The 57,239-nt window shown below is 72.4% G+C and carries 47 protein-coding genes and 1 pseudogene (1 of these 48 running past the window's edge); 22 read left to right on the forward strand and 26 right to left on the reverse strand.

Going from position 1 to position 57,239, the window contains the following annotated elements:
* Window positions 1-442: 442 nt before the first annotated feature.
* Window positions 443-1,450, reverse strand: coding sequence for a stage II sporulation protein M (locus tag AB0O07_RS20685; protein ID WP_365635775.1), 1,008 nt, complete (start codon window positions 1,448-1,450; stop codon window positions 443-445).
* 169 nt (window positions 1,451-1,619) lie between these two features.
* Here AB0O07_RS20685 and AB0O07_RS20690 point away from each other — a divergent pair, with 169 nt between their 5' ends.
* Window positions 1,620-2,528 carry an RDD family protein gene (locus tag AB0O07_RS20690; RefSeq protein ID WP_365635332.1) on the forward strand — a complete coding sequence of 303 codons (909 nt, stop codon included), beginning with the start codon at window positions 1,620-1,622 and terminating at the stop codon, window positions 2,526-2,528.
* A 21-nt stretch (window positions 2,529-2,549) separates the two neighbouring features.
* On the opposite strand, the gene AB0O07_RS20695 is transcribed toward AB0O07_RS20690, so the two are convergent.
* The 9 genes from AB0O07_RS20695 to AB0O07_RS20735 all read right to left on the reverse strand — a co-directional run bounded on the left by AB0O07_RS20695 (window position 2,550) and on the right by AB0O07_RS20735 (window position 13,492).
* On the reverse strand, window positions 2,550-3,164 hold the full coding sequence (locus AB0O07_RS20695) for a hypothetical protein (RefSeq protein WP_365635334.1): 615 nt from the start codon (window positions 3,162-3,164) through the stop codon (window positions 2,550-2,552).
* A gap of 175 nt (window positions 3,165-3,339) precedes the next feature.
* Window positions 3,340-4,797, reverse strand: a complete 1,458-nt coding sequence (gene ahcY / locus AB0O07_RS20700) for an adenosylhomocysteinase (protein ID WP_365635336.1) — start codon at window positions 4,795-4,797, stop codon at window positions 3,340-3,342.
* Between the two features lie 361 nt (window positions 4,798-5,158).
* Window positions 5,159-6,199 carry a cation diffusion facilitator family transporter gene (locus tag AB0O07_RS20705; RefSeq protein WP_365635338.1) on the reverse strand — a complete coding sequence of 347 codons (1,041 nt, stop codon included), beginning with the start codon at window positions 6,197-6,199 and terminating at the stop codon, window positions 5,159-5,161.
* An 88-nt stretch (window positions 6,200-6,287) separates the two neighbouring features.
* Window positions 6,288-7,457, reverse strand: a complete 1,170-nt coding sequence (gene manA / locus AB0O07_RS20710) for a mannose-6-phosphate isomerase, class I (RefSeq protein ID WP_365635340.1) — start codon at window positions 7,455-7,457, stop codon at window positions 6,288-6,290.
* Between the two features lie 365 nt (window positions 7,458-7,822).
* The gene (locus AB0O07_RS20715) at window positions 7,823-8,968 is read right to left on the reverse strand and encodes an SIS domain-containing protein (RefSeq protein WP_365635342.1); all 1,146 of its coding nucleotides are present in this window, start codon (window positions 8,966-8,968) and stop codon (window positions 7,823-7,825) included.
* 87 nt (window positions 8,969-9,055) lie between these two features.
* Window positions 9,056-9,238: a Trm112 family protein gene (locus AB0O07_RS20720; protein WP_365635343.1), complete on the reverse strand. Its 183-nt coding sequence runs from the start codon at window positions 9,236-9,238 to the stop codon at window positions 9,056-9,058.
* Between the two features lie 439 nt (window positions 9,239-9,677).
* Window positions 9,678-11,081: a phosphomannomutase/phosphoglucomutase gene (locus tag AB0O07_RS20725; protein WP_365635776.1), complete on the reverse strand. Its 1,404-nt coding sequence runs from the start codon at window positions 11,079-11,081 to the stop codon at window positions 9,678-9,680.
* Between the two features lie 126 nt (window positions 11,082-11,207).
* The gene (locus AB0O07_RS20730) at window positions 11,208-12,824 is read right to left on the reverse strand and encodes an L-lactate permease (protein WP_365635345.1); all 1,617 of its coding nucleotides are present in this window, start codon (window positions 12,822-12,824) and stop codon (window positions 11,208-11,210) included.
* 242 nt (window positions 12,825-13,066) lie between these two features.
* Window positions 13,067-13,492: a DUF3499 domain-containing protein gene (locus AB0O07_RS20735; RefSeq protein WP_365635347.1), complete on the reverse strand. Its 426-nt coding sequence runs from the start codon at window positions 13,490-13,492 to the stop codon at window positions 13,067-13,069.
* A gap of 273 nt (window positions 13,493-13,765) precedes the next feature.
* Here AB0O07_RS20735 and AB0O07_RS20740 point away from each other — a divergent pair, with 273 nt between their 5' ends.
* Window positions 13,766-14,194, forward strand: a complete 429-nt coding sequence (locus AB0O07_RS20740) for a metallopeptidase family protein (RefSeq protein WP_365635778.1) — start codon at window positions 13,766-13,768, stop codon at window positions 14,192-14,194.
* Window positions 14,195-14,295: 101 nt separating this feature from the next.
* On the opposite strand, the gene AB0O07_RS20745 is transcribed toward AB0O07_RS20740, so the two are convergent.
* The 3 genes from AB0O07_RS20745 to AB0O07_RS20755 form a co-directional block, all read right to left on the reverse strand.
* On the reverse strand, window positions 14,296-15,891 hold the full coding sequence (locus AB0O07_RS20745; protein ID WP_365635349.1) for a DUF5719 family protein: 1,596 nt from the start codon (window positions 15,889-15,891) through the stop codon (window positions 14,296-14,298).
* The gene (locus tag AB0O07_RS20750; protein ID WP_365635351.1) at window positions 15,888-19,694 is read right to left on the reverse strand and encodes a glycosyltransferase; all 3,807 of its coding nucleotides are present in this window, start codon (window positions 19,692-19,694) and stop codon (window positions 15,888-15,890) included. Before AB0O07_RS20750 ends, AB0O07_RS20745 begins: the two co-directional genes overlap by 4 nt.
* A gap of 357 nt (window positions 19,695-20,051) precedes the next feature.
* Window positions 20,052-20,315, reverse strand: coding sequence for a WhiB family transcriptional regulator (locus tag AB0O07_RS20755; RefSeq protein ID WP_030742398.1), 264 nt, complete (start codon window positions 20,313-20,315; stop codon window positions 20,052-20,054).
* A 670-nt stretch (window positions 20,316-20,985) separates the two neighbouring features.
* Here AB0O07_RS20755 and AB0O07_RS20760 point away from each other — a divergent pair.
* The 3 genes from AB0O07_RS20760 to AB0O07_RS20770 are packed head-to-tail and all read left to right on the forward strand — an operon-like array spanning window position 20,986 to window position 23,916.
* The gene (locus AB0O07_RS20760; protein ID WP_365635352.1) at window positions 20,986-21,486 is read left to right on the forward strand and encodes a cysteine dioxygenase family protein; all 501 of its coding nucleotides are present in this window, start codon (window positions 20,986-20,988) and stop codon (window positions 21,484-21,486) included.
* A gap of 13 nt (window positions 21,487-21,499) precedes the next feature.
* Window positions 21,500-22,459 carry a 2-phospho-L-lactate transferase gene (cofD, locus tag AB0O07_RS20765; RefSeq protein WP_365635354.1) on the forward strand — a complete coding sequence of 320 codons (960 nt, stop codon included), beginning with the start codon at window positions 21,500-21,502 and terminating at the stop codon, window positions 22,457-22,459.
* Window positions 22,456-23,916 (forward strand): coenzyme F420-0:L-glutamate ligase, encoded by a 1,461-nt coding sequence (locus tag AB0O07_RS20770; RefSeq protein ID WP_365635356.1) that lies wholly within the window; start codon window positions 22,456-22,458, stop codon window positions 23,914-23,916. Before cofD ends, AB0O07_RS20770 begins: the two co-directional genes overlap by 4 nt.
* 94 nt (window positions 23,917-24,010) lie before the next feature.
* Here AB0O07_RS20770 and AB0O07_RS20775 read toward each other — a convergent pair whose 3' ends face one another.
* The 3 genes from AB0O07_RS20775 to AB0O07_RS20785 form a co-directional block, all read right to left on the reverse strand.
* Window positions 24,011-25,066 (reverse strand): DNA-3-methyladenine glycosylase 2 family protein, encoded by a 1,056-nt coding sequence (locus tag AB0O07_RS20775; RefSeq protein ID WP_365635358.1) that lies wholly within the window; start codon window positions 25,064-25,066, stop codon window positions 24,011-24,013.
* Between the two features lie 171 nt (window positions 25,067-25,237).
* Window positions 25,238-26,320 carry an NDP-sugar synthase gene (locus tag AB0O07_RS20780; RefSeq protein WP_365635360.1) on the reverse strand — a complete coding sequence of 361 codons (1,083 nt, stop codon included), beginning with the start codon at window positions 26,318-26,320 and terminating at the stop codon, window positions 25,238-25,240.
* A gap of 36 nt (window positions 26,321-26,356) precedes the next feature.
* Complete coding sequence (locus tag AB0O07_RS20785) at window positions 26,357-27,709, reverse strand: peptidoglycan recognition protein (protein WP_365635361.1); 1,353 nt, start codon at window positions 27,707-27,709, stop codon at window positions 26,357-26,359.
* 136 nt (window positions 27,710-27,845) lie between these two features.
* On the opposite strand from AB0O07_RS20785, the gene AB0O07_RS20790 reads away from it, so the two are divergent.
* From AB0O07_RS20790 to AB0O07_RS20820, 7 genes and pseudogenes are all read left to right on the forward strand, one after another.
* Entirely contained in the window at window positions 27,846-28,604 is a 759-nt protein-coding gene (locus tag AB0O07_RS20790; protein WP_365635363.1) for a TIGR03089 family protein, read from the forward strand.
* Window positions 28,605-28,799: 195 nt separating this feature from the next.
* Complete coding sequence (locus AB0O07_RS20795; protein WP_365635365.1) at window positions 28,800-30,035, forward strand: LCP family protein; 1,236 nt, start codon at window positions 28,800-28,802, stop codon at window positions 30,033-30,035.
* 223 nt (window positions 30,036-30,258) lie between these two features.
* Window positions 30,259-32,067, forward strand: coding sequence for an LCP family protein (locus tag AB0O07_RS20800; protein WP_365635367.1), 1,809 nt, complete (start codon window positions 30,259-30,261; stop codon window positions 32,065-32,067).
* A gap of 162 nt (window positions 32,068-32,229) precedes the next feature.
* Window positions 32,230-34,023 (forward strand): LCP family protein, encoded by a 1,794-nt coding sequence (locus AB0O07_RS20805; protein WP_365635369.1) that lies wholly within the window; start codon window positions 32,230-32,232, stop codon window positions 34,021-34,023.
* A 199-nt stretch (window positions 34,024-34,222) separates the two neighbouring features.
* Window positions 34,223-35,896 (forward strand): LCP family protein, encoded by a 1,674-nt coding sequence (locus tag AB0O07_RS20810; RefSeq protein WP_365635371.1) that lies wholly within the window; start codon window positions 34,223-34,225, stop codon window positions 35,894-35,896.
* A gap of 176 nt (window positions 35,897-36,072) precedes the next feature.
* Entirely contained in the window at window positions 36,073-37,314 is a 1,242-nt protein-coding gene (locus AB0O07_RS20815) for an LCP family protein (RefSeq protein WP_365635373.1), read from the forward strand.
* A gap of 61 nt (window positions 37,315-37,375) precedes the next feature.
* Window positions 37,376-37,543: pseudogene (locus tag AB0O07_RS20820) on the forward strand (cytidine deaminase); the annotation flags it as partial.
* A gap of 49 nt (window positions 37,544-37,592) precedes the next feature.
* Here the strand turns inward: AB0O07_RS20820 and AB0O07_RS20825 are convergent.
* The gene (locus AB0O07_RS20825) at window positions 37,593-37,991 is read right to left on the reverse strand and encodes a VOC family protein (RefSeq protein ID WP_365635375.1); all 399 of its coding nucleotides are present in this window, start codon (window positions 37,989-37,991) and stop codon (window positions 37,593-37,595) included.
* 98 nt (window positions 37,992-38,089) lie between these two features.
* Entirely contained in the window at window positions 38,090-39,262 is a 1,173-nt protein-coding gene (locus AB0O07_RS20830; protein WP_365635377.1) for an acyl-CoA dehydrogenase, read from the reverse strand.
* 216 nt (window positions 39,263-39,478) lie between these two features.
* Between AB0O07_RS20830 and AB0O07_RS20835 the strand changes: the two genes are divergently transcribed.
* Complete coding sequence (locus AB0O07_RS20835; RefSeq protein WP_365635379.1) at window positions 39,479-40,834, forward strand: UDP-glucose/GDP-mannose dehydrogenase family protein; 1,356 nt, start codon at window positions 39,479-39,481, stop codon at window positions 40,832-40,834.
* A gap of 126 nt (window positions 40,835-40,960) precedes the next feature.
* Here the strand turns inward: AB0O07_RS20835 and AB0O07_RS20840 are convergent, their stop codons facing one another.
* Entirely contained in the window at window positions 40,961-41,497 is a 537-nt protein-coding gene (locus AB0O07_RS20840; RefSeq protein ID WP_365635381.1) for a CGNR zinc finger domain-containing protein, read from the reverse strand.
* Window positions 41,498-41,619: 122 nt separating this feature from the next.
* Between AB0O07_RS20840 and AB0O07_RS20845 the strand changes: the two genes are divergently transcribed.
* Window positions 41,620-41,991, forward strand: a complete 372-nt coding sequence (locus tag AB0O07_RS20845) for a VOC family protein (protein WP_365635383.1) — start codon at window positions 41,620-41,622, stop codon at window positions 41,989-41,991.
* A 71-nt stretch (window positions 41,992-42,062) separates the two neighbouring features.
* Here the strand turns inward: AB0O07_RS20845 and AB0O07_RS20850 are convergent, their stop codons facing one another.
* From AB0O07_RS20850 to AB0O07_RS20860, 3 genes are read right to left on the reverse strand one after another with little or no spacing between them, the layout of a single operon-like run.
* Window positions 42,063-43,271, reverse strand: coding sequence for a dipeptidase (locus AB0O07_RS20850; RefSeq protein ID WP_365635780.1), 1,209 nt, complete (start codon window positions 43,269-43,271; stop codon window positions 42,063-42,065).
* Between the two features lie 8 nt (window positions 43,272-43,279).
* Entirely contained in the window at window positions 43,280-43,804 is a 525-nt protein-coding gene (purE, locus tag AB0O07_RS20855) for a 5-(carboxyamino)imidazole ribonucleotide mutase (RefSeq protein ID WP_365635385.1), read from the reverse strand.
* Window positions 43,801-44,952 (reverse strand): 5-(carboxyamino)imidazole ribonucleotide synthase, encoded by a 1,152-nt coding sequence (locus AB0O07_RS20860; protein ID WP_365635387.1) that lies wholly within the window; start codon window positions 44,950-44,952, stop codon window positions 43,801-43,803. The genes purE and AB0O07_RS20860 overlap by 4 nt, the downstream gene beginning before the upstream one ends.
* 186 nt (window positions 44,953-45,138) lie before the next feature.
* Here AB0O07_RS20860 and AB0O07_RS20865 point away from each other — a divergent pair, with 186 nt between their 5' ends.
* Window positions 45,139-45,624, forward strand: coding sequence for a GtrA family protein (locus AB0O07_RS20865; RefSeq protein WP_365635389.1), 486 nt, complete (start codon window positions 45,139-45,141; stop codon window positions 45,622-45,624).
* A 42-nt stretch (window positions 45,625-45,666) separates the two neighbouring features.
* Here AB0O07_RS20865 and AB0O07_RS20870 read toward each other — a convergent pair whose 3' ends face one another.
* Window positions 45,667-46,950, reverse strand: coding sequence for an ATP-binding protein (locus AB0O07_RS20870; RefSeq protein ID WP_365635391.1), 1,284 nt, complete (start codon window positions 46,948-46,950; stop codon window positions 45,667-45,669).
* A 34-nt stretch (window positions 46,951-46,984) separates the two neighbouring features.
* A complete protein-coding gene (locus AB0O07_RS20875) occupies window positions 46,985-47,662 on the reverse strand; it encodes a response regulator transcription factor (protein WP_046504321.1) in 678 nt (225 codons plus the stop codon).
* A gap of 364 nt (window positions 47,663-48,026) precedes the next feature.
* Between AB0O07_RS20875 and AB0O07_RS20880 the strand changes: the two genes are divergently transcribed.
* Window positions 48,027-49,565, forward strand: coding sequence for an oligopeptide:H+ symporter (locus AB0O07_RS20880; RefSeq protein WP_365635393.1), 1,539 nt, complete (start codon window positions 48,027-48,029; stop codon window positions 49,563-49,565).
* A gap of 198 nt (window positions 49,566-49,763) precedes the next feature.
* Here the strand turns inward: AB0O07_RS20880 and AB0O07_RS20885 are convergent, their stop codons facing one another.
* Together AB0O07_RS20885 and AB0O07_RS20890 are read right to left on the reverse strand one after the other, a co-directional pair.
* Complete coding sequence (locus AB0O07_RS20885; RefSeq protein ID WP_365635395.1) at window positions 49,764-50,252, reverse strand: ATP-binding protein; 489 nt, start codon at window positions 50,250-50,252, stop codon at window positions 49,764-49,766.
* A 356-nt stretch (window positions 50,253-50,608) separates the two neighbouring features.
* Window positions 50,609-50,977, reverse strand: a complete 369-nt coding sequence (locus AB0O07_RS20890; RefSeq protein ID WP_365635397.1) for an STAS domain-containing protein — start codon at window positions 50,975-50,977, stop codon at window positions 50,609-50,611.
* Between the two features lie 297 nt (window positions 50,978-51,274).
* Here AB0O07_RS20890 and AB0O07_RS20895 point away from each other — a divergent pair, with 297 nt between their 5' ends.
* The 6 genes from AB0O07_RS20895 to AB0O07_RS20920 form a co-directional block, all read left to right on the forward strand.
* Window positions 51,275-52,186 carry an RNA polymerase sigma factor SigF gene (locus tag AB0O07_RS20895; RefSeq protein ID WP_365635399.1) on the forward strand — a complete coding sequence of 304 codons (912 nt, stop codon included), beginning with the start codon at window positions 51,275-51,277 and terminating at the stop codon, window positions 52,184-52,186.
* 133 nt (window positions 52,187-52,319) lie between these two features.
* A complete protein-coding gene (locus AB0O07_RS20900) occupies window positions 52,320-53,231 on the forward strand; it encodes an LLM class flavin-dependent oxidoreductase (RefSeq protein ID WP_365635400.1) in 912 nt (303 codons plus the stop codon).
* A 55-nt stretch (window positions 53,232-53,286) separates the two neighbouring features.
* Window positions 53,287-54,120 (forward strand): class I SAM-dependent methyltransferase, encoded by an 834-nt coding sequence (locus tag AB0O07_RS20905; protein ID WP_365635402.1) that lies wholly within the window; start codon window positions 53,287-53,289, stop codon window positions 54,118-54,120.
* Between the two features lie 8 nt (window positions 54,121-54,128).
* The gene (locus AB0O07_RS20910) at window positions 54,129-54,611 is read left to right on the forward strand and encodes a GNAT family N-acetyltransferase (protein WP_365635404.1); all 483 of its coding nucleotides are present in this window, start codon (window positions 54,129-54,131) and stop codon (window positions 54,609-54,611) included.
* A gap of 148 nt (window positions 54,612-54,759) precedes the next feature.
* Window positions 54,760-56,001 (forward strand): DegT/DnrJ/EryC1/StrS family aminotransferase, encoded by a 1,242-nt coding sequence (locus tag AB0O07_RS20915; RefSeq protein WP_365635406.1) that lies wholly within the window; start codon window positions 54,760-54,762, stop codon window positions 55,999-56,001.
* A protein-coding gene (locus tag AB0O07_RS20920) for a lipopolysaccharide biosynthesis protein (protein ID WP_365635408.1) crosses the window boundary here: on the forward strand, window positions 55,994-57,239 show its beginning. It continues 1,397 nt past the right edge of the window; 1,246 of the gene's 2,643 nt are visible here — the first part of the coding sequence; it begins with the start codon at window positions 55,994-55,996; its stop codon lies off the right edge, out of view. The genes AB0O07_RS20915 and AB0O07_RS20920 overlap by 8 nt, the downstream gene beginning before the upstream one ends.

A 57,239-nucleotide genomic window follows, 5' to 3' on the forward strand; every position in this document is an offset into this window, starting at 1 on the left:
ACTCTATCAGACTCTTTCGTGTCCGATTCCCCGTCGGAGCGGGGTTGCTTTCCAGTTCTTCGCTTTCGCGTTTTCCCTTTCCAGCGATTCCGACTCTACCAGATTCATTCGGCGTGTCCGCCTCGTGAATTCCAGTAGCCTTCGGATGGGCCTTTTGCCTTTCGGCGGACCCGACTTTAGCAGAAGTGCAGCGACCGAATTTCATCGGCCGGAGTCGTCTGCTTGTCGAATCGAGGGAGGCTCCGCAGGAATCTGGTCCCACTGGCGAGCCGTAGTAGATGTTAATCAGCATCTCGGAGCTTGTCCAACTCCGAGGCAACCGTTCAAATCTACCTCCCCACTCCAACCGTGTCAACGGTTTTCGTGAGGCGGAAGAGGAGACTAACAGGTCGGGGACGCCCCGCGCACATCAGCCCTCGCGAGCCTCGCGAGGGCTCGCGCATCAGGCGGCCACCGGCAGCCGGGCGCTCTGTTCCTGGGGGTCCAGGTCGCCCGTCTCGCCCTCCCGCGCCGCCCGGCCGCCGAGGATGTAGACGTATGCGAGGAAGGCCAGTTCGGCGGCGACTCCGATGGTGATACGGGCCCAGGTGGGCAGGCCGGACGGGGTGACGAAGCCTTCCAGGACGCCCGACACGAAGAGGACCAGCGCCAGGCCGATGGCCATGCCGAGGGCCGCGCGGCCCTGCTGGGCCATGGCCGTTCTGCGGCTGTACGGGCCCGGGTCGATCAGGGTCCACCCCAGGCGGAGGCCCGTGCCGGCCGCGACGAAGACCGCGGTCAGTTCGAGCAGGCCGTGCGGGAGGATCAGGCCGAGGAAGGTGTCGAGGCGGCCTGCCGAGGACATCAGTCCGATCCCCACACCCAGGTTGAGCACGTTGACGAAGAGGACCCAGATCACCGGCAGGCAGAGAAACGCCCCCAGGACCAGGCACATGGCGGCGGCCTGCGCGTTGTTCGTCCAGACCTGGGCCGCGAAGGATGCCGCCGGGTGGCTGGAGTAGTACGTCTCGTACTCGCCGCCCGGCCGGGTCATCTGGCGCAGCTCCTCCGGAGCCGCGATCGCCGCCTGGACCTCCGGATGGGCGGCGACCCACCAACCGATCACGACCGCGACGAGCGTGGAGAGCAGCGCCGTCGGTATCCACCAGCGCCTCGCCCGGTAGACGGCGGCCGGGAACCCCGCCGTCAGGAAGCGCGCGACATCCCGCCAGCCCGCGCGGCGCGTGCCGGTGACGGTGGCGCGGGCCCGCGCCACGAGCTGGGTGAGGCGGGCGGTGACGACCGGGTCGGGCGCGCTGGACTGGATCAGCGAGAGATGGGTGGCCGTGCGCTGGTACAGGCTGACGAGCTCGTCGGCCTCGGCGCCGGTGAGGCGCCGGCCCCGGGCCAGCAGGTGGTCCAGGCGGTCCCACTCGGCGTGGTGGCTGGTCACGAAGACATCGAGGTCCATGGCGGCTGCTGCTCCAGGCACTGGGTGCGTACGGTCCGTACCGTCGGGGCCGGCACGGCTGACTGCGGCGCGTCGGGAGCCAGCTTGGCAGACTGGCCTCCGGCAGGGCGGCGAAGGGCTGTGCGGGTCCGGCGCGTGACGGAATCGGTGAGTGAAGGGGTGGGCAGCGGTGGATGAACTGGTGACGGGCGACGCGGTCGTCCTGGGGCTGCGGCCCGCGCGGCTGCCGAGTCGTGCGCTGGCGACGGCGATCGACCTCGCGGTCGCGGGCGCGGCGTATCTGGTGGTGTCGATCGCCATCGTGCTGTCGGCCGGTTCGCTGGACGAGGCCGCCGTGGCGGCGCTGGCGGTCGCCTCGTTCCTGCTCGTGCTGGTCGGCGGTCCGATCGCGGTGGAGACGCTCAGCCAGGGGCGCTCGCTGGGCAAGCTGGCGTGCGGGTTGCGGGTGGTACGGGACGACGGCGGGCCCATACGGTTCCGGCACGCGCTGGTGCGCGGGGCCATGGGCGTGGTGGAGATCCTCTTCTCCGTCGGGGTCGTCGCGGCCGTCGCGTCGCTGGTGTCGGCGCGGGGGCGGCGGATCGGGGATGTGTTCGCCGGGACCCTCGTCGTACGGGAGAGGGTGCCGACGCCGTACCGGGCCGCGCTGCCGCCGCCCCCGCCGTGGCTCGTGGGACGTTTCTCGGAGCTCGACCTCTCGGCCGTACCGGACGCGCTGTGGCTCGCGATACGGCAGTACCTGACGCGGATGGGGCAGCTCGACCCGGGGGTGAGCCGGTCGATGGCCGAGCGCCTCGCGGGCGATCTCGCGGCCCGTACCGGCACCCCGGCGCCCCCGGAGGTGCCTGCGGGCGCGTATCTGGCGGCCGTGACGCACGAGCGCCAGACCCGGGAGGCCCGGCGCGCCTTCGGGGCTCCTGGCGAAGGCTCCGCACGGCAGTCCCCGCTTCCCCCGCCTTCGCCGCCTGTTTCCGCGCCTGCCCTGCCTTCCCCGCCTGCCCCGCCTGCCCCGTCGTCTTCTCCGTCCTCCTCCCAGCCGGCTCCGCCGCCCGTCACCGGGTTCGCGCCGCCCGCGTAGCCGCGTACCCCGGCCGGTGGGTCAGGCGCGCGGGGACGGCGGGGTTTCGAGGTCTTCCAGTTCGATGCCGGGGGCGGAGAGCACCACGTCACCGGCCAGGTGGACGGTGTGCTGTTCCCCCGTGTCCAAGGCGCTGACCTGGTACTCGTCCACGATCAGGGGGCCGTTGTCAGTGGCGTGCGCTTCACTGTTCACCAGGGCCCAGGACTGGTCGAGCGTGCGGGGGGCGAGGACCGGATCCGTGAAGGCCACGAGGCGGACGCGCGTCGTGGGGGAATCGGGGGTGAGGCGGAGGAGACGGGCGGTCGCGACAAGGAAGGCGGCGGATGTTCCGGTGAACGAGTGGGCTTTGACGTTGCCCTCGGTGGCGTGGGCGCCGGTGGGGTCGGTACGGACCCAGGTGACGCCGTCGAGCGCGGCGCCGCGGATCTGCCAGCTCGCCGCGTGGAGTTGGAGCCGGATGGGGCGGCCGAGTTCGTCGAGGGCCAGATCGACGGAGCCGGAGTGGTCGCCGGAGGGGGTGGTGATCTGGGAGACGTAGCGCCAGCCGGAGGGGCCTGGCGCGCAGTGGAAGTGTTCGTCGCCGAGGGGGGTGTGATCGTGGGGATCGTGGAGCGAATAACGGCCGCGGGGCATGGGGGTCTTCCAGGTCGTGCGTAGGGGCTTCGCGTCCCTGTCGTTCGTACGCGGTCGTTCCGTACGCAGTTGTTCCGTACACAGGGCACAGGCCCCCGTCACGGGGGTGCGGGTGCCTGTCCTGTGGCGTGACGGAGTGCGGGGCGCCCGGGAGTGTCCGGGAGCGCCCGCGAGCTCAGTAGCGGTAGTGGTCCGGCTTGTACGGGCCCTCGACGTCGACGCCGATGTACGCGGCCTGCTCGGGGCGGAGGGTCGTGAGCTTCACGCCGAGCGCGTCGAGGTGGAGGCGGGCGACCTTCTCGTCCAGGGCCTTGGGGAGCACGTAGACGTCGATCGGGTACTCGTCCTGCTTGGTGAACAGCTCGATCTGGGCCAGCGTCTGGTCCGCGAACGAGTTCGACATCACGAAGGAGGGGTGGCCGGTCGCGTTGCCCAGGTTGAGCAGGCGGCCCTCGGACAGGATGATGATCGTCTTGCCGTCGGGGAAGGTCCAGGTGTGGACCTGGGGCTTCACCTCGTCCTTGACGATGCCGTCGACCTTGGCGAGGCCGGCCATGTCGATCTCGTTGTCGAAGTGACCGATGTTGCCGACGATCGCCTGGTGCTTCATCTTGGCCATGTCCGTGGCCATGATGATGTCCTTGTTGCCCGTCGTGGTGACGAAGATGTCGGCGATGGAGACGACGTCGTCGAGCGTCGCCACCTGGTAGCCGTCCATCGCCGCCTGGAGCGCGCAGATCGGGTCGATCTCGGTGATGATCACGCGGGCGCCCTGGCCGCGCAGGGACTCGGCGCACCCCTTGCCGACGTCGCCGTAGCCGCAGACGACCGCGACCTTGCCGCCGATGAGGGTGTCGGTGGCACGGTTGATGCCGTCGATCAGGGAGTGGCGGCAGCCGTACTTGTTGTCGAACTTGGACTTGGTGACCGCGTCGTTGACGTTGATCGCCGGGAAGAGGAGGACGCCGTCGCGCTGCATCTCGTACAGGCGGTGGACACCGGTCGTGGTCTCCTCGGTGACGCCGCGGATCTCGGACGCCAGGCGGGTCCACTTATGCGGGTTCTCGGAGAGGGTGCGGTTGAGGAGCTGGAGGATCTGGCCGTACTCCTCGCTGTCCGCCGTCGCCGGGTCGGGGGCCTCGCCGGCCTTCTCGAACTCGACGCCCTTGTGGACCAGGAGGGTGGCGTCACCGCCGTCGTCCAGGATCATGTTCGGGCCGCCGGTGGGAGAGTTGGGCCAGGTGAGGGCCTGCTCCGTGCACCACCAGTACTCTTCGAGCGTCTCGCCCTTCCAGGCGAAGACGGGGACGCCCTGGGGCTTCTCCGGGGTGCCCTCGGGGCCGACCGCGATGGCGGCGGCGGCGTGGTCCTGGGTGGAGAAGATGTTGCAGGACGCCCAGCGGACCTCGGCGCCGAGGGCGGTGAGGGTCTCGATGAGGACCGCGGTCTGCACGGTCATGTGCAGGGAGCCGGTGATGCGGGCGCCGGCCAGCGGGCGCGACGCCGCGTACTCGGCGCGGATCGACATCAGGCCGGGCATCTCGTGCTCGGCGAGGGTGATCTCCTTGCGGCCGAACTCGGCGAGCGAGAGGTCGGCGACCTTGAAGTCCTGTCGGTTGGCGACAGTCGTCATAGCGAGCTGCTCCTCGTGAATCGGGTCGAGGGTGGGTACGTACGGCTGACTCTGCGGCGCCGGGCATACGAATGCCCGGGGCAGCGGGACAGTCCGTCGGAGGCCCTCTCTCCCTCGGCCGGTCCGCAGCACGGACCGCCCGACCGCCATCAGCAGCGACGTCTGGCTCTGGTCACGAATCTACACCGATGGGCGCGGCGACCTACAGCCGAATGGGGAAGGAGGGACGCACGGGAGGCGGACCGCCCCGCGCTGTCCGGGCGGGGGCGGCGGGCGGGGACCGACGGGGCCGGCGGGGCGGCGTACCGGCCCACCGGGCCGTGACCCGCCGCCCGGCCGCGTACGTACGTACGGTGGCGGGTTACTCCGGCGTCCCCGGGGCGTCCGCCGTCCCCGAGTCGTTCGAGGCGTTCGGGGCGTCCGTGGTGTCCGGAGCGTCCGGCGGGGTGGGGGCCGGGGTCCTGGCCGGGTTCGTGCCCGAGGCGGCGGCAGCGGCGTTGTAGATGTCCGGCTCCAGGTAGATCACCCGGGCGATCGGGACGGCCTCCCGGATCCGGGACTCGGCGGCGTTGATGGCGTCGGCGACCTCGGTCGCCGTGTCGTCGTGCTCGACCGAGATCTTGGCCGCGACCAGCAGTTCCTCGGGGCCGAGGTGGAGCGTGCGCATGTGGATGATGCCGGTGACGACATCGCCGTCGACCATGGCCGCCTTGATCTTCCGGACTTCCTCGGCCCCCGCGGACTCGCCGAGGAGGAGCGACTTCGTCTCGGCCGCGAGGACCAGGGCGATGACGATGAGGAGGAGGCCGATGCAGAGGGTGCCGATGCCGTCCCAGATGCCGTCGCCGGTGGCCACGGCGAGCCCGACGCCGCCGAGGGCGAGGACGAGGCCGATCAGGGCGCCGAAGTCCTCCAGCAGGACCACGGGCAGCTCGGGCGCCTTGGCCCGGCGGATGTACTCCTTCCAGGAGAGGGAGCCGCGCGTCTCGTTCGACTCCTTGACCGCCGTCCAGAAGGAGATCGACTCGGCGACGATCGCGAAGACCAGCACCCCGACCGGCCAGTACCAGGACTCGATGTCGTGCGGGTGCTTGATCTTCTCGTAGCCCTCGTAGATCGCGAACATGCCGCCGACCGAGAAGAGCACGATGGAGACGAGGAAGGCGTAGATGTAGCGCTCGCGCCCGTAGCCGAAGGGGTGCTCGGGCGTCGCCTCGCGCTTGGCCCGCTTGCCGCCGAGGAGCAGCAGCCCCTGGTTGCCGGAGTCGGCGAGGGAGTGCACGCCTTCCGCGAGCATCGACGACGACCCGCTGAAGGCGAAGGCCACGAATTTGGCTACCGCGATCGCGAGGTTGGCGCCGAGCGCCGCCACGATCGCCTTGGTTCCGCCGGACGCGCTCATGGGTGCGTGAAGTCCCTTCTTCTGTCTGCGGCCCTGGCGCCGCCGATACGGCGGGACATTGTTGCAGCCGTACGGTGCGGGCGGACGGTCAGGCCACCACTGTGGCCCGGAACACCGTTCCCGTACCGGAGAGTTCGGCCGTCTCGCCCGCCGGGACGAAGACCGCGCCCCCGGGCGTCAGCGCGAGGCCGCCGGCGCGCGGGGCGCCCTCCGTGCAGAGCAGGATCTGCGGAGTGGCGGCGGTGAGGTCGCGGGCCGGGCCGCCGTCCGCGAGGGTGTAGCGGGAGAGCCGGAACTCGTCGATGGGCGTGGCGTACAACTCCTCGCCGGGGGCGGCCTCCTGAGGGCGGAGCACGGCGGGCGCGGTGGCCTCGAAGCGTACGACGCGCAGGAGTTCGGGGACATCGACGTGTTTGGGGGTGAGGCCGCAGCGCAGCACGTTGTCCGAGTTGGCCATGATCTCGACGCCGAGTCCTTCGAGGTACGCGTGGGGTACGCCGGCGCCGAGGAAGAGGGCCTCGCCCGGCTGGAGCCGTACGTGGTTCAGCAGCATGGCGGCGAGGACGCCGGGGTCGCCGGGGTAGTGGCGGGCGATGGCGGCGTACGGGGCGTACGCGCCGCCGAGCCGCTCGGCCGCTGCGGCGGCCTCGGTGACGGTGGCGGCGATCCCCTCGGGGTCGGCGCTGAGGACGGCGGTCAGGGTCTCGCGCAGGGCGGTCTCCGCGGGGTGGGCGCGGAGCAGGTCGGCGTAGGGCTTGAGCGCTTCGACGCCGAGCCCTTCGAGGAGGGCGGCGGCGTCGGCCGGGGCGCGGAAGCCGCAGAGCCCCTCGAAGGGGGTGAGGGCGCAGATCAGTTCGGGCTTGTGGTTGGCGTCCTTGTACGTACGGTGCGGGGCGTCCGCCGGGACACCGCGCCGCTCCTCGTCCGCGTATCCCGCCGCTGCCTGGGCGAGGTCGGGGTGGACCTGGAGGGAGAGCGGGGAGGCGGCGGCGAGCACCTTGAGCAGGAAGGGCAGCCGGGGCCCGAACTTCCCGACGGTGGCCGCGCCCAGCTCCGCCTCGGGGTCGGCGTCGATGACGTCCGAGAGCGCCTGCTCGCCGGCGCCGTGGCCGCGGTCGAGCCGGGAGGGCGCGCCGGGGTGGGCGCCGAGCCACATCTCGGCCTGCGGCTCGCCGGTGGGCGGGGTGCCGAGCAGCTCGGGTATGGCGGTCGTCGAGCCCCAGGCGTAGGGGCGCACGGTGTTGGCGAGGCGGTCCATGGGGTGAGCCTTCTGGTGCGAGGTGGCGGCGCGGTGACCGGGGAGGGGCGGTGGGGGGACGGTGGGGTGGTGTCGGGGTGGAGGTGAGGTGGCGGAGGTGGGGTGGCTGAGGGCTGGTGGCTGAGGGCTGGTGGGAGCGGCGGTACGGCGTGAACGTACGGCCGGGGCGTGCGGTGCGGGCGTACGCGCCGAGCGTACGACGTACACGCGGGACGCAGCCGGTACCGGCGGTCGCCGGACTCCGGACTCGGGACTCCGGACTCGGGGCGGCGGTCGCGGCGCCGTCGACCCGGTCAGGCCCCTGCTGCGCGGGCCCCGGTCGCCGGTCGGCGGTCGCCTCGGAGAGTCGCCGGTCGGCGGTCGCCTCAGAGAGGTGTGCCCGCCGCGAGCGCCAGGTAGAGCGTGGCGAAGTCGGTGACGGCGATCAGCTCGGCCAGGGCCTCCAGTTCGCTGCCCTCCTCAGGCTCCAGCTCGCTGATGGGCGCCTCGTGGCCGAGGGCGAGTTCGCGGGCGGCGGGAGCGGCGGTCAGGCCGCCCGTCGGGCGGTCCCTGAGCAGGACGATCCGGGCGCGCAGCGGTCCGCTCTCGGTGACCCGGTCGCGGAAGAAGTCGTCCGGGTCCGCGCTGCCCGCGAGGTCACCGGCGAGGAGCGCGGCGTGCGCCCGGATCGCCTCGGGCAGTTCGGCGGCGAGGGCGGGGCGGCCGGTCAGCTCGGCCAGTACGGCTGCGAAGCGGCGCCCAGCGGGGGCGGCGGCCGTGCCCTCGGTCCAGATCAGCGGGAGGCTGTCGGCGAGCTCGACGGCGAGCGTCTTGGCCGGGTTGCTGTACGCGACGACGGCAGGACCGCACCGCTCCGCCGTACGGTCCAGCCGGTCGGCGACGAGGTTCAGGGCGGCGGGCGGGGCGGTGAGCAGCCCGACCCGGTCGAGAAGCGCGAGCAGCGGGACGAGCAGGGCCCAGAGCGCGCCGGGGCCGGTGGCACGGGTGTCCGCGCCGACGGGGTCGGCCCAGTCGTTGGGCGCGGTCGCCATCGGGACGAGCAGGCCGTGCGCGCCGCCGAGCGATTCGCCCAGCGGGGTGCGGCTCGGGGCGACGGCGACGACCGTACAGCCGCGTCGGTACGCCTGGTCGGCGAGGAGCGCGAGGCCGGGTTCGCTGCCGTCCGTGGTGGCGATCAGCAGCAGGTCGACGGGGCCCGCCCAGCCGGGGAGCGCCCAGCGCAGGGCACCGGCGGCGGGCGCGACGCCGGTGGGGTGCAGCCGGGTCACCGGCGCGGTGGCGCCGGCCAGGGCGCCGATGAGGTCGGCGGCGGTGGTCGCGGCGGCGCCGGACCCGGCGATCAGTACGCCCCGGGGGCGGCCCTCGGGCGCCAGCTCCCCGACGCCCGCCTCGGCGGTGAGCCGCAGGGCGGTACGGACCCGGGCCCCGGCCTCGGCCGCGTCACGGAGCAGCCCGCGGTGGTCGGCGCGGGTGAGTGCGTCGGGGGCGTCGAGCAGCGACTCGTCGAGCATCAGAGGGGCCTCCGCTGGTGTGGCACATGAGCTGAGGGGGTACGGGCGTGCACCCGGAGCGGGCCCGGGGCTTGCTGAGGCCTCGGCCTAGGCGGGGCGGCGGGCCTCGTCCACGAGGAGCACCGGGATGTCGTCCCTGACCGGGTAGGCGAGGCCGCACTCCGTCCCCGTGCAGACCAGTTCGGGGGTCTCGTCCGCCGTGCGGTCGCTGAGCGGCGCGTGACAGGCCGGGCAGGCCAGGATCTCCAGGAGGCCGGCTTCGAGCGGCATGGGTGGGACATCCCTTCAACGAGCGCGAACGGGCGCGAACCGGTGGTCAGACGCCGCCAGCCTACCGCCGGTGCGCCCCGTACCCACCGTCCACGGGCGGGAAGGCGGGTACGTACGGGACAGGTGGTACGCCGCGATACGGCGCCCCGGAGACAGACGCGGCGCGGCCCCGGCCGACAGCGGCCCCATGGCCGGAGGCCCGCCCCGGGCCGGGACCGCGCAAGCCGGGTCGCCGAGCCGGGTCGCCGAGCCGGGACCGCCGGGCCGAGCCACCGGGCCAGGCCCCGCGCGGTCCCGGCACCCGGGGCCACCTCCGGGCCCGCCCCGAGCCGGCGTTCCGGGCCCGCCCCGAGCCGGGACCCGAGCCGGCGTTCCGGGCCCACCCCTGGGCCGTGACCCGGGGCCCACCCCTGGGCCGGCGCCCGGGCCCGCCCCCGGGTCAGCCTCTGATCAGGGCGAGGGTTTCGTCGCGGAGGCGGGCCATTGTCTGTTCGTCCCGGGCCTCGACGTTCAGCCGGAGCAGGGGTTCCGTGTTGGAGGGGCGGACGTTGACCCACCAGTCGGGGCCCTCGGCCGTCAGGCCGTCCAGGTCGTCCAGGGTGACCCCGTCGCGGGCCGCGAACGCCGCCCGTACCGCGGCGAGGCGGGCCCGCTGGTCGTCCACCGTGGAGTTGATCTCGCCCGAGCCCGCGTAGCGGTCGTACGAGGAGACCAGCTCGGAGAGGGGGCCCTCCTGGCCGCCTAGGGCCGCCAGGACATGGAGCGCGGCGAGCATGCCCGTGTCCGCGTTCCAGAACTCGCGGAAGTAGTAGTGCGCGGAGTGCTCGCCGCCGAAGACCGCGCCCGTGGTGGCCATCTCCTGCTTGATGAAGGAGTGGCCGACGCGGGTACGGACAGGGGTGCCGCCGTGCTCCCTGACGACCTCGGGGACCGACCGGGACGTGATCAGGTTGTGGATGACCGCGGAGCCGGGGTGTCTGGCCAGCTCGCGCGCCGCGACCAGGGCGGTGATCGCGGACGGCGAGACGCCCCGGCCGCGCTCGTCCACGACGAAGCAGCGGTCGGCGTCGCCGTCGAAGGCCAGCCCGAGATCGGCCGCCTCGGCGACGACCCTGGCCTGGAGGTCGACCAGGTTCTTCGGGTCGAGCGGGTTGGCCTCGTGGTTCGGGAACGTCCCGTCCAACTCGAAGTACAGGGGCACGACATCGAGCGGCAGGCCGGCCAGCACGGTCGGGACCGTATGGCCGCCCATGCCGTTGCCGGCGTCCACGACGACCTTCAGCGGGCGGATCGCCGAGAGGTCGACCAGGGAGAGGAGATAAGCGGCGTAGTCGTTCAACGTGTCGCGGTGGGTGAGGGTTCCCGGCCGGCCGGGAGTTGCGGGGGTGCCGGTAGTGGGGGTGCCGACAGCGGAGGTGGCGGCAGCGGGGGTGGCGGTTCGCAGCCAGGTCTCCACCAGGGTCCGGATCTCGACCAGGCCGGTGTCCTGGCCGACCGGCGCCGCCCCCGCCCGGCACATCTTGATGCCGTTGTACCGGGCAGGGTTGTGCGACGCGGTGAACATCGCGCCGGGGACGTCCATGCTCCCCGACGCGTAGTAGAGCTGATCCGTGGAGCAGAGCCCGATGAGCGTGGCGTCCGCGCCGCGCGCCAGGGCGCCCCGCGCGAAGGCGTCCGCCAGGCCGGGCGAGGAGGGGCGCATGTCATGGCCGACGACGATCGCCGCCGCGCCGGTGACCTCGGCGAAGGCGGCGCCGAACAGCTCAGCGAGCCGGTCGTCGAGTTGGTCGGGGTACACGCCGCGCACGTCGTACGCCTTGACGATCCGCGCCACGTTCGCCACGCGTGCCTCGTCCGGCCCGCTCGGCCCCTGCGGCACCTGCGGCTCCTGTGCGTCATCGGCCACGGTCGGGCCCTCCAGCGTTCAACGGGGATAGGTCGGTTCAAACTACCCGGCCCCGCCCCGGCGTCATGGCAGCATCCACCCCAGTACGGACGTGCTCTGCCCCACCACGATCAGGCACATGACCAGCAACAGGCCCAGGCTCCACGGCAGTACCTTGCGCAGCACGTCTCCCTCCTTGCCCGCGAGGCCCACCGCCGCGCAGGCGATCGTCAGGTTCTGGGGGGAGATCATCTTCCCGAGCACCCCGCCGGAGCTGTTCGCCGCGGCCAGCAGTTCGGGCGAGAGGCCCGACTGGCCGGCCGCCGTGACCTGGAGTGCGCCGAAGAGCGCGTTGGCGGAGGTGTCCGAGCCCGAGACCGCGACGCCGAACCAGCCGAGGATCGGCGAGAGGAACGCGAGCCCCGCGCCCGCCGCCGCGACGAAGTGGCCGATGGTGGCGGCCTGTCCGGAGAGGTTCATGACGTAGGCGAGGGCCAGCACCGAGGTGACGGTGAGGATCGCGTACCGCAGTTCGTACACCGTCCCGGTCCACTCGCGGGCCGCGTCCTTGGCCCGTACCCCCAGCACCACGGCGGTGATCACCCCGGCGAGCAGCACGAGGGTGCCGCCGGTGCCCACCAGGGGCAGCGTGAAGGTGTTGGCCCCGACGCGCCGGCCGTCCGCGCCGACGACGTCGAGGAACGGCCAGTCGAAGACCTGGGTCGCCTTGGCCAGGAACTCCTTCACGGGCGGGATCTGCGCGAGCGAGAAGACGACCACGATCAGGGCGTACGGGGCGTAGGCGCGCACCACTTCGGGGCGCGGGTCCTCCTGGTCGAGGTCCTCGCTGCGCGCGCCGGTGAGGACGGCCGCGCGTACCGACTCGGTCGCGGGGCGGCGCGCGGCCGGGACCGCGACCAGGGCGGCGGCCCCGGCCAGCGCGGCGGCGATGTCGGCGAGTTGGGCGGAGACGAAGTTCGCGGCGGCGAACTGCGCGACGGCGAAGGCGATTCCGCAGACCAGTGCGGGTATCCATGTCTCGCGCAGCCCGCGCCGTCCGTCGACCAGGCCGATGAGCACGAGCGGGACGACGAGGGCGAGGAGCGGGGTCTGCCGGCCGACCACCGAGGCGACGGTGTCCAGCGGCAGGCCGGTGACCTGCGCGAGCGTCACGACCGGGGTGCCCATCGCGCCGAAGGCCACCGGCGCGGTGTTGGCGACGAGCGAGACGACGGCGGCCTTCACCGGGTCGAAGCCGAGCGCGACCAGCATGACCGAGCAGATCGCGACCGGCGCGCCGAACCCGGCGAGCGCTTCGAGGAGCGCGCCGAAGCAGAACGCGATCACGAGCGCCTGGATGCGCGGGTCGTCGGAGAGCCGCCCGAAGGAGCGCCGCAGGATGTCGAAGTGGTGTGTCCTGACCGTCATCCGGTAGACCCAGAGGGCGTTGACCACGATCCACATGATCGGGAAGAGCCCGAAGAGGACGCCCTGCGCGCCGGCGGAGAGCGTCTGGCCGAGCGGCATCGCGAAGGCGAGCCAGCCGACGAGCACGGCGACGGCGAGGCCGATGGCGCCGGCGAGGTGGGCTTTCATACGGACGCCACCGAGCAGGATCAGCACGGTGGCCAGGGGCAGCGCGGCGACGAGGGCGGAGAGTGCGAGCGAATCGGCGACAGGTTCCAGTTGCTGTACGAACACGACAGTCCTCCGGAATTCCGCGACACGGAAAGTGATCTCTCACGGATGGGAGGAATGGTCGTGTCCGCGCCAAGAGAAGGTCAATGGCCCGCACAGGATCCGTAGCGAAAGCCCGCTCAGGGCTTGGAGATCAGGGCTTGGAGATCAGGGCTTGGAGATCAGGGCTTGGAGATCGGAGCTCGGAGATCAGGGCTCCGGGGCGCCTGGATGTCCGGGGCGCCCGTATCCGTACGTCCGGAGCCTTACGGCTCCGGGGAGCGGAGCACTCTCAGGTGGCCGCGGCGGCCGACCTCCATCGGGTCGGCGCCGCGTGCGCCCTTGCCGCCGTCGTCGGGCGCGCGCTCCGGGGGGCGGGCGGCTTCCCGTACGGCGTTGGCCAGTGCTTCGAGATCGTCACCGCTCGGCTGCGCGGGGGCCGAGCCGTCCGTCAGCCGGACGACCTCCCAGCCGCGCGGCGCGGTGAGCCGCTGACCGTGTTCGGCACACAGGTCGTAGCAATGAGGCTCGGCGTAGGTGGCGAGCGGGCCGAGTACCGCCGTCGAGTCGGCATAGACGTACGTCAGTGTCGCGACGGCAGGGCGGCCGCACGCGGTGCGCGAACAGCGACGTACAGGGCTCACGATGTTGGACGGTACCGCACTCTTGAGCGGGCTGCGACGACTCACCACCAGGTCACTCCCCCGTGTCGCGGCGCGATATCCCATTCCGCATGGCTGGAATCAACTGCCCTGACCTGCACGGGAAGAGGAGTGACGGGGCATCGACAGCCCGTCACACGGTCGCGACTTGGGACAAATCCGTCAAAGACCGGGAGTTCGATGATCATGCGTCCGCCGGGAATCGTGACCAAGCTTGGCCTGAATGCTCAATATGCGACATGGCGCCCGGCCGGGCTCGCGCCACGATGACAGGGCGCCCCGGAGAGCTACCCTGCGTCAGTGATGGACAGCCCCGTACCGCCGCCGCCCTCCGAGCCCCGGCCGCGCCGCCGCGACCGCCACGGCCGCGGGATGCGCGGTCCCGTCGCCCCGCCCCAGGTGCCGCTCTCGACCAGCAGAGCGGAGTCGTTCCGTGATCTCGTACGGGATTCCGTGGACCGGCTGGAGCGGCGCTGGCCGCAGCTCGCCGATGTGGAGTTCCTGGTGATGGAGGTGCCGACCACCCTGGAGGAGACGGTTCCGCTGGGCAGCTCGGCCCCGGCGGGGAAGGGCCTGCCCGCCCGGATCCTGGTCTACCGGCGCCCCGTGGAGATCCGTACCAAGAACCGGGACGACCGCGCGCTCCTGGTGCACGAGGTCGTCGTGGAGCAGGTCGCGGAGCTGCTGGGGCTGGCGCCCGAGTCCGTGGACCCCCGGTACGGGCAGGAGTGACCCGCCGCTGAAAGCGGGGGCCCGTCGGCTCCCGCCTCCCCGCTGTCCGGGCCGGCTCCTTCCCGCTGTCCTCGTCGGCCGCTCCCCGCCGTCCCCGTCGGCTACTTCCCGCTGTCCAGGATGGCCAGGTCCTCCCTGGCCCTCGGTACGGAGACGGTGCCCCGGTCGTCCGGCAGCGTCTGGATCGTGAACATCGGGACGCCGTCCTCCGGCACCTCCAGGGTGCGCGCCGCGTGGACCGGGCCGCCGCCCGCCTCCGGCTCGACCGTCAGCGCGTACGAGCCCTTCAGCCCGGCCGGTGCCTTGGGGGTGACCGCCAGCGTCGACCTGGCCTTGACGGTGTACGTCTCCACGGTCGGCTCGCCGCCCCCGGTGCCCGGTGAGGAGGTGACCCGGACCTTGGCCGCGCCGTCCGGCGCGGTCAGGGTGAGTGTCGAGCCCTTGGCACGGTTGTCGGCGACGGTGGCGCGGGCGGTGATGGCCCCGGTCGCCGGGATGAAGGCGATCTCCCGCTTCTCGCCCTTGCCGCGCACCACACGGAGCGCGGCGACCACCGGGGCCGTGCTCCCGGTGGGGGTGAGCACCAGGGAGCCCGCCTCGCCCTTGGTGAGGTCGCCCAGCTCCAGCGCCGCCGTCATCTGCGACTTGACGTGGAGGCTCTCGTGTCCGGCCGGGGTGATGGTCCCCTCGGGCGTGGAGAGCTGCACCTTCAGGTCGGCGTCGGCGGAGCCGGTCGCGAACGCCACCAGCCGTACATCCGTCGCGTCCGCCGGGATGCCGGGGAGGACCAGGGAGCCCGCCGGGTCCGCGGAGGCGGTCAGCCAGTCGCTGCCGCCCGCGTCGTCCGCCGCGCTCACCGCAGCGCCGACCCGGCCCGCGCGGGTGGAGACATGGACGGTCAGGTTGGGCGCCGCCTCGCTGGTCAGGGTGGAGAGCAGCACCGGGACGCTGGACCGGGCGGGCACCGGGATGCCCTCCCCCGAGTCGGCCTTGACGGCGCCGTCCGCCCCGTAGAGCTCGACGTCCACGATGGCGACGGTGTCGTCGGGGTTGGTGAGGTGCACGTAGTCCTGGCGGGAGCGCTCGGTGCTGGCGCCGGGGAACCAGAAGCTGGTGTCGGGCGCGGTGCAGGTCATGCCGAGCAGCCCGCGCGCGCCGCCCGCGGTGACCGTGGTGGTCTGCTGGGTGGTCCAGCCGGGGGCGAAGCGGCCGGTGGCGGTGCCGACGAGGGCGGGGGCGGTGGCGCCGCTGGATTCACCGGAGACGGGCGTTCCGGGTTCCTTGAGGGTGATGAGGGACTTCCCGCTCGCGGCGGAGTCCCCTGCCGGGGCGTCCGTCTTCCCGCCGCTCTTGCCGTCGCCCGCCGTGTCGCCCTTGCCGTCCTTGCCGTCGTCCGGGTCGGCCGGGTCGGCGAGGGTGACGGTGGACTCCTTCAGCTCGGCCGAGCCGCCCGCGTCGGCGGCGGGCGCGCGGTCCGCGCCGCCCTTCCCGGTGGGGGTGATCGAGGTGTACGTGGTCTCCGCGAGGTCCGAGAGGCTGGGCGCCGGGCAGAGCCGGCTGGTGCGCTCCACGGGGAGCCGGGCGACCGCGCCGGTGACTTCGGTGCCCGGGTCACCGGGGGCGGAGAAGGCGGCGAAGCCGGTGACGGCGGCGAGGGCGGTGGCGACCGCGAGGAGGGAGAGGGTCGGGCGGTTCACTGGTTGCTGCTCCCGTCGGGGCGCTGACGCGGGTCGTTCCCACGGTCGTCGGCGTACGGCTGCTGCTGGGGCTGCCCGCCGTAACCGTACGGGTCGTACGGCTGCTGCTGGGGCTGGGACGGATACTGCTGCTGGTCGTACGCGCCGGGGTCGGCGGTGCCGTAGCCGCCCTGCTGGTACGGGTCGCCCTGGTACCGCTGGTACTGCTGCTGCCCCTGTTGCGGCATCTGCTGCTGGTGCTGCTGGTACGGGTCCTCGGTGTACTGCGGGGTGTTCCCGTACGGGTCCTGGGCCGGCGTCTGGGCAGGCATCTGGGCGTTCGGGTACGTGGAGCTGTCCCACTCGTCGTACGCGGGGGGTGCGTCCGCCGCGGCCGTTCCGGCGGGCGCCGCTCCGGCGGGCACGCCCACGGGCACCGGCTCCTCCTCGGCAGCCGTGCGGGGGTCCGGCCCTGCGGCCTGGTCGCCGGCCGGGGCCTCCGCCCTGGCCTGGGCCTCCGCTTCCGCCTCGGCCGCCGCGCGGAGCCGGCGCGCCCTGCGGCCCTCGCCCTCCGCCGCCTGCGCGGGGAGGTCGAGTTCCTCCTCGGGCAGGTCGTCGTCGATCTCGCGGCGCCGCCCCGGCAGGGCGAGCACCAGCAGGACGAGGGCGAGGAAGCCCTGGGTCCAGACCCACGCGGTGTGGGTGATCGGGTCCTCGTAGGTGAGGTCGAGCTTCCCGCCCTGGGCGGGGAGTTCGAAGCCCTGGGCCCAGCCGTCGACGGTCTTCGGCGTCAGTTCCCTGCCGTCGAGGGTGGCCTGCCAGCCGTCGGCGGCCTGGTCGGCGATGCGCAGGACACGTCCGGCGGCGCCCGCCGGGATCGTGGTGTGCGCCTCGACGGGCCCGGCGGCGACGGCGAGCGACTCGCCCTCGCCTTCACCGGAGCCCCCGCCGGAGCCCGCGCCCTTGCCGTCGGTGATCGTGACGCGCGAGATCTGCCGGTCCACCCGCCACAGCGCGCTGCCGTCGAGCTGGCTGAGCCGGGTCAGCCCCGGGGTGGCGTCCAGGGTGCGGCCGGTCTCCTGGGGCGCCCCGTCCCGTACCAGGACGTAGCGGATCGCGAAGCCGCTGAGCGCGTCGGTCTGGTCGGCGCCGGAGCCCGCGACCAGGTTGGCGACGACCTTGTCGAGCCGTTCGTCGCCACCGCCGGCCGCGGTCAGCTCGGCGTCACCGAGCCGCCCGCCCGAGCCGCGGACCAGCGAGTACGAGACCTCGGCGGGCGAGGTGCCGCCGAGGACCAGGGTGCGCGGCTGGTCGCGGGTGACGCTCTCCTCGGCGACGAACGCGGGCACCTGGACCGGGTCGCGGCGCTCCAGCGGCCCGGCGGCGCCGCCGAACATCCAGCCGACGGCGGCGATCGCCGGGGCGAGTCCGGCGGCGGCGGCGATCAGCACGGCGACCGGCTGGCGCCAGCCGAAGTTCTCGGCGGCGACCCTGATCCGGGCGCCGTCCGCGCCGATGATGGCGGCGGCGATCAGGGCGAGGCCCTGGACGAGGGTGGCGGGTCCGGCCCAGCCGCCGTCGTTGGTCAGGACCGCGAAGACCAGCGCGACCAACCCGGCCGTCCAGGCGACGCCGATGGCGAACCGCCGCTCGGCCCGGAGCAGCGCCGCCAGCGCGGCCAGCACGACGCCGAGCATGACGGCCCCGCCGACGGCCTTGGGGCCGCCGGGGCTCATCCCGAGCAGGTCGAGCGGGGCGGCCGTCCCCGTGCCGTACTCCAGCCCCGCCTCACGGAAGAGCGCGGCCGGGTCGGTGAGCAGCGAGAGCGACCAGGGGGCGAGGAGCAGCAGCGGGGTGCCGAGCGCGGCGAGCACGCGGGCGCCGTACGCGGCGAGTTCGTGGCGGCGCAGCACCAGCACGCCGAGGCCGAGGACGAGCGCCAGCGGCCAGACGACGGGGGTGAAGGCCATGGTGAAAGTGAGCAGGAAGGCGTACGCCCAGGTGGCGCGCCAGCTTCCGCGCTCCTCCGGGTCGCCCCCGCCGCGCAGCGCGTACGCGGAGACGGCGGCGCGGGCCATCAGCGGCAGCAGGACGGCGAGGACGGCGGTGCCGAGCCGCCCGGTGGCGAGCGCCCCGGTCGCCGCGGGCAGGAAGGCGTACGCGACGCTCGCCCAGGCGCGGAGCAGCCGGGAGGGGACGAGGGAGCGGGAGGCGAAGTACGCGGTGACCCCGGCGAGCGGGACCGAGCAGACCAGCAGCACGGTGAGCGCGAGGCCGGTGGAGCCGAGGAAGAGGACGGAGAGTCCGGCCAGCACGGCGAGGTAGGGCGGCGCGGAGGCGGTGACCCCGGTGCCGACGGGGTGCCAGCCGTCCGCGTACCGGGACCAGAGATCGGAGATGTCGGCGGGCGCGGGCAGCAGGGCGCCGCCCACCAGCGCGCCGCCGGCGAGCAGCCCCCGGCAGGCGATGAGGGAGACGAGCAGCAGGAGCGCGAAGAGGACCGGGCCCGGCTTGTGGGCGAGCTTCTTGAGCCGCGCGAACTGCTCGATCTCCATGTAGTCGGCGTCGTCACCGCCGGGACCCGACTCGACGGCGCCGTGCCGGGAGCCGCCGGTGTCCGGGTCGGAGCCGCTGCCGAGGCTCGCGGCGATCTGCTCGACGGTGGCCCGTACGGTGGCTCCGGCGGGCGGGAAGAGGGGGCGGAGTTCGGCCGCCTCGACCACGCCCTTGCCGCGCTGTTTACGGGCGCTGACGATCCGTCCGGGCCGCAGCAGGGTGCCGAAGAGCCCGGCGACCTCGTCGAGGGCCTGCCCGGGCGCCTTGCCGACCAGATAGGCGAGGGTGCGGAGCAGGGTGCCGAGGACGAGCCGGAAGAGGACGTACGGGAGGACGGCGGCCCGCGCGTTGACGAGCATGGTGTAGACGGCGCCGGCCTTGTCGACCCGGTGGGGGTTGACGACCGAGCGGCCCGCGCAGTCGACGGTACGGCGCTCGCGCGCGGAGGCCTCGGCGTGGCGGAGTACGGCGTCGGGGGCGACGAGGACCCGGTGTCCGGCGGCGTGGGCGCGCCAGCAGAGGTCGACGTCGTCGCGCATGAGGGGAAGGCGCCGGTCGAAGCCGCCGAGTTCGTCCCAGACGTCGCGGCGGATGAGCATGCCGGCGGAGGAGACGGAGAGGACGGTACGGACCTGGTCGTGCTGGCCCTGGTCCTGTTCGCGGCGGTCGAGGCCGGTCCAGCGGCGTCCGCTGTTGGCGATGGAGACGCCGACTTCGAGGAGCTGCTTGCGGTCGTACCAGCCGCGGAGTTTGGGGCCGATGACGGCGGCGTACTCGTCGGAGTCGGCGACGCGCAGGAGTTCGGCGAGCGCGTCGGGGGCGGGCGCGCAGTCGTCGTGGAGGAGCCAGAGCCACTGCACCGGTTCGCCGTGCGGCAGTTCGGGGAGGTCGTAGTTCTCGTCGTGCCAGGTTCTGGTGACCGGGTCCCAGCCGCCGGGCCGCTTCAGATAGGGGAGGTCCTCGGGGGTCAGCACCCCGGCCATCCGCTCGGCCTCCTCGACGGCGGTGCCGAAGCCGGAGCGGCGCGCGAGATGGAGCACCCGCTCGTCGCCGAGGGCCTCGGTGAGCAGCCGGGCCGAGTCGTCGGCGCTGCCGGTGTCGGCGGCCATGACGTTCTGTACGGGGCGTTCCTGGCCCAGCAGGCCCGCGAGGGCGTCGGGCAGCCAGCGCGCGCCGTCGTGGGCGACGAGCACCGCGGTCACGACGTGCCGGGGGAACTCGGGGGCGCTGGTGGTGGCGGGATCGAACGCGGCGGTGGTGGGGGACATTGAGGTGGCGGGCCCTCCGGCCGGGGGTCGCCCCGAAGGGGCGTTGGAGCGTCTCGGACGGGGCCCCACACTAACGGTAGGAGTACGTCCGGGGTGCCGGACGGCCGGTACGGGGCGGCCGGAAACAGGGGCGGGGCCGGGGGCACGGAGGAAGGACGGTCAGCGCGGGAAGGGCAGCGGGAAGGCCGGGAGGAACTGGCGGAAGGAACTACGGGGAAAAGAGAACGGTCCGCCGTCTGCGGGGAGTCGCAGACCGCGGACCGTGGCGTATGTCCGGGGGAGAGGCGTCGGGGCCGGGGGCGGGTTCGTACGGTTGCGGCCGTCTGTCACGGCCGGACGGCGGCCGGAGATTTCGCATCAGATGGCGGCCTTCTTCAGACGCCGCCGCTCACGTTCGGACAGTCCGCCCCAGATACCGAATCGCTCGTCATTGGCGAGGGCGTACTCCAGGCATTCTGAACGGACTTCACAGGCGAGGCAGACCTTCTTGGCCTCGCGGGTGGAACCGCCCTTCTCGGGGAAGAAGGACTCGGGATCGGTCTGGGCGCACAAGGCGCGCTCCTGCCAGCCGAGTTCCTCTTCCGCGTCCTCGACCAGCAGTTGCTGGAACAGCTCGGTCATGTGCGCCCCTCGTCTGTCTTTTCGCGTCCCCGTGGGTATGGCCGCTGTCGAGTTCGGCCGAACGACACGAGTGAAATTACAAGTGTGTGCTCCGGTGCGGTCAAGCCGAGATCTGCTATTGGGCCCGGTATTCACTCTGCGGAACCAAGGCTATACGGAAAGTGTTCAAATCACCAAAAACCTGACACTTGCCGCTGGCCTGCCCGCATCACCGCATCCACCCCCTTCTCACAGGGAGACGTGACGCACCCCGACGATGTTGCATATCCGGCCACGGAAGCGATCTGGATCACAGTGCGACCGCGGGGGCCAACCGCGAGGTGCCGGAGCGCGTACGGGCACGGTCGCTGGCCGATGTGTCCGCACCCATCGGCGAACAAACCTTTTTCCGGGTGGATCAACCGGATGCAGTGAAACATTGCCGCCAAATCGGTCATCGAGTTGACATCCGGACCGGGATTCGCAACCTTGGATGCCATGCCAGCGCACCGCACGCACCTCGCGACCCACCTCCGTGGATTCCGCAGTGCTGTCCAGGCGCGCTGTTGCTGTTCCTCCTGTTCGTGCTGTTGAGACGCCCTCGGGGCCACTGAAGCCCCGACGCGCAGACTCCGGCCGTACCTCTCTGCTCTTCTCTCCCTTCGCTTCCGCCGAGGATCCACAGCACCCCATGAACAGCGACAGCGACATCCAGATCGCCGGTGACCTCCTTGAGGTCCAGCACCTGCTCCGCCCCGCGCCCGCGCACCCGGCCACCGTGGCCGAGTTCGCCGGGCTCGCCAGAACCCTCGCCGCGGACCGCGCGCAGTGGGCCCCGTACATCGAGTACGACGCGACGACCCGCTGGTACCGCCGGCTCCGGACCGGGCCCGGGTACGAGGTGTGGCTGCTCTCCTGGGTGCCGGGACAGGGCAGCGGTCGGCATGACCACGGGCGTTCCTCGGGCGTCCTGACGGTGCTCGAAGGGGAGCTGACGGAGCGTTCGGGGCGCGCGGTACGGACCCTCGCGCCGGGCGCGCAGCGGGTCTTCGCCCCCGGGTACGTCCACGATGTGGTCAACGCGGCGATCGAACCGGCCGTGAGCCTGCACATTTATTACCCGGGGCTGACCGAGATGCCGATGCACTCAGCGCGCTGCTCCCCGGAGACCCAGGACGTCGTACCCGCCTGACATGCTTTAGGGCATGCAACGCATCCTCGTTCTGGCCGGCGGTATCGGCGGCGCCCGTTTTCTGCGCGGCCTCAAGCGGGCCGCGCCCGACGCGGACGTCACGGTGATCGGCAACACCGGCGACGACATCCATCTGTTCGGGCTCAAGGTCTGCCCGGACCTCGACACCGTGATGTACACCCTCGGGGGCGGCATCAATGAGGACCAGGGCTGGGGCAGGACCGACGAGTCCTTCCTGATCAAGGAGGAGCTGGCGGCGTACGGCGTGGGGCCCGGCTGGTTCGGGCTCGGCGACCGCGACTTCGCCACCCATATCGTCCGTACGCAGATGCTCGGCGCGGGCTATCCCCTCAGCGCCGTCACCGAGGCGCTCTGCGCCCGCTGGCAGCCGGGCGTCACGCTGCTGCCGATGACCGACGACCGGGTCGAGACGCATGTCGCGGTGGAGGTGGACGGCGAGCGCAAGGCCGTGCACTTCCAGGAGTACTGGGTGAAGATGCGGGCGTCCACGGCCGCGCACGCCATCGTCCCGGTCGGCGCCGAGCAGGCCAAGCCGGCGCCCGGGGTGCTGGAGGCCGTCGCCGCCGCCGATGTCATCCTCTTCCCGCCGTCGAACCCGGTGGTCAGCATCGGCACCATCCTGGCCGTCCCCGGGATCCGGGAGGCCATCGCCGAGGCGGGCGTGCCGGTCGTCGGCCTCTCCCCCATCGTCGGGGACGCGCCGGTGCGCGGCATGGCGGACAAGGTGCTCGCCGCGATCGGCGTCGAGTCGACGGCGACCGCCGTCGCGCTGCACTACGGCTCCGGGCTGCTCGACGGCTGGCTGGTCGACACGGTGGACGCGGGGGCGGTGGCGGCGGTGGAGGGCGCGGGCATCCGCAGCCGCGCGGTGCCGCTGATGATGACGGACGTGACGGCGACCGCCGCGATGGCGCGCGAGGCGCTGGCGCTGGCCGAGGAGGTACGGGCATGAGCACCCCCGAGAACTCCGCCGACCGGGCCGAGGCACCCGCGCCGGCCCCGGCCGACGCCCCGGCCGCCGCGTACCGGGTGCGGGCGCTGCCCGGGATCCCCGAGGTGCGCCCCGGTGACGACCTCGTCAAGCTGATCGCCGCGGCGGTCGCCGGTCCTGGCGGCCCCGGTCCTGCCGACTCCGGTCCTGGCGGCCCCGGTTCCGCCGGTTCGGGGCTGGTCGGCTCCGGGCTGGTCGACGGGGACATCCTGCTGGTCACGTCGAAGATCGTCTCCAAGGCCGAGGGCCGGATCGTGGAGGCGGCCGACCGTGAGGCGGCGATCGACGCGGAGACGGTACGGGTGGTCGCGCGGCGCGGCACGCTCCGTATCGTCGAGAACCGGCGGGGGCTGGTCATGGCGGCGGCCGGGGTCGACGCCTCGAACACCGCGCCCGGCACGATCCTGCTCCTCCCCGAGGACCCGGACGCCTCGGCGCGGGCCATCAGGGCGGGGGTGCGGGACGCGCTCGGGGTCGATGTCGGCGTCATCGTGACGGACACGTTCGGGCGGCCCTGGCGCAGCGGATTGACGGATGTGGCGATCGGGGCGGCGGGCGTACGGGTCCTGGACGACCTGCGGGGCGGTACGGACGCGCACGGCAACCCGCTCTCCGCGACGGTCGTGGCGCTCGCCGACGAGCTGGCGGCCGCCGGTGACCTGGTGAAGGGCAAGGCCACGCATCTGCCGGTGGCGGTGGTGAGCGGCCTCGGGCACCTGGTGGCCCCGTCCGGCGGCGAGACCACCGAGGACGGCGTCGAGAGCGGCGCCCATGAGCTGGTCCGGGGCGCCGCCGGGGACATGTTCCGGCTCGGTACGTCGGAGGCGGTACGGGAGGCGGTCACCCAGCGCCGTACGGTCCGCGAGTTCACCGATGCGCCGGTCGACCCGGGGGCGGTCCGGCGGGCGGTCGCCGCGGCCCTCACCGCGCCGGCCCCGCACCACACCACACCGTGGCGCTTCGTGCTGCTGGAGTCCCCGGAGTCCCGGCTGCGGCTCCTCGACGCGATGCGGGACGCGTGGATCGCGGACCTGCGGCGCGACGGCAGGACGGAGGAGGCGATCGCCCGGCGCGTGCGCCGGGGGGACGTGCTGCGCAAGGCGCCGTATCTGGTGGTGCCCTGCCTGGTGACGGAGGGCGCGCACCCGTACGGCGACGACCGGCGGGACACCGCCGAGCGCGAGATGTTCGTGGTCGCGATGGGCGCGGGCGTGCAGAACCTGCTGGTCGCGCTGGCGGGCGAGCAGTTGGGCTCGGCGTGGGTCTCGTCCACGATGTTCTGCCGCGATGTCGTACGGGAGGTCCTGGAGCTGCCCCGGGAGTGGGACCCGATGGGCGCGGTCGCGGTCGGCCGCCCCGCGGCCCCGCCGAAGGAGCGGCCCGCGCGGTCGCCGGAGGCGTTCGTCGAGGTGCGGTAGGAGGACGGCGGGGGGCGGCAGGAGGACGGCGGCGGGCGGCAGGAGGGGTGGCTCGGAGGGCCGCCGGCCCCCGGGGTCTGCGGCCCTCCCGGCGCTACAGGCGGGCGATGTCGACGGCCGGCATGCGGGGGGCCCGGCGGGGCGGGGTGCGGCCGCTGAGGAGGATCAGCCGGGTGGCGCGGTGGCGCTGGCCGGGGTACGGGGCGAGGAGGTCCAGCATCGCCGCGTCGTCCGCGTTCCGGTCGCCCGCCAGCGCGTGGCCGACGACGCCCGGCAGATGGAGGTCGCCGACGGTGACCTCGTCGGGGGCGCCGTTGGTGCGCTGGACCACCTCGGCCGAGGTCCAGGGGCCGATGCCCGGGATCAGCTCCAGCCGGGCGCGCGCCGCGTCCGGCGCCATCGCGGCGGCCTCCTCCACCCTGCGCGCGGCCCGTACGGCGCGCAGCACGGTCGAGGAGCGCTTGGCGTCGACGCCCGCCCTGTGCCACTCCCAGGACGGGATCAGCGCCCAGGTCCTGGCGTCGGGCATGACATAGAGGGGTTCGCCGGAGGGGAGCGGGGGGCCCGGCGCGGGCTCGCCGTGCCTACGGACCAGGCGGCGCCAGGCGCGGTACGCCTCGACCGTGGTGACCTTCTGCTCCAGGACGGACGGGATCAGCGACTCCAGGATCAGCCCGGTCCGGCAGAGCCGCAGTCCCGGCCGGCGGCGCAGGGTGTCGGCGAGGAGCCGGTGGCGCGGTACGAAGGCCCCGGGGTCGTCCTCGGCGCCGAGCAGCGCGGGCAGCCGCGCCAGCAGCCAGGGGGCGCCGGGCCCCCAGGCCTCCGCCTCCACGGCACCGCCCCGCACGACCAGCCGCAGGGCGCCGGGCCCCTCGGGTGTCCGGCTCGCGCGCCGTACCGCGCCGCCCGGCTCCACACGGAAGGTCGGATCGCCGGGGCCGCGCCGCAAGGGCCCCAGGGTGAGCCCGAGGTCGTACGGGCCCTCGGGCGGGGTCCAGCGGCCCCGCAGCCCCTCGGCGGGCGCCGGGGCCGCCCCGGGACGCGCCGGTCCGGGGACGGTCGCGCCCGGCGTGCGCGCGGGGCGCTCGAAGCGCGGGGGGTACGGAGCGGAGGGCGTGCGCGCGGGGCGAGGGGCGAAGCGTCCGGCCACGGGTGGGGTCCTCGGGGTTCGGGGTCCCCCTGAGGGTAGAGCCTCCCCGGGGGACGCCCTGGACCGGCCTCCCCCGGCTCGTACCCGGAGGCCGGAAGCCGTCCGGGGCACCCCCCCTCGCCCGTACCTCTGCCGCCGCGCCCTCCGCCGTACTCCGTACTTGGGCCGTGCCTAGGCGTCCGACGAGAAGCGCACCGCGCCCGCCGGGAGGACCGCGTCGCACCAGACACGTACGCCCTCACGGAGTTCGTTGTCGGGGCCCACGGTCGCGCCGTCGCCCACCACCACCCCGGAGAGGACCGTCCTGGCGCCCACCCGCGCGCCCGCGCCGATCAGGGAGTCCGTGATCTGCGCGCCCTGTTCCACCACCGCGCCGGCCAGCACCGCCGTCCCCGTGACCCGGGCGCCCGGGCCGATCTCGGCGCCCTCGCCCACCACCGTGCCGCCCGACAGCTTGGCGTCGGGGGCCACCGTCGCGGTGGGCAGGACCAGCCGCTCGCCCCGGCGGCCAGGGACGGCGGGGGACGGGGCGCGGCCCAGGACCAGGTCGGCGGAGCCCCGTACGAAAGCCTGAGGGGTGCCCAGGTCGAGCCAGTACGTGGCGTCGACCATGCCCTGGAGGTGGGCGCCCGCCGCCAGCAGGCCCGGGAAGGTCTCGCGCTCGACCGAGACCGGGCGGCCCGCCGGGATCGCGTCGATCACCGAGCGCCGGAAGACATACGCGCCCGCGTTGATCTGGTCGGTGACGATCTCCTCCGGTGTCTGCGGCTTCTCCAGGAACGCCGTCACCCTGCCCTCCCGGTCCGTCGGCACCAGGCCGAAGGCGCGCGGGTCGGGGACCCGGGTGAGGTGGAGCGAGACATCCGCGCCCGACGCGGTGTGCGTGGCGACGAGCGCCCGGATGTCGAGCCCGGTGAGGATGTCGCCGTTGAAGACGAGCACCGGCTCGTCGGGGCCCGAGCGGAGCCGCGCCGCGACATTGCGGAGCGCCCCGCCGGTGCCGAGCGGGTCGCGCTCGGTCACGTACTCCAGGCTGAGCCCGAGCGCCGAGCCGTCGCCGAAGTACGGTTCGAAGACCTCCGCGAGGTACGACGTGGCGAGGATCACATGGTCCACTCCCGCCGCCCGCGCCCGCGCCAGTTGGTGCGCGAGGAAGGGCACCCCCGCCGCCGGGACCATGGGCTTGGGGGTACGGACCGTCAGGGGCCGCAGCCGGGTGCCTCTGCCGCCGACCAGAAGGATCGCTTCAGTCACCGTGTCGTCTCCGCTTCCGCTGGGGTACGTGCCCGGTCAGCGTCCCTGATACCCGGCGGCGGAGGTGCGTACGGCCCCGAGCTTCGCGTAGAGCCGGCCGCCGGGGCAGTCGGTGTTGAAGCCGTCCCGGTGTCCGGAGACCGTGTGCAGGCTCACCCTCCGCCCCTTCGCGTACTTGCCGCTGCCCCCGGACTTCAGGGTGACCTTCGAACGCGGGTTCACTCCGTGCAGGCCCAGTTTCCACGCGATGAGCTTGGCCAGGGCGGTGGTCGCCTTGGCGGGCGGGTTCACGCTGTTGTACGTGCCGAGGACGGCGATGCCCGTCGTGCTGGTGTTGAAGCCGAGGGTGTGCGCGCCGAGTACGGGTTTGGTGACGCCTCCGGCCCGCCCCTCGTAGATGTTTCCGCACTTGTCGACGGCGAAGTTGTAGCCGAAGTCCCGCCAGCCGCTGCTCTTGACGTGGTAGCGGTAGATACCGCGCAGGACGGACGGGGCCTGCGCGCAGGTGTAGTTGTTGCCGGTGGCGCTGTGGTGCACGAAGGCCGCCTTGACCGTGCTGGTGTAGACGAACTTCCGCTCGCGCAGCGACTCGTCGGCGCCCCATCCCTTCCGGGTCACGATGCGCGGGCGGGGCGCGGCGTACGCCCGGGGGGCGGCGCCGGTGATCTCGGTCCCGGCTTGGGTTCCGGCTTGGGTCTCGGCTTGAGTTCCGGCCTGGGTTCCGGCCTGAGTTCCGGCTTGGGTCCCGGCCTCGGTCTGAGCCTTGGTCAGGGCGGGGTCCTCGCCCGGGTCGACCAGTTCCAGGCGGAGGCCGCGCGGCAGCAGCGGGCGCGCCGGGCCGGTCGCCTCGTCGTTCGCTTCGCCGGTCGCCTCGCCGCCCGTCCCGTCGTCTTCCCGGACGGCCCGGACCCGTACCTCCACCCCGTCCGAACCGCCCACCCACAGCGGGGCGGTGGAGCCGCGTACGGTCTCCGACTCGCGCTCCCGCGTCCCGGGGTCGGCGCCGTGCTCCTGGTTGTGCGTCTCGACGTCCTGCCAGTCGGACCAGAGACGGGTGCCGGCGGCGCGGGTACGGACCTGGACCGTGCCGCGCAGTTCGTCGTCGGCGTCGTCCCAGACCACCCCGAGCAGCGAGAACGGCCGTACGCCGTGGGCGGCGAGGCCCTGTTCCGCGACGGCGCCCGGCGAGCGCACCGTGGTGAGGAGGTGCAGCGGTACGGATTCGGTGGAGCCGGGGACGGCGGGTGCAGGTGCGGATGCCGGTGCGGGAGCGAGTGCGAGTGCGGGCGCCGGTGTGATCGCGGCCGCTGCCGCGGACGCCGTCGACGCCGGGAGGATGAGGGAGACGGCGCACGCCACGCCGATCGGGTTCGCAAGGTAGGCACGCATGACGTGATCCTTGCCGCGCCCCGTCCGCCGCGCGCGGCGGCACGCCAGGGGAAAACTGACGGGCCGTCGGTCCGACCGGTGGACGGTGTCACCGGTACGGCGGCGGCCGTTACCCCCGTCCGCGTACCCTTTCCCGGTGAACGCCAGCGACCGTACCCCCGCCGACCTGCTGCGATCCGCTCTCGCCGCGGATCCGGCCCGCCCTTTGATCACCTTTTACGACGATGCCACCGGTGAGCGCGTCGAATTGTCCGTGGCCACCTTCGCCAATTGGGTGGCCAAGACCGCCAATCTCCTCCAGGGCGACCTCGGCGCGGAGCCGGGGACCCGGCTGGCGCTGCTGCTGCCCGCGCACTGGCAGAGCGCGGTGTGGCTGCTCGCCTGTTCCTCGACCGGTGTGACCGTCGAGATCGGCGGCGACCCGGGCGCGGCCGATCTCGTCGTCAGCGGCCCGGAGCCGGAGACGCTGGAGGCGGCGCGGGCGTGCGGCGGCGAGCGGGTGGCGCTCGCGCTGCGCCCGCTCGGCGGCCGGTTCCCGCAGGCGCCGCAGGGGTTCGCCGACTACGCGGTGGAGGTGCCGGGCCAGGGCGACCGGTTCGCGCCGTACGCCCCGGTGGACCCGGAGGCGCCCGCGCTCCGTGTCGACGGTACGGAGCTGACCTCGGCCGCGCTGGTCACCAGGGCGCGCGCGGACGCGGCGGAGCGCGGACTCGGGCCCGGCTCGCGGCTGCTGTCGGGTCTCGGGTACGCGAACTGGGAGGGGTTGTCGGCGGGGCTGTTCGCGCCGCTGGCGGCGGGCGGCTCGGTCGTCCTCTGCCGGAACCTCGGCCTGCTGCCGGCGCCGGCGCTCGCGCAGCGGGTGGCCGACGAGCGCGTCACGGACAGCGCGGTCTGAGAGCGCGGTCGGAGCACGTGATCCAAGAACGCGATCGGAGAAGGCGATCCGAGAGCGTGATCTGAGAGCGTGACCAAACCGCAGTACTTGATCGGGGATCTCCACAACTGATCGCACAACCAAGGGCACTTCTCACCCGTCTACGCCATCGACCGGCGGCCTCTGTGTACCGCCGGTGCCTTGACGGCTTGAAGGATGGACGAAGACGTGACGGAAAGTGCGGGCGATCCGCCCGAGCCGGAACCACCCGAGTCGGAACCGGCCGAGCAGGAGCGGGGGTCCACCGCTCCGCGCCGTAGACGCCGCTGGCCGCGGTGGGTCGCGCTGGGGGCCGCGGTCGTGGTGCTCGGGGCCTCCGGCGCGGGGTGGTGGGCGTACCGGACACTGGACCGGAACATCACGACGGACACCTCCGCCGCCGCCGAACTCCACGCGTACGAGAAGGAGCGGCCGGCCCCGATCTCGCTCGACGCCCAGAACATCCTGCTGATCGGCTCCGACAGCCGCGCGGGCGGCAACGGCAAGTACGGGCGGGACGACGGCGGTTCGCAGCGCTCCGACACGGCGATCCTGCTCCATCTGGCCGCCGACCGGAAGAGCGCGACGGCCATGTCGGTACCGCGCGACCTGATGGTGGAGATACCGAGCTGCCGGGCGCCGGACGGCAGCCGTTCCCGGGAGCAGTTCGCGCAGTTCAACTGGGCGTTCCAGTTCGGCGGTGCCGCGTGCACCATCCGTACGCTCGAAAACCTCACCGGGATCCGGATCGACCACCACATCGTGGTCGACTTCCGGGGGTTCGAGCGGACGGTGGACGCGGTCGACGGCGTCGAGGTCTGCCTGGCGGAGCCGGTCGACGACCGGGAGGCCCGTCTCACCCTGCCCGCGGGCCGCCAGACGCTCGACGGGGAGCAGTCGCTGGGGTACGTACGGGCGCGGTACAGCATCGGTGACGGCAGCGACACGCAGCGCATGGACCGGCAGCAGCGATTCCTGGGCGCCCTGTTCAAGAAGGTGCAGAGCAACGGGGTGCTGCTCAATCCGACGCGGCTCTACTCGGTGCTGGACGCGGTGACGAAGTCACTCACCACCGACGAGGGGCTGAACAGCCTCACCGACCTGTACGACGTGGCCGCCTCGATGCGGGACATACCGGCGGAGCGGGTCCAGTTCCTGACCGTGCCCCGGCAGCCGTACGCCCTCGACCCGAATCGTGACGAACTCGTGGAGACCAGCGCACGGAAGCTTTTCGAGCGGCTGCGCGACGACGAACCGGTGGTGATCACCCCGGCTTCGGAGACCCCGCCGGAGGAAGGGGCCGGGGAGAAGGCGTCGGAGGCCGGTCCGGAAGCCGCTCCGTCCGGGTCGCCGGAGCCCACGCCGGAGCCCACCTTCACGGGCTCGAATGCCGAGGCGGGGATGTGCGGGTAAAGCAATGGGTAAAGAGACGCGCACACTCCATGGAGATTGGGCAGATTGCCCGCTTGTAAGAGGTGAGGAATTTGTCACGGGCGTCGCTCCGCGTTGAACTGGGCGGATAGTGTGACGCGATCCGGTGCATCAGACCGTGATGGTCGCGCACTGCTGGAGCGATAAACCGAGGGCCTTCGGGGGAGGGCGCCTCGCGTGGCACCGACGGAGGATTCGAGCAACCGTGGATGCGCAAGGCCGTGGACAGGCGGGGGACGGCGAGATCGACCCCGCCGACCAGTGGGTCCTCAACCCGCAGACAGGTAACTACGAACTGCGACTGGACCGCTCCGAAGGGCAGTCGCCGTCCGCTCCGTCGGACACCACGGGGAGCGGCAGCGGCGGCAGGAGAACCGCGGCCGTACGGGAGGACGGCGCCACGCTCCCCGGCCCCCGCCCGGGCGGCCGGAGCCGCAACGGCGGCGGCCGAAGCGGGGAGCGGCGCGCCGATGTCCCCGGGCAGCGCGGCCGTCGCGCGGGGAAGGGTCCGGCCGCCGATTCGGCGTCGGCGGGCGCTCCCGGCCGGCGCAAGCGCAAGCAGAAGAAGGCCGGCCGGAGCCGGGCGCTGGTATGGACCGGCGGGGTGATGGGGTTCGTCCTGGTCGGCGGCTCCATCGCCGCGTACGCCGCGTACGAGCACTTCAACGGGAACATCGCGACGATCGACGTCGAGGGCGCGGGCAGCGGCGGCTTCAAGAAGGACCAGGCCGTCAACATATTGGTGATCGGCACGGACAAGCGGACCGGCGCGGGCAACGAGGGGTACGGGGACAAGGGCAGCGTCGGCCACGCCGACACCACACTGCTCTTCCATGTCGCCAAGGACCGCTCGAACGCGACGGTGCTCTCGATCCCGCGCGACCTGATCACCGACGTCCCGGACTGCGAGACGAAGACGGACTCCGGTACGACGGTGATCCCCGGCACCCAGCGGGTCCGCTTCAACACCAGCCTCGGCCAGGACGAGCGGGACCCCGGGTGCACCATGCGGACGGTCAAGGAGCTGACCGGGCTCACCGTCGATCACTTCATGATGGCCGACTTCAACGCGGTCAAGACGCTGTCGACGGCGGTCGGCGGGGTCGAGGTGTGCGTGGACAAGGACATCGACGACCCGAAGTCCCATCTGAAGCTGAAGAAGGGCAAGACGGTCATCGACGGGGAGCAGGCGCTCGCCTTCGTCCGTACGCGCCACGCGTTCGGCGACGAGAGCGACCTCACCCGGATCCAGACCCAGCAGCAGTTCCTCAGCTCGATGATCCGGAAGATGAAGTCCGGTGACACGCTGACCAGTCCGAGCAAGCTGTTCAGCCTGGCGGAGGCGGCGACGAAGGCGCTGACGGTCGACACCGGCATCGGCACCATCAAGAAGCTGAGCGACCTGGCGCAGGAGATGGCCAAGGTCCCGGCGAAGAACATCACCTTCATGACGCTGCCGGTCCTCGACAACCCGGAGGAGGTCGTCAAGGCCACCGTCGTCGTCAACGAGGCCAAGGCGAAACCGCTCTTCGCGATGATGCAGAACGATGTCTCGCTGACCGAGGTGGAGGCCAAGGAGAAGAAGGACAAGCAGGCCGCCGCGGACAAGCAGGCCGCGCTGCTGGAGGGCGACAAGGCCGATCCGGCCGATGTGCGGGTCGACGTCTACAACGGCGGCGGGCCGACGGGCTCCGCCCAGGAGACCCTGAACTGGCTCCAGAACAGCGAGGGGGTGCCGAAGTCCACCAACAAGGGCAACGCCCCCGCGAACGTGCCGAAGACCACCCTGGAGTACGCGCCGAACCAGGCGGACCAGGCGCGGGCCCTCGCCGCGATGATGGGGCTGCCCGGTTCGGCGATGAAGCAGGGCACGAAGGACGCCGTGGGGCTTGAGGCGATGACGCTGACGCTCGGGGCGGACTTCAAGGGCGCGGGAGTGCCCATCACCGGTTCGGCAAAGGCGCCGGAGGGTGTGCAGAAGGTCGAAGGCGACAAGCAGATCTGCGCCAAGTAGGCCGCGCGGGCCGCATCGGCCCCGTAAAGCCGCATCGGCCACGCCGGCCGAAGCGGCCATGTGACTACGCACGGCGTGAACACCGGCTCGTACGGCCGGCCTGAGGGGGATCCGGTGGGTGCGGGTACTGACGGAGTGCAGCGGGAAGAGACGCGGGAACGCGTGCCACACGCCCGCGAACTGGGCTGGGACGACAGCCTGTACGAGGAGCGCCCGGGTGGCGCGGACGGCGGGGATGTCACGGGTGGCGCGGGCGCCGCGGACGGGACGAAGGGCGCGGAGGACGGGGCCGGCGGGAAGGGCACCGGCCGGGCCGGGAAAGCGGGCGAGGCCGGGAAGACCGGCACGGACGGCGGGGCCGGCACGGACGGCGGGGCCGGCACGGACGGCGGGGCCGGCACGGACGGCGGGGCCGCGTCGAAGGGGGGCGCCAGGCCGGTGGGGCGTCGCATACTGCGCTGGTCCGCCGCCGTGCTCTCGCTGCTCATACTCGGGACGGCCGGCGCCGGTTATCTGTACTACCGCCACCTCAACGGCAACATACGCAGCGGCGAGCGCAGCAACGGCACCAGCGGCGTCAACCAGCCCGCGGCCAACGCTGCGGGCCAGCGCCCCCTGAACGTCCTGCTCATCGGCTCCGACAGCCGCAACAAGCCGGAGAACCTGAAGCTCGGCGGCAGCAAGGAGACCGTGGGCAACCCCCCGCTCGGCGATGTGCAGATGCTCCTCCACATCTCCGCCGACCGGAAGAACGCCTCGGTCGTCTCCATCCCCCGGGACACCCGGGTCGACATCCCCGAGTGCAAGGACCCGGAGACCGGCACGGTCCACCCGGAGACCAATACGATCATCAACGAGAGCCTGGCGCGCGGCGGCGCCGGCTGCACCCTCGCCACCTGGGAGAAGCTGACCGGCGTCTACATCGACCACTGGATGACGATCGACTTCTCCGGTGTGGTGCGGATGGCGGACGCGATCGGCGGTGTCGAGGTCTGTGTCAAGGACAATGTGTGGGACCGGCCGCTGCCCGCCGTGCCCGGCGGCTCCGGCCTCAAGCTGACGAAGGGCACGCACCAGGTCAAGGGCGAGCAGGCGCTCCAGTGGCTGCGGACCCGGCACGCCTTCGAGAGCGACCTCGGCCGGGCCAAGGCGCAGCACATGTACATGAACTCGATGATCCGCGAGCTGAAGTCGCAGAACGTCTTCACCGACTCGCCCCGGCTGACCGGGCTCGCGGAGGCGGCCACGAAGTCGCTGGAGGTGTCGGAGGAGATCAGCACCGTCAAGAAGCTGTACGACCTGGCGATGCAGTTCAAGAGCGTGCCGACCAACCGGGTCACCATGACGACCATGCCGACCCTGCCGGACCCGCGGGACCCGAACCATCTGATCGTCGACGAGGCGGACGCCACCCACCTGTGGACGATGGTCCGGGACGACATCGCCTTCGACAGCAACGGCGACAGCGCGGCGGACAAGGCCGCAGCCGAGGCCGCGGCCAAGCGGAAGAAGGCCGAGGAGGCCGAGTCGCGGGAGCCGACCACGACGCCCGCCGAGACCGGGGTGGTGGTGCGGAACGGCACCGGTGGCGACCGTACGCCCGAGAAGGGGCGCGCCGCCGAGATCGCACAGGCGCTGGCCGCCCAGGGGTACACGCTGGCGCGGGCGGACACGCTGCTGACGCCGCAGGCGACGACGACGGTCGGCTATCCGAGCGCGGACATGGAGGGGAACGCGCGGGCGGTGGCCAAGGCGCTGGGGATCCCGTCGTCGTCGGTGAAGCGGTCGACGGACGTGTCGGGGGTCACGGTGACGGTGGGCGCGGACTGGCGTACGGGCTCCTCGTTCCCGAAGGAGAGCGAGCCGACGGCGGGCGGGATCCCGGACACGGCGGATGCCATCAACGGCTCGGAGAAGGACGCGTGCATGGACGTGTACGCGCCGTACCGCTTCTGAGGCGTACGTTCCGACGGAACACTCGGCCCCCGGTGCGCGCTGTGCGTACCGGGGGCCGATACATCTCTCCGGGTATCGATATACCCAGGGGAATGCGATGACGCTTCCGCCTCTGCCTCCGCCCCGGCGCCGGCCGCGTTACCGCGAACGGGGGACAGCGGAGCGCGCCGCCCGGTTGCGGCCGGGGGGCGCTGATCGTATGGGCTTACTGTGCGCACGGTCCGTGCCCGATTCCGTATCAGCGGAGGTGTCCCCCGTGCCCACGCCGCCCCGCGCCCCGTCCCGCACCGGGTCCCGTGCGATGTCCCGTACACCGTCCGGTGGAACGTCCCGTACGGGATCCCGCCCGGCCTCCCGGGGCCCGCGCCGGCCGCGCTGGGGGACGCGGCTGATCACGGCCCTGTCGGTGCTGGTCCTGGGGGCGGGCGGGATCGGGCACGCCGTGATGACCAGCCTGGACAGCGGGATCGGCCGGGTCGACCCGTTCAAGGACATGAAGAACCGGCCGGGCGCGGGGCGCGGGCTCAATCTGCTGCTCGTCGGCACGGACGGGCGCGACAAGATCACCGAGGAGCAGCGGCAGAAGTACCGTCTGGGCGGTGAGCCCTGTCACTGCACCGACACGATCATGCTGGTGCATCTCTCGGCGGACGGGGACCGCGCGAGCGTGGTGAGCCTGCCGCGCGACAGCTACGCGGAGCTGCCGGAGCACACCGACGCGACCTCCGGCGAGCGCCACGGCACCCACCCGGTGAAGCTGAACGCGGCGTACGCGGAGGGCGGGCCGAATCTGACCGTCCGTACCGTCGAACAACTGACGGGGGTGAAGATCAGCCACTATCTGGAGGTCGACTTCACCAGCTTCATGAAGACGGTGGACGCGCTGGGCGGGGTGCGGATCTGCACGACCCGGCCGCTGAAGGACGCGTACACCGGGCTCGACCTGGCGCCCGGCACCCATGCGATGAACGGTGGCCAGGCCCTCCAGTACGTGCGCTCCCGCCATGTCGACGGCGCCGCCGACCTGGGGCGGATGGAGCGGCAGCAGCGGTTCGTGGCGGCGCTGATCGGGCGGGCGACCAGCAGCGGGGTGCTGTTGAACCCGGCGCGGTTCAAGGAGGTGACATCGACGGTGCTCGGCTCGGTGCGGGCGGACGCGGGGTTCGGGGCGGAGCAGATGCTCGCGGTCAACGAGGCGATGCGCGGCTTCTCGCCCGCCTCGTCGGAGTTCGTCTCCGTACCGCTGGCCCATGGCGGGGCTTCGGTGCAGGTGAAGGGGGTCGGCGCGACGGTGAAGTGGGACGAGGGGAAGGCGGAGCGGCTCTTCCGCGCGCTGCGCGAGGACCGGCCGCTGACGCCGCCACGGCCCCCGGCGGCTTCGGCTTCGGCTCCTTCGTCCCCGGGGGCAGCGTCGTCCGCGTCGGGCCCGGCGACCCCGGCGTCCTCCGGACACCCGGCGCCGTCCGGCGCCCCGGCCGGGCGACCGCACCCCCAGGAGCCGCCCCGCCCGGTCGAGGTCGCCCCGGAGGAGATCCGGGTCCAGGTCTACAACGGGACGCGCTCCGACGGGCTCGGCAGGGAGGTCGACGACGCGTTGCGCGCCACCGGTTTCCGTACCACCGGCGCGCCGCTGAACGCGGAGGGGAGCGAGGTGCGGCGGACGGTGGTGCTGTACGACCCGCGCTGGGACCGTTCGGCGAAGTCGCTGGCGGCGGCGTTGCCCGGCAGTGAGCTGCGGGCGGTGAAGCAGCAGGGGGCGACGCTCCAGGTGCTGGCGGGGACGGATTTCACGGCGGTGACGCCGGTACGGGGGGCGACGGCCCCGCGGGGCGAGTTCGGCGCGACGACGGGCGACCAGGTCGCGTGCCCGTGAGTCCGGGCCTCGTACCCGTGAAGGGCGGTCCGTTGCCCGTAAGGGCGCTCGGCTACCCGTAAGGGCACCCCGTCATGCACCGAACCGTGTCGCGGATTGCATCAGATTCGCAACGGGCCCGGTCCGATTCCCCACCTCCCTGTATGGGGCACAGCCCGGACCGGCACACTGTCCGCATGACTGATTGGCCCGAGGGATGGACCGGTGACCGTAACGGCCGTAACGGCGGTGCGGCCAGAGGCACACGGCCGGGGGCGCGGTCCGTACCGCCGCATGCCGTCCCCCGGCAGGCGCAGGGGCAGGGGTACGGGCAGAGCCGGGACCCCGGGTACGGCGACGGGTACAACACGGGCCAGGTCTACGGCGGGGGCGGCGGCCGGGGCGGGCGCGGGACGATCCCGGCGCAGTCCGGCGGCGGGGCCCCGGAGCCCCGGTACGCGCCCGACTGGGGGCGGCGTATCAAGTTCGGGGCGCTGGCCCTGGTGATCGTGGTGCTGGTGACGTCGATCGGTACGTACTTCTGGGCGGACGGCAAGCTCCGGCGCGAGGTCGACCTCTCGAAGGTCATCGAGCGGCCGGAGGGCGGCGAGGGCACGAACTATCTGATCGTCGGTTCGGACAGCCGTGAGGGCATGTCCGACGAGGAGAAGAAGAAGCTCCACACGGGGTCGGCCGAGGGCAAGCGGACCGACTCGATGATGATCCTGCACGACGGCTCGAACGGCCCGACGCTGATCTCGCTGCCCCGTGACTCCCGGGTGAAGATCCCGTCGTTCAAGGGCTCGGAGTCCGGCAAGCTCTACCCGGACACGGGCCGCCAGACCAAGCTGAACGCGGCGTACGCGATGGACGGGCCCGAGCTGCTGGTCCGTACCGTCGAGTACAACACCGGGCTCCGGATCGACCACTACGTGGAGATCGGCTTCGCGGGCTTCGCCAACATCGTGGACGCGATAGGCGGCGTGGAGCTGGACATCCCGAAGGCGTTCAAGGACAAGAAGTCGGGCGCGGATTTCCAGGCGGGCAAGCAGACCCTCGACGGCGAGCAGGCGCTCGCGTTCGTCCGTACCCGGTACGCGTTCGCCGCGAGCGACCTGGACCGGACGAAGAACCAGCAGAAGTTCCTGGCCGCCCTGGCCTCGCAGACGGCGACCCCGGGCACGGTCCTGAACCCGTTCAAGCTCTACCCGACGATGAGCGCCGGCCTGGACACGCTGATCGTGGACAAGGACATGTCGATCTGGTCGCTGGGGCAGATGTTCTTCGCCATGAAGGGCATCACGGGCGGCGACGGCACCTCGATGAACATGCCGATCGCGGGCAACGTCGGCAGCGACCTGGCCTGGGACGAGCCCAAGGTCAAGGAGCTGGTGAAGCAGCTCAACAACGACGAGAAGGTCACGGTGACCAGCGACTGATGCTCCCCGACCCCCCTGGCCGCTCCATCGCCCCCGATCACGAGCTGATCGCGGCGGCGGCGGAGACGGCGAGCGGGGCCTGATGGCGCCGTGCGGCCGGTGCCGCCAGTTCCTCTTCGACTACTTCCCCCGGATCGAGGTCGTCCTCGGCCCGGCCGAGGCCCCGCGTACCGTCCCGGTCGCCTCGCTCCTCCCCGACGCGTACGTCTGGGCGGACCACCAGGAGTGAGGGGCCCCGGGGCCGGACCGCCCCGGGCCGGGCCGGGGCTCCTTGACGGTCAGGCTTCCCAGATGCCCCTGGCCTCCGGGGAGTCCTTGGCCTCCTTGAAGAGGACCCTCTTGCCGTCGGGGGCCTCGACGGTGGCGAAGGTGGTCCAGGGTTCGACCGTCGGGTCGGAGACCGTGGCGCCCCGGGCGCGCAGCTCCTTGACCGTGGCGGCCACGTCGTCGGCGATGAAGGTCAGTTCGGCGCCCTCCCCCGGTGTCCTGCCGAAGGCGGCGGCGTCCGAGAGGACGATCGACGTCTGCGCGCCGGGCGGCCTGACCTCCAGCCAGCGGGAGCCCGGTCCCATCTCCAGGTCCTTCACGACCTCGAAGCCGAGGGTGTCGCGGAAGAAGGCCAGGGAGACCCCCTGGTTGCCGACGTAGAGCACCGTCGAGGATATGTGCGTCATCATGCCGGGACCCTAGCCGGGGCCGTGGCCGAAGCTCTATCCGGCCGCCTCGGCCGCCTTGACCAGCGTGTCCCGGTCCGCGTTCTCGCCCCGGAGCGGAATCAGGGCAGGTTGCGGGCCATGACAATCCGCTGGATCTGGTTCGTCCCCTCGTAGATCTGGGTGATCTTGGCGTCCCGCATCATGCGCTCCACCGGGTAGTCGCGCGTGTACCCGTACCCGCCCAGGAGCTGGACCGCGTCCGTGGTGATCTCCATCGCCGCGTCCGAGGCGTAGCACTTGGCGGCGGCGCCGAAGAAGGTCAGGTCCTCCTTGGCGGAGCCCTCGGAGACGCGCTCCGAGCGGGCCGCCGCCGCGTAGGTGAGCTGGCGGGCCGCCTCCACCTTCATCGCCATGTCGGCGAGCATGAACTGGACGCCCTGGAAGTCGGCGATCGGCTTGCCGAACTGCTTGCGCTCCTGGACATACCCCTTGGCGTAGTCGAGGGCGCCCTGTGCGATGCCGAGGGCCTGGGCGGCGATGGTGATACGGGTGTGGTCCAGGGTCTTCATCGCGGTGGCGAAGCCGGTGCCCTCGGCACCGAGGAGGCGGTCGGCGGGGATCCGTACGTTGTCGAGATAGACCTCGCGGGTGGGCGAGCCCTTGATGCCGAGCTTCTTCTCCGGGGCACCGAAGGAGACGCCCTCGTCGGACTTCTCGACGACGAAGGCCGAGATGCCCTTGGTGCGCCGGTCGGGGTCGGTGACGGCCATGACCGTGTAGTAGTCGGAGACGCCCGCGTTGGTGATCCAGCGCTTCACGCCGTTGAGGACGTAGTGGTCGCCGTCGCGGACGGCCCGGGTCTTCATGCCGCCCGCGTCGGAGCCCGCGTCCGGCTCCGAGAGGCAGTACGAGAACATCGCGTCGCCCTGGGCGAGCGGGCGCAGGTACTTCTTCTTCAGCTCCTCGCTCCCGGCGAGGATCACCGGCAGCGAACCGAGCTTGTTGACGGCCGGGATGAGGGAGGAGGAGGCGCAGACCCGGGCGATCTCCTCGATGACGATCACGGTGGCCAGCGCGTCGGCGCCGGCGCCGCCGTACTCCTCGGGGACGTGGACCGCGTGGAGATCGGAGGCGACCAGGGCGTCCAGCGCCTCCTGCGGGAAGCGGGCCTCCTCGTCCACGGCGGCGGCGAACGGGGCGATCTTCGCCTCGGAGAGCGCGCGGACGGTCTCGCGGAGCATCTCGTGCTCCTCGGCGGGGCGGTACAGGTCGAAGTCTGCCGGTCCGGCCACGGTCTTCACTCCCCAGGATGCTAACTACCGTTAAGTAACACGATTTTAGACGGGGTGGGCGCCCCTGGCATAGGTGAGTTCGCCGACACGCCTCTCCGGAGGGGGAAGTACGAGGAGAAGTGCGAGGAGAAGTGCCCCTGCGGGGCGCTTATGGCACGCGGATATGCTCGGCAGCGCACCCGCCCCGTTCTGCCCCCGTCTCACTGGAGCACCCACATGGCTCTCAAGATCACCGTGATCGGCACCGGCTATCTCGGCGCCACCCACGCCGCGGCCATGGCGGAGCTGGGCTTCGAGGTGCTGGCGCTCGATGTGGTGCCGGAGAAGATCGAACTGCTCTCCTCCGGCCGGGTCCCGATGTACGAGCCCGGTCTTGAGGAGCTGCTGCGCAAGCATGTCGCCGGGATCGAGGGGTCGACCGGGCGGCTCCGCTTCACCCTGGAGTGGGCGGAGGTCGCGGACTTCGGCGATGTGCACTTCGTCTGCGTCAACACCCCGCAGAAGCACGGCGAGTACGCCTGCGACATGAGTTATGTGGACGCGGCCGTCGAGAGCCTGGCCGCACGGCTGACCCGCCCCGCGCTGGTCGTCGGCAAGTCCACCGTCCCGGTGGGCAGCGCGGAGCGCCTGGCGGCCAGGATCGCGGAGCTGGCCCCGGCGGGACCGGAGGTGACGCTCGCGTGGAACCCGGAGTTCCTGCGCGAGGGGTACGCCGTACAGGACACGCTCCACCCCGACCGGATCGTGATCGGGGTGAACGGCCCGCGCGCCGAGGAGGCCGAGCGGACCCTCCGCCAGGTGTACGCGACGCCGATCGCCGAGGGCTCGCCCTTCGTGGTGACGGACTTCCCGACCGCCGAACTGGTCAAGACGTCGGCGAACTCCTTCCTGGCGACGAAGATCTCGTTCATCAACGCCATGGCGGAGGTCTGCGAGGCGGCGGGCGGCGATGTCGCCAAGCTGGCGGAGGCGCTGGGCCACGACGACCGGATCGGCCGGAAGTTCCTGCGGGCGGGCATCGGCTTCGGCGGCGGCTGTCTGCCGAAGGACATCCGGGCGTTCATGGCGCGCGCGGGCGAGCTGGGCGCGGACCAGGCGCTGACGTTCCTGCGCGAGGTCGACTCGATCAATATGCGGCGGCGCGGCCACATGGTGGAGCTGGCGCGGGAGGCGGTCGGCGGCGACTCCTCCTTCCTGGGCAAGCGGGTCGCCGTACTCGGCGCGACGTTCAAGCCGGACTCCGACGACGTACGGGACTCCCCCGCGCTCAATGTCGCGGGCCAGATCCACCTCCAGGGCGGCCAGGTCACCGTCTACGACCCGAAGGGCATGGCCAACGCGCGGCGTCTCTTCCCGACGCTGGGGTACGCGGACTCCGCGCTGGAGGCGGTACGGGGCGCGGATGTGGTCCTGCATCTGACGGAGTGGCGCGAGTTCCGGGAGCTGGACCCGGCGGCACTGGGGGCCGCGGCCTCCCGCCGCCTGATCCTGGACGGCCGCAACGCCCTGGACCCGGCCCGGTGGCGCGAGGCGGGCTGGACCTACCGCGCGATGGGCCGCCCAAACGCCTGAACAACACCCCCGCACGCCTGAACAACACCCGCCCGGCCCCGGCCCGACGTCGGGCGGGGGCCACCTGGCCCCGGCTCCCCCGGCCCCGGCTCAACGGCGTGACGTTCCCCCGGCCCCGGCCCCGGCTCAGGGGCGCGGGGCCGGTCCTTCGCCCTCCGTCAGCCGGGCCCGGTAGGCCCGCATCTTGGCGCGGGCCCCGCAGACCGACATCACGCACCACCGCCCCCGTCCCGCCGGGCTCCGGTCGTAGAACGCCCACTGGCAGTCCTCCGCCTCGCAGGCCTTGAGCCGCCCCCAGGTCCCGTCCGCCACCGCCTCCGCGATGGCCAGCGCCACCCGGGAGAGCAACGCGTCAGGCGCACCGGCCGCCCTGAGGGCCGCCACCCCTTCGCCGTCCACCCCCACCCGGAGCGGCGCCCGGGCAAGGAGAAGATCCAGGTCGGCGGCGGAACGCCCGCGGACCTGGACACCCGTGTGCGCGAGGCACGCGGCCCGCAGCGCCTCCCGCAGCACCCGAGCCCCCGGAACCTCCTCCTCCGCCAGCCCGAAACCGGCCCGCCCCTCCACCGTGTCGAGCAGATCGGCCCCCGTCTCGACATCCAGCGAGTTCACCAACGACTCGACCAGAGCGAGCCCCCCGGGCGCGGGCGGACGGGTATTCATGGTTGCGACGTTACCTCCTATGCGGGAGTATGCGGTAACGGTTACCTCTTGTGGGGGCTTACCGGTAACCACCGGTGGGCGCCCCGGGCAAGAGGCTCGACGGATTTCTGAGGAGTGACACCATGGCCATCGCCACGCTCGGCGCCATCGTCCTGGACTGCCCCGACCCGGTCGCCCTCGCCGGGTTCTACGCCGAGTTGCTGGGGGGCGAGATCGCCGAGGTCGCCGAGGGGGAGGAGCGGTGGGTCGATCTGAAGGGGGTGGCGGGGACGGCGTTGGCGTTCCAGGCCGCGCCCGGGTATGTGGCGCCCTCGTGGCCCTCGGCGGAGCGGTCGCAGCAGGTCCATCTGGATGTGACGGTGCCGGATCTGGACGCGGCGGAGCGGGAGGTGCTGGCGCTGGGGGCCGTACCGCTGGACACGGAGGACCGGACGCGTACGTTCCGGGTGTATGCGGATCCCGCGGGGCACCCGTTCTGTCTCTGCGCCTGCTGAGCGTGCGGGGCACGGGGAGGTGACCGGGGAGGGGGCGCCCGGGTCCGGCGGCCCCTCCCCGGCCGGGTGGTTCAGGCGTCCAGGTCGTCGATGGTCGCCAGGGACTCGGGGCGTTCGCGGCGCAGGGCGCGGGAGACGTCCTCCGCTGCGCGGAGGACCCGGACCGCGTTGCCCCAGGTCAGCTTGGCCAGGTCGGCGGCGGACCACTTGCGGGCGAGCAGTTCGGCGATCAGGTTCGGGTACCCGGCGACATCGTCCAGGCCGCTGGGGGTGAACGCCGTGCCGTCGAAGTCGCCGCCGATGCCGATGTGGTCGACGCCCGCGACCTCGCGCATGTGGTCGAGGTGGTCCGCGACCGTGGCCGCGGTCGCGACCGGCCGCGGGTTCGCCTCCTCGAAGTCCTCGTGGACCCGCATCGCGTCGGGCGTCATGGCCAGCGGGTGCAGACCGTGGGCCAGCATGTTCGCGTCCGCCTCCCGGGTCCAGGCCACCGCCTCGGGGAGGATGAACTTCGGTACGAACGTGGCCATCGCGACGCCCCCGTTGGCGGGCAGCCGCTCCAGGACGTCGTCCGGGATGTTCCGCGGGTGGTCGCAGACCGCGCGGGACAACGAGTGCGAGAAGATCACCGGCGCCACGGTGGTCTCCAGCGCGTCCCGCATCGTCGTGGCGGCCACATGCGAGAGGTCGACCAGCATGCCGGTCCGGTTCATCTCCCGGACCACCTCGCGGCCGAAGGCCGAGAGCCCGCCCACCGACGGGGCGTCGGTCGCCGAGTCGGCCCAGCGCAGATTGTCGTTGTGGGTGAGCGTCATGTACCGGACGCCCAGGGTGTACAGGGCGCGCAGCGTGGCGAGGGAGTTGTTGATGGAGTGGCCGCCCTCGGCGCCCATCAGCGAGGCGATCCGGCCCTGGCGGCGCGCGGTCTCCATGTCGTCGGCCGTCAGCGCGCGGGCCAGCGCGTCGGGGTGGCGGGCGATGAGCCGGCCGACCACGTCGATCTGCTCCAGCGTCGCGCTGACCGCGTCGTCCCCGGCCATGTCGGAGCGTACGTACACCGACCAGAACTGCCCGCCGACGCCGCCGCGCCGCAGCCGGGCCAGGTCGGTGTGGAGCCGCCCCGACTGGTCCTCGGCGATGTCCAGGCGGTCCAGGTCGTACCGCACCTGCTCGCGCAGCGCCCACGGCAGGTCGTTGTGGCCGTCGACGACGGGGGCGTCGGCGAGCAGCGCGCGGGCCGCCGCCAGAAGCTCCGGGTCGGCCGCCGCCGGAGCCGGCACCTGCGCGGTCACCGGGCGAATCCGAAGTGCTCGGAGCCCTCGGTCCGCGCCCTCAGCCGCTTGCCCTTCTCGGCGGCCTGGTCGTTGAGCTCCTGCTGGAACTCCCGCATCCGGGTCAGCAGCTCCGGGTCGTACGCAGCGAGGATCCGGGCGGCGAGCAGCCCCGCGTTGCGCGCGCCGCCGACCGAGACCGTGGCGACCGGGACGCCGGCCGGCATCTGGACGATGGAGAGCAGCGAGTCCATGCCGTCGAGGTACTTCAGCGGTACGGGGACGCCGATCACCGGCAGCGGGGTGACCGCGGCCAGCATCCCCGGCAGGTGGGCCGCGCCGCCCGCGCCCGCGATGATCGCCTTGAGTCCGCGGTCCGCCGCGTCCTCGCCGTACGCGATCATCTCGCGCGGCATCCGGTGGGCCGAGACGACATCCACCTCGTAGGGGATCCCGAACTCGTGGAGGGCCTTGGCCGCCGCCTCCATGACGGGCCAGTCCGAGTCCGAGCCCATGACGACTCCGACAAGAGGGGGTGTCATTCTGTGATCGTTCCTCTGAGGTATCCGGCTGCGTGACGGGCGCGCTCCAGCACGTCGTCCAGGTCGTCGCCGTAGGTGTTGACATGCCCCACCTTGCGGCCGGGTTTCACGTCCTTGCCGTACATGTGGATCTTGAGCTGCGGGTCCCGGGCCATGCAGTGCAGATACGCCGTGTACATGTCCGGGAAGTCGCCGCCCAGGACGTTGCACATGACCGTCCAGGGCGCGCGCGGACGCGGGTCGCCCAGCGGCAGGTCCAGGACCGCCCGCACATGGTTGGCGAACTGCGAGGTGACCGCGCCGTCCTGGGTCCAGTGCCCGGAGTTGTGGGGGCGCATCGCCAGCTCGTTGACGAGGATGCCGGGTGTGCCGTCGGCTCCCCGGATCTCGAAGAGCTCGACCGCGAGATGGCCCACCACGCCCAGCTCGGCGGCTATCCGCAGGGCGAGGCGCTGGGCCTCGCCCGAGAGCTCCTCGGAGATGCCGGGCGCGGGCGCGATGACGGTGTCGCAGACCCCGTCGACCTGCCGGGACTCGACCACCGGGTAGGCGACGGCCTGGCCGTGCGGCGAGCGCACCACATTGGCGGCCAGCTCACGTACGAAGTCGACCTTCTCCTCGGCGAGGACGGGGACCCCGGCGCGGAACGGCTCCGCGCACTCCTCCTCGTTCCGTACGAGCCAGACGCCCTTGCCGTCGTATCCCCCGCGCACCGTCTTCAGGATGACGGGGAAGCCGTCCCCCTCGGCGGCGAAGGCGGCGGCGTCGGCGGGGTCGGCCACGATCCGGTGGCGCGGGCAGGGCGCGCCGAGCTGGGAGAGGCGGGCGCGCATGACGCCCTTGTCATGGGCGTGCAGCAGCGCCTCGGGGCCCGGCCGGACGGGGATGCCGTCGGCCTCCAGGGCGCGCAGATGCCCGACCGGGACATGCTCGTGGTCGAACGTGATCACGTCGCAGCCGCGCGCGAAGTCACGCAGCGTGTCGAGATCGCGATAGTCGCCCACGACGACCTCGCTCACCACCTGGGCCGCGGAATCCTGGGCGGTGTCACTGAGCAGCTTGAACCTGAGGCCGAGGGGGATGCCCGCCTCGTGGGTCATGCGGGCGAGCTGACCGCCCCCGACCATGCCGACTACCGGAAATGTCACGTACCCAGCCTAGCCGCCGCCCGGCCGGGCCCCCTCACTTGTCCACAGGCGCCCTCCCCGGCCGGATGCGCGGGCCCACGGGCCTGTGGACAGCCGGGCGGGCCCGGAGGCCGCTGGTTAGCATGGTCCGACGCGAGGCCGGTCCCACACCGGCCGGCCATACACCGGACGGGGCTGAGCAGGCAGATGAGCGAAGAGGGCGCGCTGCGCGTGCGACTGGGGCGGCTCGTGCGCGAGGCCGCCAAGTTCGGCGCGGTGGGCGGTGTGGGGCTCCTGGTCAACCTGCTGGTCTTCAACCTCGTGCGGCATGTGACGGAGCTGCCGGTGGTCCGGGCCAGCATCCTGGCCACGGTGGTGGCGATCGCCTGCAACTACGTGGGGTTCCGCTACTTCACGTACCGGGACCGGGACAAGACCCGCCGCACCCGCGAGCTGACGCTCTTCCTGCTGTTCAGCGTGGTCGGCCTGGTCATCGAGAACGGGGTGCTGTACACGGCGACGTACGGCTTCGGCTGGGACTCCCCGTTGCAGAGCAACGTGTTCAAGTTCCTCGGGATCGCGATAGCCACGCTCTTCCGCTTCTGGTCGTACCGGAGTTGGGTCTTCCGGGCGCTGCCCGCGCCGGCCGACGGCGCGGAGCGGTCGGACTCGGAGCCCGCCGGGATCCGTTGAGACACCGCCGAAGGCGGGCCGGGCGGTCCGCCGGGGCAGCGGTCAGCGGACCGGGCGGTCCGGTTCCGGGGGCTCCCGGTGCGCCTGGCTCACGGCGGCCTCCCGGCTGAGGAAGAGCGCGAAGACCGGCGGCTGCTGCTGGAGCAGCTCCAGCCGCCCGCCGTCGGCCTCCGCGAGATCGCGGGCGACGGCGAGGCCGATCCCGGTGGAGTTGCGGCCGCTGATGGTCCGCTCGAAGATCCGCGCCCCGAGGTCCGCCGGTACGCCGGGCCCCTCGTCGGTCACCTCGATCACCGCCTGGTTCCCGGTGACCCGGGTGCGCAGGGCGACCGTACCGCCGCCGTGCATCAGCGAGTTCTCGATCAGCGCGGCGAGCACCTGGGCGACCGCGCCGGGGGTGGCGACCGCCCGCATGCCGTGGCGTCCCGAGCAGACGATGGCGCGTCCGGCGCTCCGGTAGGCGGGCCGCCACTCCGCGATCTGCTGCTTGACGACCTCGTCCAGGTCGAAGGCGACGGCGGAGCCGGTACGGGGGTCGCGGGCGTTGGTCAGCAGCCGCTCGACGACATCGGTGAGCCGTTCCACCTGCGCGAGCGCGATGGTGGCCTCCTCCTTGACCGTGTCCAGGTCGTCGGTGGCGGTGATCTCCTCCAGCCGCATGGAGAGCGCGGTCAGGGGGGTGCGGAGCTGGTGCGAGGCGTCGGCGGCGAGCCGGCGCTCGGCGGTGAGCATCCGCGCGATCCGCTCGGCGCTGGCGTCCAGGACATCGGCGACCCGGTCCAGCTCCGGCACCGCGTACCGCCGGTGGCGGGGGCGCGGGTCACCGGAGCCGAGGCGCTCGGCGGTCTCCGCGAGGTCGGTGAGCGGCGAGGCGAGCCGGTTGGCCTGGCGTACGGCGAGCAGGACGGCGGCGACGACGGCGAGCAGTGCCACCGCGCCGATGATCAGCAGGGTGCGGCCGACCTCGCGGGTGACCGAGGAGCGCGCCTCCTCGACGGTGACGGTCTCGCCCTCCTCGCCGTCGGCGGTGGCGCGGATGACGCTGCCGGTGGGGCGCTCGCCGATCTCGACGGGCGCGCGGCCGGGGATCTCGATCCGCGCGTACCGCCGCTCGGCGATCTGCTCGGAGAGGACCTTCGCGGTGACGCGGTCCCCGCCGAGCAGCCTGCTGTCGACGATGGAGACCAGCCGCAGCGCCTCGGAGTCCACGCTCTCCTGGGCGCTGTTGCTGATGGTGCGGGTCTCGACGATGACGAGGGATACGCCGAAGACGGCGATGACGACGAGCACCACGGCGAGCGTGGAGCTGATCAGACGGCGGCGCACGGTGCTCTCCCGGCTCCCGGCTCGCGGGCGGTGGTCAGCTCTTCTCGAAGCGGAAGCCGACGCCCCGTACGGTCGCGATGTAGCGGGGGTTCGCCGCGTCGTCGCCGAGCTTCTTGCGGAGCCAGGAGATGTGCATGTCGAGCGTCTTGGTCGAGGACCACCAGGTGGTGTCCCAGACCTCGCGCATGAGCTGATCGCGGGTGACGACCCGGCCGGCGTCCCGGACCAGGACCCGCAGCAGGTCGAACTCCTTCGCCGTGAGCTGTAGTTCCTCATCGCCCATCCACGCCCGGTGCGACTCCACATCGATCCGTACGCCGTGGGTGGCCGGCGCGGGTACGGGGTCGGCGGCGCCGCGCCGGAGCAGCGCCCGGACCCGGGCGAGCAGTTCGGCGAGGCGGAACGGCTTGGTGACGTAGTCGTCGGCGCCCGCGTCCAGGCCGACCACGGTGTCCACCTCGTCGGCGCGGGCGGTGAGCACCAGGATCGGGACGGCATGGCCCTCGGCCCGGAGTCTGCGGGCGACTTCGAGGCCGTCCATCCCGGGCAGGCCCAGGTCGAGGACGACGAGGTCGACGCCGCCCTGGAGTCCGGCGTCCAGCGCGGTCGGACCGTCCTCCCGGACCTCGACCTCGTATCCCTCCCGGCGCAGGGCGCGGGCCAGCGGCTCCGAAATGGAAGCGTCGTCCTCGGCGAGCAGTACACGGGTCATGGGGTGATGGTAGACCGCGAAGGGCGGCAGCCGGGAAGTCCCGGGCGGCGTCCGGGGGCGCGCGGCGGACCGTACGGCGGAGCGGGGAGCGGCGACGGCTCGATCCCGGGCGCACCGGGCCCGTATCGCCGTATCGCACCTGCGGTCCCACGGGCGAACAGATGATCAACCTTCAAAAATGAGATCACGGACGCCCCGCACCTGTGATCCAGATCTCACCGCCGCACATATCACCTTCTGCCATGCCGTATGGTGAAAGAACACTTCCAGCACCACTCGCACCATGAGAACCAGTTCAAGGACCTTTGGCCTGTTGAGTGCCAAAGGTCCTTTTCCTGTGTGACCCCCCACGAAGGATCGATCCATGGCGTCCAGCCTGATGAAGGACTCACCGGAATCACCCGGCGCACCCGCCCCGGGCGTTCCGGAGAAGACCTTCTTCGGCCACCCCCGCGGACTGGCCACCCTCTTCCTGACCGAGATGTGGGAGCGCTTCAGCTTCTACGGCATGAGGGCCCTGCTCACCATCTACCTGATCTCCGGCGGACCCGACGCCTCGAAGGGGCTCCAGGGCGGCGGCCTCGCGATGGACCTGGCCACCACGACGGCCGTCTACTCCATCTATCTCTCGATGGTCTATCTGCTGGCACTCCCCGGCGGCTGGCTCGGGGACCGGCTCTGGGGGCCGCGCAGGACGGTGACGATCGCGGCCTGCACCATCATGGCGGGCCATCTGACCCTCGCCCTGCCCGGTACGGGGACGTTCTTCGCCGGCCTGGCGCTGGTGGCGCTCGGCTCGGGGCTGCTCAAGGCCAACATCTCCACGATGGTCGGCCATCTCTACGAAGGCCCGAACGACCCCCGGCGCGACGGCGGCTTCACCGTCTTCTACATGGGCATCAACATGGGCGCCTTCTTCGCGCCGCTGGTCATCGGCACCGTGGGCGAGCGGTACAGCTGGCACCTGGGCTTCGCGCTGGCCGCCGTCGGCATGGGGATCGGCCTGGCGACCTTCCTGTTCGGTACGAGGCACCTCAGCCCGCGCAGCAGCGTCGTCCCGACCCCGCTCAGCCGCCAGGAGCGCGCCCTGTGGCTGCGCAAGGGGCTGACCTGGCTGCTGATCGCCGCCGCCTGCTACGCCGTCGTCGTCCTCACCGGTCACTTCACCCTCAACTGGGCGATGGTCCCGCTGACCCTCGCGGGGCTGGTGATCCCGGCCGCCGTACTGATCCGGATCAAGCGGGACAAGGAGCTGACGGCGGTCGAGCAGAGCAGGATGTCCGGGTACATCTGGTTCTTCGTGGCCGCCGCGGTCTTCTGGATGATCTACGACCAGGGCGGCTCGACCGTGCAGGCGTTCGGGACGACGAAGGCGGCCAACTCGCTCTTCGGGCTCACCTTCCCCTCCTCCTGGTACCAGTCGCTGAACCCGGTCTTCATCATGGCGCTGGCGCCGGTCGCCGCCTGGTTCTGGCTCTGGCTCAACCGCCGGGGCCAGGAGCCGAGCACGGTCGCGAAGTTCGCCGCGGGGCTGTTCTTCATCGGCGTCTCGTTCTTCTTCTTCCTGCTGCCGCTGATGTCGGCGGAGAGCGGAACCCTGGTCTCCCCGATGTGGCTGGTGGGGATCTATCTGCTCCAGACCGTGGGCGAGCTGTGTCTGTCGCCGGTGGGTCTCTCGGTGACGACGAAGATGGCGCCCGCGAAGTACGCCAGCCAGATGATGGGCGTCTGGTTCCTGGCGGTGACGGCGGGCGACTCGGTGACGGGGCTGCTGTCGATCGGCGGGGTGAATCTGAGCCGTACGGGCGTGGTCGCCCTGGAGGCGCTGCTCGCGACGGCGGCCGGGGTGGCCGTCTTCCTCTACCGCAGGTCGGTCAGGGCGCTGATGCACGACGTGCACTGAGAGCACGGCGCGGGGGCCCTCGCGCACCGGCGCACCCGCGCGCGTCGCACGAGCACGGCGGGGGGGCCGGCGCGTCAGGCGGGGGCGCGGGGCCCGGCACGTCAGACGGGGGCCGACGCGTCAGGCGGGGGCCGGCGCGTCAGGCGGCGGCGCGGGGGCCCGGCCACGTTCAGGCGGCGGCGGAGGTCTCCGCCCGCGTCAGGCGGGGGCGGAGACCTCCGCCCAGACGGTCTTGCCCGCGGTCCCCGGGGCCCTGGTGACGCCCCAGTCCGCGCAGAGCCGCTGCACGATGAACATGCCGTGCCCGCCGGGGCGCCCCGCGCGGTGCGGGGAGCGGGGCGCGGGCTGGCCCGTACCGAGGTCGCTGACCTCCAGCCGGAGCACTTTCGCGCCGCAGACGACCCGCAGCCCCTCGGGGCCGCCGGCGTGCAGACAGGCGTTGGTGACCAGCTCGGAGACGACCAGCAGCACATCCTCCGCCGCCGCGCGGCGGTCCGCGGTCGCGGCGGGGAGCCAGCCCCAGTCGTGGAGCGCCTGGCGGGTGAAGTCGCGCGCGAGCGGGACGACACCGCTCGCACCGGCCAGCACGAGCGTCCGCACCCGTGCCTCGGACGCCACGGGGGGAGGCCCCGGCCGGTCCGACTCGGGGCCGAGGTCGCCCGGCGGCGGCTGCCGGGTGGTGCTCATCAGCGCTTCACCTCACCGATTCACCAATGCGTATGTCCATCAATAGGACGTCGAAGACTTCAAGGATGACAAGCACTACAAGAACTACAGCGGCTCAAAACTTGGTCACTACTTCAGTACTGCGTCACTTCGGCACTGCGCATTTCACTTCGTACGTCACTTCGTATGTCACTGCTGTCACCGTGTATGTCGCTCCAGGCTCCCGCAGGGGCCTGTCCGGGGTCTTCTGCCCCTCCGAATCGTGACAACACCCACTTCACCGATCGGACGTCGTGACACATGCAACACAGAGGCCCCCGACGGGGCGGCGAAGCGGAAACAACGCGACGGAAACGATCAGGGCGGGAGCGGCCCGCTCACTCGGCGAGAGCGTCGGCGAGCGAGGCATGAACGGTGAACACCGCGTCCGCGCCGGTGATCTCGAAGACCCGCGCGACGACCGGCCGCATCCCCGCCAGATGGACGCCGCCCCCCGCGGCCTCCGCTTTCAGCCGGGCGCCGAGGAGGACGTTGAGCCCGGTGGAGTCGCAGAATTCGAGGTGCGAACAGTCGATCACCAGGCGCACCCGGCCCCGGTCGACGGCGTCGTCCAAGGGCTCGCGCAGCAGCTCGGCCGTATGGTGATCGAGCTCACCGGCGACCGTCACTACCTCGCTCCGGCCCTCGGCCCGCACGCCGACCTGAAGCCGGCCCCGGTTCGTGCTGCCGACCGTCTGGCGGTCCATGCCCGTCCCTCTTCGCCGCGATGGTGTCGACCATGCCGACAGTGACCCGTCTCGTCATCTCTCGCCGTCATCACCTGCCGATGACGGCTGTCCGACGCCCGTCGAACATTACGCCTTTCACACGTCGGGCGGTACCCAAACTCCCCCACAATACGGACATATAGCGCAATTAACACTTGCAACTGTCCGTGTCAAGCGGGTAGGGCTAGTAGGGACACATCCGACCGCGACCGGCTTTGGAGGCGCCGCAAACCGTAGCAACACGTATCGGCTTCGGCAGCCATATGCCGAGAACGTATGGAGGAGACCATGTCACCCCGGCTCGACGAACCGCGTACCCAGCACGCGCCGTCGGCAACTCCGTCCGCAGCTCTTGAGACCGACGTCACTCCGTCCGACACTCTGTCCGACGTCCTGCCCGAGATCCCGCCCTTCGACGAAGTGGACGCGGTGGACGCGCGGGCCCTGTCGAAGACCCTCTTCGCCCGCCTGGACGCGCTGGAAGAGGGCACCCATGACTACGCGTACGTCCGTAACACCTTGGTGGAACTGAACCTCGCCCTGGTGAAGTTCGCGGCCTCCCGGTTCCGCTCCCGCAGCGAGCCGATGGAGGACATCGTCCAGGTGGGCACGATCGGCCTGATCAAGGCGATCGACCGGTTCGAGCTGAGCCGGGGCGTCGAGTTCCCCACCTTCGCGATGCCGACGATCATCGGCGAGATCAAGCGCTTCTTCCGCGACACGTCGTGGTCGGTGCGCGTCCCGCGCAGGCTCCAGGAGCTCCGCCTCGACCTCGCCAAGGCGGGCGACGAACTGGCCCAGCGCCTCGACCGCGCGCCCACCGTCGGCGAGCTGGCGGCACATCTGGACCTCACGAAGGAGGAGGTCGTCGAGGGCATGACGGCGAGCAACGCGTACACCGCGAGCTCGCTGGACGCGCAGCCCGAGGACGACGACTCCGAGGGCGCGCTCGCGGACCGGATCGGGTACGAGGACCACGGGCTCGAAGGCATCGAGTACGTCGAGTCGCTGAAACCGCTGATCGCGCGGCTGCCGTCGCGCGACCGGACGATTCTCTCGCTGCGCTTCGTCGCCAACATGACGCAGTCGGAGATCGGGGAGGAGCTGGGCATCTCGCAGATGCATGTGTCGCGGCTGCTGACCCGGACGCTGGTCAAACTCAGAAAGGGCCTGACCCTGGAGGAGTGAGCGGAGCGTATCCGTTACGGAGGCGGGAGCGGGACGGGAGCGGGACGGGGAAGTCCGTTCGTCCCCTGGGCAGTTCGCGCCCTGGGCAGTTCGGGCTCTGGGCAGTTGGCGTCGCGATCAGTAGGGTCGTGTGATGACCAGTGACGACGCGGCTCCGTCCCGCTCCCTCCGCAGAATCGGCGTGATGTTCGACCGGGACCGGCGTCCGGAGGAGCTGAGCGCGTACGCCACCGAGGTGGAGGCGCTCGGGGCGGACGACCTGTGGGTCGTGGAGGATCTGGCCTGGGCCGGCGGGGTCTCCTCGGCGGCGCTCGCGCTGGCCGCCACCGAACGGCTGCGGGTCGGTATCGGCATCATGCCCGCGCCGCTGCGCAACCCCGCGCTGCTCGCCATGGAGATCGCCACGCTGGCACGGGTGTTCCCGGGCCGGGTCGTCGCGGGCATCGGGCACGGCGCCCCGCCGTGGATGGCCCAGGTCGGCGCCGCCTCCCCGGTCAAGCTGGCGCTCCTGGAGGAGACGATCACGGCGGTACGGGGCCTGCTGGCCGGCGAGACCGTGACGGTGGCCGGCCGGGCGGTGCGGATCGACGGCGTACGTCTGGTACATCCTCCTGAGGTGGCTCCGCCGCTGGTGGCCGGGGTCGTACGGCCGCGTTCGCTGGAGCTGTCGGGGCGGGTGGCGGACGGCACGGTGATGGCCGAGGGCCAGGGTCCCGGCGTACTGAAGACCGCGCTCGGCACGATCGGACGGGGCCGCGCGTCGGCCGCCGTATCCCGGCCGCACGAGCTCATCTCCTTCACGCACCTGCATGTGGACGACCGGCCGGAGCGGGTCGCCGAGGCGGTGGCGCCGGTGATCGCGGAGTACACCGAGTGGCTGGGCATCCCGCCGGAGGAGGTCTTCCTGGCGGCGGGCGACGCGGCGACGACGGCGCGGCGGATCGAGAGCCTGTGGGACGCGGGCGCCGCCACGGTGGTCCTCCGCCCGGTGGGCGACGAACCGTTGTCCCAGGTCCGCGCGGCGCTGGCCCACCTCGCCCGCTGACCGGGCGCCGGAAAACCGTTGGACACGGTCGAGCCGGAAGGTCACCGTGGCCGCCATGGATATGGGACAGGACACGGAGCAGGGGCAGGAACACGAACACGGCCAGAGCCAGGTGCAGGGCCAGGGACAGGGGCACGAGCAGGGATACGAGCGGGCTGAGGTCTGGGGTGCGGAGATCGCCCGGCGCTACGACACCCCCGGTACGGGCATGTTCGCGCCCGAGGTCCTGACCCCCACCGTGGACCGGCTGGCCGCGCTCGCGGACGGCGGGGCGGCGCTCGAATTCGCCGTCGGGACCGGCCGGGTGGCGGTGCCGCTGGCGGCGCGGGGGGTGCCCGTCACCGGCATCGAGCTGTCGCCGCCGATGATCGAGCAGCTCCGTACCAAGGCCGACGAGGCGACCCTCCCCGTGATCCTCGGGGACATGGCGACCGCCACCGCGCCCGGCACGTACTCACTGGTCTATCTCGTCTTCAACACCATCTCCAACCTGCTCACCCAGGCCGAGCAGGTCGCGTGCTTCCGCAACGCCGCCCGCCATCTCACCCCGGGCGGCCGGTTCGTGATCGAACTCTGGGTGCCCGAACTGCGCAAACTTCCTCCGGGCCAGGCGGGCACCATCTTCACCTCCGAGCCGGGGTACATCGGGCTGGACACGTACGACGTACTGCGCCAGCGGGTCGTGTCGCACCACTTCAACTTCGGCGAGGGCACCGAGGCGGAGCTGACCCGCAGCCCGCACCGCTACATCTGGCCGGCCGAACTCGACCTGATGGCCCAACTGGCCGGCTTCGAGCTGGAGTCCCGGCACGCGGACTGGACCGGCACCGAACTCACCGCCGACGACCGGTCCCATGTCTCCGTCTACCGCCTCCCGCCGCGCGCCTAGGGGGCGGGGTGGAACTTCAGCGGCTCGGTGCCGGGCATGCCGACGCGCTGCTCGCCTTCGAGCGCGAGAACCGCGCCTATTTCGCGGCCTCCATCCCCGACCGGGGGGACGCGTACTTCGAGCGGTTCGGGGAGCTGCACCGGGCGCTGCTCGCCGAGCAGGAGGCCGGGGAGTGCCACTTCCATGTGCTGGCCGGCGCGGACGGGGCGGTGTGGGGGCGGTTCAATCTGGTCGATGTGGCGGACGGCGCGGCCGAGCTGGGGTTCCGGGTGGCCGCGTGGGCGGCCGGGCGCGGGGTGGCGCGGGACGGGGTACGGCGGGTGTGCGAGGTGGCCGTCGCGGAGTACGGGCTCTCCTCGCTGCGGGCCAGGGCCGCGGTGGACAACGTCGGTTCGCGGATGGTGCTGGTACGGAGCGGGTTCCGGCAGGTCGGTGAGGTGGAGCTGAACGGGCGTCCCGGGCTCCGGTTCACGCGGGCTCTCGCGGAGTGAGCGGATGGGGTGACCGGGTGGGGGGACCGGATGGGGTGACCGGATGGGGTGACCAGGTGAGGTGACCGGATGGGGTGTGTCCGGCGGGGGCCTTATTGACGGGGCGTCCGGTATGGGACACATTGAGCCGGGGCAGGGGGGATACGGAATGGCTCTTGGGGAGGGCTACCTGGCGGCGCGTTCGGGGGGATCGGCGTACTCGGAACTGGAGTCGCTGATGCACCGGCGCCTGGGCAGGGAGTGTCTGTACGTACCGTCGTGCCGGCTCGGTCTCTATGTGGCGCTGCGCCACTGGTGCCCGCCGGGCGGACGGGTGCTGATGTCGCCGGTCAACGACGACGTGATCCTCTTCGTCGTGCTCGCCGCCGGGCTGCGCCCCGTACAGGCGCCGCTGGACCCGCGCGACGGGTCGGTGGACGTCGGGGCCGTGCCGCACTCGGTCTGGCGCGGGCTCTCCGCCGTGCTCACCACCAATCTGTACGGGAACCCCGACCCCGCGCCCCAACTCCGTTTGCGATGCGACGCGCTGGGCATCCCGCTGATCGAGGACGCCGCGCACGCCATCGGCAGCGAGACCGGGGGGCGGCCGGTCGGGGGGTTCGGGGACGCGGCGGTCTTCAGCCTCTCCAAGCATGTGGGCGCAAAGACCGGCGGCTTTCTCGCGTTCGCGGATCCGGGGATGCGCAGGGATCTGACGCGGATGCGGGACGCGCTGCTCAGGCCCACCCGGTTCACCACCGAGCTCGCCTATGCCGTACGGCCGTACGCGGAGGCCGGGGTACGCGGGCTACGGCTGACCCGGGCCGCGCGGGCGGCGCTGCGGGCGCTCGGGCAGGAGGAACGGGCGGAGATCCGGATGCCCCTGCGCCCGGCCGAGCTGCGGGGGGCGCTGGCCGGGGCACCGGGGATCGGGCGGTTCGAACCCTGGGTCCGGGTCGACCTGCACGACTACCGGCTGCGCCCCGGCCGCACCCGTCTCGGACGCACCGGGCGGCTGCTGCGCGGGCTCGACGCGACGCTGACCGCGCACCGTGAGGGCACCCGGCGGCTGCTGGCGAGCCCTTGGGCGGCGCCGGGCGCGGCGGCCGGCCCCGTGCAGCCGCTCTTCCGGGTGCCGCTGCTGGTGGCGGATCGCGACGCGGCGATCGCCGCGCTGGCCCGGCGCCGTATCACCACCGGGTATCTGTACGACCCGCCGCTCGACGCGTACGCGGGCCCGGACTTCACTGACGCCTCGCCCGCGCCGGAGCCCGCCGCATGGTTCGCCCGGCACGCCCTGCCCGTCGACCCTCGCCACGCCGAGCGCGCGATCACCGCCCTCACCAAGGCGGGCACCCGCCCCGCTGAACGGGCGTGGGGGGAGCGGGGGGAGAGCGGGAGCGGTGGCTGAGACCGTTCGGCGCGCGAGAGAGACGGGCGGCGGCGGGGCGGAGCCTGAGGACGACGCGAGCGTGGGCAGGGACACGGGCGCGGACGCGGGGGCGGGCTCCAGCACGGGCACGGGCACGGGCAGGGGCACGGGCAGGGGAACAGGCTCCGGCGCGGGCGCGGAGGCCGGCTCCGGCTCGGGCGCCGGATCGGGTTCGGGCGCTGGGGAGCGGGACTCGTTGTTCCGGAACGCCTACGCGCTCATGCTCTCCACCGGCGTCTCCGCCGCCCTCGGCCTCGGCTTCTGGCTGGTCGCCGCCCGCTACTACACCGAGGAGGCGGTCGGCCAGGGCTCCGCCGCCATCGCCGCCATGCGGCTGCTCGCCTCGATCACCGCCACCACCATGATCGGCGCCGTGGTCCGCTACGTCCCCCGGGCCGGCCGGGCCACCGGGCCGCTCGTGTGGCGGGCGTACGCGGTCAGTTCGCTCGTCGTCTGCGTCGCCTGCGTCGTCTTTCTCGCCACGCTCGACCTGTGGGGCCCCTCCTACGCGCCGCTCGGCGGGGTGGGCGCGGGGGTGCTGTTCACCGCGTCCTGTGTGGCCTGGGCCCTGCTCACCCTCCAGGACGGGGTGCTGACCGGGCTGCGCAAGGCGTTCTGGGTGCCGGTCGGCAACGCCGTGTTCTCCCTCGCCAAACTGCTGCTGCTCGCCGCCTTCGCCACCGCCCTGCCCGTGCTCGGCGTCTTCGTCTCCTGGGCGGCGGCCATCGCCCTCTCCGTCGTCCCGCTGGGCTGGCTGATCTTCCGCAGGCTGATCCCGCGTCAGGCCGCCGCCGACCGCGACCGCGAACCGCCCCGGATCCAGGAGATCGGACGCTTCCTCGCCGGGGACTCGGTCGGGGCGCTCTTCAGCCTCGCCATGATCAACCTGCTGCCCGTGATGGTCGCGGTCCGCTTCGACTCCGCGCACAACGCCTTCTTCTACACCGCCTACACCGTGGGCGGCACCATGGAGTTCATGGCCATCAACATGGCCTCCTCGCTCACCGCGCACGCCTCGCACAGCCCCGACCGGCTGGCGGACGGGGTGCGCGGGGCGCTGCGCCGGATGACGCTGCTGCTGGTGCCGGTGGTACTGGTCCTGGTGGTCTTCGCCCCGCAGATCCTCACCCCGTTCGGCGCGGACTACGCCGAGCACGGCGCCACCGTGCTCCGGCTGCTGGCCGCCGCCGCGCTGCCCCGCGTCGTCGTCGAGCTCT

Source organism: Streptomyces sp. NPDC093085, from assembly GCF_040683935.1.
GTDB lineage: Bacteria > Actinomycetota > Actinomycetes > Streptomycetales > Streptomycetaceae > Streptomyces.

What these genes read in the sequence shown, in the direction of transcription:
- AB0O07_RS20750 (WP_365635351.1), bottom strand. Translation starts at nt 19,694, where the DNA reads ATGTCCCCCACCACCGCCGCGTTCGATCCCGCCACCACCAGCGCCCCC.
- AB0O07_RS20760 (WP_365635352.1), top strand. Translation starts at nt 20,986, where the DNA reads ATGAACAGCGACAGCGACATCCAGATCGCCGGTGACCTCCTTGAGGTC.
- AB0O07_RS20885 (WP_365635395.1), bottom strand. Translation starts at nt 50,252, where the DNA reads ATGAGCACCACCCGGCAGCCGCCGCCGGGCGACCTCGGCCCCGAGTCG.
- AB0O07_RS20825 (WP_365635375.1), bottom strand. Translation starts at nt 37,991, where the DNA reads ATGATGACGCACATATCCTCGACGGTGCTCTACGTCGGCAACCAGGGG.
- AB0O07_RS20695 (WP_365635334.1), bottom strand. Translation starts at nt 3,164, where the DNA reads ATGCCCCGCGGCCGTTATTCGCTCCACGATCCCCACGATCACACCCCC.
- AB0O07_RS20900 (WP_365635400.1), top strand. Translation starts at nt 52,320, where the DNA reads ATGACCAGTGACGACGCGGCTCCGTCCCGCTCCCTCCGCAGAATCGGC.
- AB0O07_RS20895 (WP_365635399.1), top strand. Translation starts at nt 51,275, where the DNA reads ATGGAGGAGACCATGTCACCCCGGCTCGACGAACCGCGTACCCAGCAC.
- manA (WP_365635340.1), bottom strand. Translation starts at nt 7,457, where the DNA reads ATGGACCGCCTCGCCAACACCGTGCGCCCCTACGCCTGGGGCTCGACG.
- cofD (WP_365635354.1), top strand. Translation starts at nt 21,500, where the DNA reads ATGCAACGCATCCTCGTTCTGGCCGGCGGTATCGGCGGCGCCCGTTTT.
- AB0O07_RS20905 (WP_365635402.1), top strand. Translation starts at nt 53,287, where the DNA reads ATGGATATGGGACAGGACACGGAGCAGGGGCAGGAACACGAACACGGC.
- ahcY (WP_365635336.1), bottom strand. Translation starts at nt 4,797, where the DNA reads ATGACGACTGTCGCCAACCGACAGGACTTCAAGGTCGCCGACCTCTCG.
- AB0O07_RS20755 (WP_030742398.1), bottom strand. Translation starts at nt 20,315, where the DNA reads ATGACCGAGCTGTTCCAGCAACTGCTGGTCGAGGACGCGGAAGAGGAA.
- AB0O07_RS20880 (WP_365635393.1), top strand. Translation starts at nt 48,027, where the DNA reads ATGGCGTCCAGCCTGATGAAGGACTCACCGGAATCACCCGGCGCACCC.
- AB0O07_RS20715 (WP_365635342.1), bottom strand. Translation starts at nt 8,968, where the DNA reads ATGCTCGACGAGTCGCTGCTCGACGCCCCCGACGCACTCACCCGCGCC.
- AB0O07_RS20815 (WP_365635373.1), top strand. Translation starts at nt 36,073, where the DNA reads ATGACTGATTGGCCCGAGGGATGGACCGGTGACCGTAACGGCCGTAAC.
- purE (WP_365635385.1), bottom strand. Translation starts at nt 43,804, where the DNA reads ATGACACCCCCTCTTGTCGGAGTCGTCATGGGCTCGGACTCGGACTGG.
- AB0O07_RS20770 (WP_365635356.1), top strand. Translation starts at nt 22,456, where the DNA reads ATGAGCACCCCCGAGAACTCCGCCGACCGGGCCGAGGCACCCGCGCCG.
- AB0O07_RS20705 (WP_365635338.1), bottom strand. Translation starts at nt 6,199, where the DNA reads ATGAGCGCGTCCGGCGGAACCAAGGCGATCGTGGCGGCGCTCGGCGCC.
- AB0O07_RS20915 (WP_365635406.1), top strand. Translation starts at nt 54,760, where the DNA reads ATGGCTCTTGGGGAGGGCTACCTGGCGGCGCGTTCGGGGGGATCGGCG.
- AB0O07_RS20865 (WP_365635389.1), top strand. Translation starts at nt 45,139, where the DNA reads ATGAGCGAAGAGGGCGCGCTGCGCGTGCGACTGGGGCGGCTCGTGCGC.
- AB0O07_RS20835 (WP_365635379.1), top strand. Translation starts at nt 39,479, where the DNA reads ATGGCTCTCAAGATCACCGTGATCGGCACCGGCTATCTCGGCGCCACC.
- AB0O07_RS20845 (WP_365635383.1), top strand. Translation starts at nt 41,620, where the DNA reads ATGGCCATCGCCACGCTCGGCGCCATCGTCCTGGACTGCCCCGACCCG.
- AB0O07_RS20875 (WP_046504321.1), bottom strand. Translation starts at nt 47,662, where the DNA reads ATGACCCGTGTACTGCTCGCCGAGGACGACGCTTCCATTTCGGAGCCG.
- AB0O07_RS20890 (WP_365635397.1), bottom strand. Translation starts at nt 50,977, where the DNA reads ATGGACCGCCAGACGGTCGGCAGCACGAACCGGGGCCGGCTTCAGGTC.
- AB0O07_RS20810 (WP_365635371.1), top strand. Translation starts at nt 34,223, where the DNA reads ATGGGCTTACTGTGCGCACGGTCCGTGCCCGATTCCGTATCAGCGGAG.
- AB0O07_RS20785 (WP_365635361.1), bottom strand. Translation starts at nt 27,709, where the DNA reads ATGCGTGCCTACCTTGCGAACCCGATCGGCGTGGCGTGCGCCGTCTCC.
- AB0O07_RS20720 (WP_365635343.1), bottom strand. Translation starts at nt 9,238, where the DNA reads ATGCCGCTCGAAGCCGGCCTCCTGGAGATCCTGGCCTGCCCGGCCTGT.
- AB0O07_RS20840 (WP_365635381.1), bottom strand. Translation starts at nt 41,497, where the DNA reads ATGAATACCCGTCCGCCCGCGCCCGGGGGGCTCGCTCTGGTCGAGTCG.
- AB0O07_RS20740 (WP_365635778.1), top strand. Translation starts at nt 13,766, where the DNA reads ATGGACAGCCCCGTACCGCCGCCGCCCTCCGAGCCCCGGCCGCGCCGC.
- AB0O07_RS20795 (WP_365635365.1), top strand. Translation starts at nt 28,800, where the DNA reads ATGGACGAAGACGTGACGGAAAGTGCGGGCGATCCGCCCGAGCCGGAA.
- AB0O07_RS20685 (WP_365635775.1), bottom strand. Translation starts at nt 1,450, where the DNA reads ATGGACCTCGATGTCTTCGTGACCAGCCACCACGCCGAGTGGGACCGC.